The organism is Pseudoxanthomonas sp. (genome assembly GCF_035999195.1).
In the GTDB taxonomy this organism is placed as follows: domain Bacteria; phylum Pseudomonadota; class Gammaproteobacteria; order Xanthomonadales; family Xanthomonadaceae; genus Pseudoxanthomonas_A.
The window spans coordinates 57,672-114,598 of record NZ_DASYGY010000001.1 but is presented as its reverse complement, the minus strand read 5'-3'; the positions used below and the strand labels follow the sequence as shown (position 1 = coordinate 114,598).

The window sequence follows — 56,927 nt, the reverse complement described above, 5'->3', positions numbered from 1 at the left end:
CCGCGCCCTGCACAACCAGGTCGGCCAGGCCCTGTCGGCGATCCGCATGGGCGCCCACCTGGTGCAGTCGGAAGACGATCCCGACCTGCGCGCCGAAGACCTGCAGGAGATCATCCGCGCCAGCGACGAGGCCGTCGCCATCGTGCGCGACCTGCATGCCACGCTGCACCCGCCGCAGCTGGACTCGATCGGCCTGGACGCCGCGCTGCGCGCCGAGCACGAACGCCTGTTCGCCGGCGCCGCGCTGACGCTCGCACCGCTGCCGCACGCACCTGCATCCGACGCCGCACTGGTCGCGTTCCGCATCGCGCAGGTCATCCTGCGTGCCGCCGCCGGGACGGGGCGCGTGCCGAGCGCAGCGCTCGCGGGGAGTGACGACGGGTCGGGCGGCTTCGCGCTCGACCTGCGCATGGACGGCGAGCCCGACCTGCCCGAACTGCCGCTGCTGCAGGCGCTGGCCAGGGCGGTAGGCGGACATCTGGACGTGCTGCCGGGCACGCACTGGCGACTTCGCCTACCCTATGGCCCCACGTCCGTGACACCCGCCGATCCCGCGTGAATTCCGAACACGCCCACCTGCCCCGCCTGCCGCGCCTCGGCGCCGGCGAAGCCGACCTGCAGCGCATGGTCGAGGCCGCCACGAACGACGGCACGCCGATGATGCTGCTGTACCTGGACATCGACCACTTCCGGTCGATCAACGAGAACATGGGCGTGGAGGTCGGCGACGAAGCGCTGGCGATCCTCAGCGACCGCCTGCAGCGGGCGCTCGGCCCCGAAGCGCGGGCGTGGCGCCACGGCAGCGACGAGTTCATCGTGGCGGTGCCGCGCGTGCCGGGCACGCTGCCGCCGGAGCGCTTCGGCGACCTGCTGCGCGAGCAGATCGAACTGCCGATGACGGTGCTGCCGTACACGCTGTTCCTCACCGGCACCCTGGGCGTGGCGCTGTGCCCCGAGCATGCCGACACCGCCTCGGGCCTGCTGCAGTGCGCGGAAAGCGCGATGGAACAGGCCAAGCACGAGGGCATGAACCTGGTGCGCCTGTACCGGCGCGGCGCGGCCATCACCGCGCGCAGCGACAGCATCATCGCCCGGCAGATCGTCAACGCCATCCACCACAACGAACTTCGCCTGTTCTACCAGCCGCAGATCAATGCGCACGACGGCCGCGTGGTGGGCATGGAAACCCTGCTGCGCTGGTATTCCCCCGCACTGGGCCTGCTGGTGCCGGAGCGCTTCATGCACGTGGCCGAGAAGCTGGGCGTGATCGTGCAGATCGGCGACTGGGTGCTGCGCAACGCCTTCAAGCAGGCGCGCGTGTGGCGCGACTGGGGCTTCGACGACTTCGAGATCGCGGTCAACGTGTCGACGCTGCAGCTGCTGCGTCCCAGCTTCGTATCCGAGGTGCTGGAGGCGATGCAGGAGGCCGGCATTCCGCCGCAGATGGTGGTGCTGGAAGTGCGCCAGAACGCGCTGGCCAAGGACATGAACCTGGTCCACCGCACGCTGGCGCAGCTGCACCGCGAAGGCGTGCGGCTGACGCTGGACGATTTCGGCATGGGCGATTCCAACCTGGATTCGCTGGTGCGGTTCTCGGTGGACAAGATCAAGATCGACCGCAACTTCGTCAAGGGCGTGCCCTCCAGCCCCCGCGAGGTCGCCATCACCTGCGCCATCATCGCGATGGGCCATCAGCTGGGCATGAAGGTCATCGCGCACGGCGTGGAGACCGACACCCAGCTCGGCTTCCTGCGCCGCAACCAGTGCGACATGTTCCAGGGCCACCTGTTCGGCGAACCGATGTCGGCCGAGGATGCCGGTGCCGTGCTGCGCCGCCGCTACCTGCGCGCGGATGCGTTCGCCGCCACCAAGCCCGACCGTACGCTGCTGCTGCTGGACGACGAAGAGAACATCCTGCGCTCGCTGGTGCGCCTGTTCCGCCGCGACGGTTATCGCATCCTCGCCGCCAGCAACGTCACCGACGCCTTCGAGCTGCTGGCGACCAACGACGTGCAGGTCATCCTGTCCGACCAGCGCATGTCCGACATGAGCGGCACCGAGTTCCTCGGCCGCGTGCGCCTGCTGTACCCGGACACCATCCGGCTGGTGCTGTCGGGCTACACCGACCTGGCCACCGTCACCGAGGCGATCAACCGCGGCGAGATCTACCGTTTCCTGACCAAACCCTGGAACGACGACGACCTGCGCGAGCACATCCGCCAGGCCTTCACCACCTACGAGAACCAGCCGCACCACCGCGCACATGCCTGACGCCGCCGCGCCGCCGTCCGGAGGCTGGTGCCTGTACCTGCTGGAATGCCGCAACGGCACGTACTACGCCGGCATCACCAATCGCCTGGAGGCGCGCTATGCCGCGCACGTCGCCGGCACCGGCGCCAAATACACACGCGCGAATCCGCCGGTGCGCGTGCTGGCGAGTCGTGGCTATCCGGACCGCAGCGCGGCCTCGCGGGCGGAAGCGCAACTGAAGCGCTTGCCTCGGGCGAAGAAGCTGGGGTTCTTCGAGTCCTGCTGATGCCGATTGGGGTGTCGATGTGGGAGCGACGTGAGTCGCGAACGCGGAAACCAAGTCATCGGGCAGCCTCCGGATGCGACCACCGTCAGTCGCACGGATCCAGCTTCAGAACAACCGAACTCCCTGATCGCGACTTACGTCGCTCCCACGAGGATCAGACCACTTACGCCGCGTCGAGACCCGGCTGCCGGATCGGCAGGGTGATCCGGAAACAGGCACCGGCATCGGGCACGTTGCGCACTTCGATGCGGCCGTTGTGCTTCTTGACGATGCCGTAGGAGATCGACAGGCCCAGGCCGGTGCCGCTGCCGACCGGCTTGGTGGTGAAGAACGGATCGAAGATGCGCTGCAGGATCTCCTCCGGGATGCCGTGGCCACTGTCCTGGATCTCCACCCAGACCTCGTCGCCGTCCACGCCGGTGGTGACGTGGATCGTGCCGCGCTCGTCGATGGCGTGGCTGGCGTTGAGCAGGATGTTCATGAACACCTGGTTCAATTCCGACGGCCGGCACTGCACCAGCGGCAGCTTGCCGTAGTGCTTTTCCAGCGTGACCTTGTACTTCAGCTCGTTCCAGATAATGTTGATGGTGGAATCCAGACCGGCGTGCAGGTCGGCGGATTTCCAGCTGTCGTCGCGACCGGAGTACGAGAAGTCCTTGAGGTTGCGCACGATGGCGGTGACGCGCTCGATGCCCTCGCGCGATTCGGACATCAGCTGCGGCAGGTCGCCGGTGATGAAGTCGATGTCGGCGCGCGCCCGCAGGTCTTCGATCTCGGGCAGCATCGCCTTCGGGTCGGGCAGGCGCAATGCGCGCTCGTAGACCTCGATCAGCGAGAACAGGCTGTGAAGGTATTCCTGCAGCGAGCCGAGGTTGGAATGCACGTAGCCGATCGGGTTGTTGATCTCGTGCGCCACGCCGGCGGCCAGCTGGCCGATCGACGCCATCTTCTCCGACTGCACCAGTTGTTCCTGGGCGCCGGCCAGCCGTACCAGCGTCTGCCGGAGCTGGGCGTGGCGGCGCTGCAGTTCCTGCTGGCGCGCATGCGCCTCGCTGACATCGTGGAAGACCACCATGCAGTAACCGCCGCCTGGACTGTCGTGGAAATACGCGCGCACCTGCAGCACCAGGCCGTCGTCGAGCGTCAGGTCGGTGTTCCAGCGCCCGGTTTCGTGCGCGGTGCGGATCGCATCCGCCGGCAACAGCCGCGACAGGGCGGCCAGCGGATCGGCTTCGTCGTTGACCAGGGCGCGTGCCGCCGCGTTGGCGTGCAGCGGACGCGCATCGCCCCGGCAGAGCAGGTAACCGTCGTCCATCAGCTCGGCCAGCGCCTTGAGGTCGGCGAAGGTCGGAATATCGTCCGCGGCGCAGGCGGCGGAGGACGGGCTCAGGGGCGGGACTGTGGCCACGGATGCATCGGGTGGCGGCGACGGGGCGCCAGTATCCGGCGCGGCCGCAGGGGCGGCAAGGTGCGGTGTCGCAGTTTGCGGATCGGGCACCGGGCTCAGGCGACCGCGAGCGGACGCGGTGCGGCCGTCGAGGAGGTCTGCCCCTGCGCATCGTAGGCGCCGTGGCTCTCGGTGCGGCCCAGGTGGCGGAGCGCCCAGTTCACTTCGCGACGGCGCCGCGCCAGCAGGATGCCGTTGGCATGGTTCTTTTCGGCCAGCCCGGCCAGCTGTTCGCGCAGCTCTTCGGGAAACCCGAAGCCGGCCGCGGCGGTTTCCAGCGCGCGCAGGGCATCCAGCTTGTCCTGCGTGCAGCGCACCAGCGCCTCCACGTCGTGCTCGACGATGGCGCACCGCTCCCCTTCCAGGGCCGCGGACAGTCGCTGGAGGGACGCGTGGGTCATGGCGCTCAACCGCCCAACTGGTCTTCCAGGCCCAGCATGCCGTCGGCGATCGCCTCGGCATTGACCTTGTACGTGCCGGCCTGCAGGGCTTCACGCACCGCCTGCACGCGGGCTTCGTTGATCGCCGGCGCGTTGGACAGCTCGCGCTGCATCGCCTGCAGGCTGGCGGCCTCACCGGTCAGGCGCAGGCTGTCGCCGCCGGCGCTGGCTTCCACCGGCCGCGAACGTTCGGCACCCGCCGGTGCAACACGGCCGCCAACGGGGCCGGTGGTGCGTACGGCGGCAGGGGGAGTGCCTTCGATTTTCTGGCTCATGTCATTCACCTGTCACAGGGTTCATAGGAGTTATCGGCCGCGGCCTGTCCGACTTTAGTGACGGAGGCCACACTCCGAAGAAGGCCCGGATTGTGCCCGGTCCGCTTCCACTCGTGTTCGGTATCGGCCACCCCCGGTGCAACTTGAGGGCCGTTCGCATTTTTTTTCATCGGCTGACCCAGACGTCGCCGCCCGGCCCCACCACGCCCTGCACCACGCGGCGCGAGGACAGGTTTTCCACGGTGACCCGCTCGTTCTCGCCGCCGTCGGCGAGCGCCTTGCCGGCCACCCTCACCTCCACCCCGCCGCGGCGGGACACCAGCGCCACGTTGTCGCCGCGCCGGATCAGCCGCTGGGCGACCAGGTCGGTCGACGCCAGCACGGCGCCGGCCGACAGCATGCGCCGCGCGACCCGGCCGACGGCCTGGGCCGGATCGGCCACGGCGGCACCGACGATACGCGAGGCGTCGCGACGCTCGGCGACGAAGGCGTCGGCGGTGATGGTTTCGCCCGGCGCGATCCCCCGCGCCAGCACCAGCACGGTCTGGCTGCGGCGCACGCGCACCGGCACGAACAGGCGCCAGCCATCCGGACAGCCGACTTCCACGCTGTTGCTGCCCTGCACGCGTGCGACCAGGGCGGCACTGCATCGGGGCAGACGAAGGGCGGGGTCGAGCGTGGCCTCGGCTTCGCTGCCGTCCGGCAGCGCACCGATCGCCGCGGCCTTGATGCTGTCCACCGGCTGGAAGTCGGCGGCCAGCACGCTGCATGCGGTCAGGGCGCCGATCAGGGCGAAGGTGAGGCGCAGCAGCATGGGGGGGCTCCGTCGGTTCATCGGCGGGGAGGTTGCAAGGGATGTGCCAGCGATAAAGCCCCTCTCCCTGGGGGAGAGGGGTTGGGGTGAGGGGCAACGGAAACCGTATCCTCAGGCCGCCCCTGGCAGCACCACATCCGCGACGAGCCTTTGGTTCGCTGGCCTTGCGGGATGGATCTTCTTTTACTCAGGCATGGTGCCGCTCGCCGCGGAGGCCCTACTTTTCTTTGCTTGTGCAAAGAAAAGTAGGCAAAAGAAAACACACCCCGGCGGTCCGCCCGCCGCTGCGCGGCGGGTGCGCAGTCCCGACGGGAATTTTCGTGCGGGGCATCCTGCCCCGTACGAAAACGGCGCACGTCCTGTGCGCCGCCCCTTCGGGGTTTTACCCGCCGGGACTGCCGGACCTCAGGGGGCCCGAGAGCCAAAGCCGACGCGCCGCGGCTGCTCCTGTGTTTCGGGTCCCCATGAGGCACGGCGAGTGGGCCGGGTAAAACCCGAAGGGCGCCGTCATGGATGACGGCGTTTTCGTATGGCACAGGGATGTGCCATACGAAAATTCCCGGCCCGCTCGCGAACCCTGCGCGCAGCGCAGGGCGTGCCGCCTGGGGCGTGTTTCTTTGGTTCCTTTCTTTGCACGACGCAAAGAAAGGGACGCCTCCGCGGCGAGCGGCGCCATGTTCGAGACATGGAAGGCGCCTCCCGCCAAGCCATGGAGCCCAAAGCCACGGCGGACGTTGTGGCACCCCATGGATAACGAAGAGACGGACTTCGTTGGCCCTCACCCCAACCCCTCTCCCGGTGGGAGAGGGGTTCAATCGCGGGGGAGTGGCGTTTAGCTGGTCTCTCCCGCTCAAGACCCCTGCCCGATGGCCGATATGCTGAACATGACCCAGGACCTGCTCAACCGCATCGACCAGCGCACCCGCCTGGCCGGCCACAACCGCCTCGCCCTGCTCCTGTTCCGCCTGGGCGGGCGTCAGCTTTTTGGCGTCAACGTCTTCAAGGTGCAGGAAGTCCTGCGCCGGCCGTCCCTGTTCCAGCTGCCCGGCCTGCCCACCGAATTCGTCGGCGTGGCCGACGTGCGCGGACGGTCGGTGCCGGTGCTGGACCTGGGCCTGAGCATCCGCCACCCCGAGCGCGACCCGAATCCCGAGAACGCCCCCAACTACCTGGTCGTCACCGAGTTCAACCGCTCCGTGCAGGGCTTCCTGGTCAGCGGCGTGGAGCGCATCGTCAACATCGCGGTCGAGGACATCCACCCGCCGCCGGAGCTGGGCGCGGAAAACAGCTTCCTCACCGCCGTGACGCGGTTCCAGGGCGAGCTGATCCAGGTGATCGACGTGGAAAGCGTGCTGGCCGACATCTGCCAGTCGCGCATGGATGCCACCCTCGCGCCCGAGATGGCGCTGCCCGCCGATGCCCCGCCGATGCAGGTGCTGGTGGTCGACGACTCCCGCGTCGCCCGCTCGCAGATCCGCAGCGTGCTGGAGCAGCTCGGCGTCACCGCCACCCTGCTCTCGGACGGCCGCCAGGCACTGGACCATCTCTTGCAGGTGCACGCGGCCGGCGAGAATCCGGCCGAGCGCTACGCCATGGTCATCTCCGACATCGAGATGCCCGCCATGGACGGCTACACCCTGACGACGGAAATCCGGCGCCACCCGGGCCTGGCCGGCCTGTACGTGCTGCTGCACACGTCGCTGTCGGGCGTGTTCAACAACGCCATGGTCGAGCGCGTGGGCGCCAACGCCTTCGTGGCCAAGTACAGCCCGCACGAACTGGCCGAACACGTGCTGTTCCGGCTGAACCAGGTGGTTTCCGCGCGAATGGCGGCGTAAAGCGCCCCTCATCCGCCCTTCGGGCACCTTCTCCCTGCATCGCAGGGAGAAGGAAAAGCGCGTTCTGGCACACGCCTTGCAGCTGCCCCGGCAACGGTCTGCCGGAGCGGTGCCATGTCCAATCCCATCTCCAATTACCTGGGCGTCCATGCCGCGGCACTGCCGCTGCGTGAGCAGCGCATGCAGCTGATCGCCAGCAACCTGTCCAACGCCGACACGCCCAACTTCAAGGCCAAGGACCTGGACTTCCAGGCCGCGCTTGAACAGGCCGCCGCCAAGGCCGCACCGCTGCGGGGCACGAACGAGCAGCACATGACGCTGTTGAACGCCTCGCCGCGCCTCTTCGAGCGCGAGGGCGTGCAGCCCAGTCTGGACGGCAACACCGTGGATGCCGACACCGAGCGCGCCGCCTACGGCCGCGCGGCGCTGGAATACCGCGCCTCGCTCAGCTTCATCGAATCCAAGGTGCGCACCATGCTCACCGCGATCACCGGCCAGTAAGAGGGACTGCCATGAGCAACCTGCCGATCTTCGACGTCGCCGGCTCCGCGCTGCAGGCGCAGTCGGTGCGCCTGAACACCATCGCCAGCAACCTGTCCAACGCCGATTCCATCGCCTCCTCGCCCGAAGCGGTGTACAAGCCGATCGAACCGATCTTCCAGGCACGCCCGCTGCGCAGCGACGGGTCGCTGACCTCGGTGCAGGTGAAGGAGATCACCCAGAGTGAGGCACCGCCGATCAAGCGCTACGAGCCCGGCCATCCGATGGCCGACGGCGATGGCTACGTCTATGCGCCGGATGTCGATCCGGTCGCGCAGATGGTCAACCTGATCTCCGCCTCGCGCGGCTACCAGGCCGGTGTGGAAGTGCTGAACACGGCCAAGGAACTCGCCCTGGCCACCCTGACGATGGGCCGCTGACGCGCCCCCTGACCGAGCCCGCATATGACCACTGTCAACGGCGATCCGTTCGCCGCCCTCAACACCAGCACCACCGGCGCCGCGACCACGGCGAAGAAGGCCGATACGCTGGGCCAAGCCGATTTCATGCGGCTGATGACCGAGCAGCTCAGCAATCAGGACCCGCTGAAACCGCTGTCCAACAGCGAGTTCGTCGCCCAGCTGGCGCAGTTCTCCACCGTGCAGGGCATCAGCGACCTCAACGGCACTGTCAACGGTTTCACTGCCGCACTGACCGGCGACCAGGTGCTGAAAGGCGCCGCGCTGGTCGGCCACTCGGTGGTGGTGCCATCCGAATCGATCGCCCTGCCCGATACCGGCAACGCCAGCGGCCTGGTGATGTCGCCGGGCGCCGGCAAGGTGACTTTCGAGATCAAGGACGCCAGCGGGATCGTCGTCGACACCGTCGACGTGGACGCGACCGGCAAGGGCGAGACCGCATTCGCCTGGGACGGCCTGAAGGCCAACGGTGAACGCGCCGACGCCGGGACGTACACGATCAAGGCCACGCATATCGGCAGCGACGGCACGGCCACCGCGCTCAACACCTACGTCGACGCCACCGTGGACAGCGTGACCATCGGGTCCGACGGCCTCTATCTGAACCTGCCCGGCCTGGGCACCGCCCCGCTCGACTACGTGCTGCGCATCGGCAAGTCGGCATCCTGACCACCACGCTCCCACCGCATCCCGCAAGGAGTCTTCCATGGCTTTCAACAGCTCGCTATCCGGCATGAGGGCGGCCAACGCCGACCTCAACGTCACCTCGCACAACATCGCCAACGTCAATACCACCGGCTTCAAGGAGTCGCGCGCGGAGTTCGCCGAGGTGTTCTCGTCCACCGGCTACGGCCTGCTGCGCAACGGCATCGGCGCCGGCGTCCGGCTGACCAACGTGGCCCAGCAGTTCTCCCAGGGCGACATCAACCAGACCGGCCGCTACCTGGACATGGCGGTGGACAAGGAAGGCTTCTTCACCGTCAGCAACAACGGCACCAACGTCTACACACGCGCCGGCAATTTCCAGCGCGACCCGAACGGCTATGTCACCACGCCGGAAGGCTACCGCCTGCAGGTGTTTCCGCCGCGCGCCGACGGCATCGGTTTCGACACCGGCAACCTGACCGACCTGCGCCTGCTGACCACCGACAGCCCGCCGTCGCCGACCACGCGCGTGGAACTGGGCGTCACCCTGCCCGGCAACGCCGCGCAGCCGACCATCACCCCGTTCGCACCGACCGACAGCGCCAGCTACAACGAAACCACCTCGGTCACCGTGTACGACTCGCTGGGCGTGGCCCACCAGCAGACCGTGTACTACGTGAAGACGCCCAACCCGAACGAGTGGCAGATGCACACCTACGTGGACGGCACCTCGATGGGCGCGCCGACCACCGTGCAGTTCGACAACAACGGTACGCTGACGGCACCGGCCAATGGGCTGGTGGCGCTGGCGCCGTTCACACCCAGCACCGGCGCGGGCGTGCTGAACATGACCATGGACATCAGCGGCACCACGCAGTACGGCGAGCAGTTCGCCAAGCGCATCCAGAACCAGGACGGCTACGCCACGGGCAAGCTCAACGAGTTCAGCGTGTCCGAAACCGGCGTGGTCTACGCGCGCTACTCCAACGGCGAAGACCAGGCGCTCGGCCAGGTGGCGCTGGCGAACTTCAGCAATCCGCAGGGCCTGGTCTCGCAGGGCAACAACACCTGGACGCACAGCTACGCCTCGGGCGAGCCGCGCATCGGCGCACCGGGCACGTCGGACTTCGGCCAGGTGGCCTCCGGCGCGCTGGAAGCCTCGACCGTCGACCTGACCGAACAACTGGTCAACATGATCGTGGCGCAGCGCAACTTCCAGGCCAACTCGCAGGCCCTGTCCACGCAGGACCAGATCACCCAGGCGGTGATCAACATCCGCTGACGCGGCGTGATTCAGGAATAGGGATTCGGGATTCGCAACGGCGAATCCCTGCCCGCTTCCGCTTCGCTCCTCGTAAACGAGTCTCCAATCCCCTATCCCGAATCCCTGCCTCCCATGGACAAAGCCCTCTACGTCGCCATGACCGGCGCCCGCGCTTCGCTGCAGGCGCAGGGCACCGTGTCGCACAACCTGGCCAACGTGGACACCAAGGGGTTCAAGGCCGCGCTGGCCGGCACCGAGGCGTTCAAGATTCCAGGAAAAGGCTTTCCCTCGCGCGTGGACGCGGTGCTGATCGATCCCGGCTTCGACGGGCGCACCGGTTCGCAGATGGTCACCGGCCGTTCGCTCGACATTTCGCTGCAGCCGAACCGCTGGATGGCCGTGCAGGCCGCCGACGGCGGCACGGCCTACACGCGCAACGGCGAGCTCAGCGTCACGCCGAACGGACAGCTGGTCACTGCCGGTGGCCGTGCGGTGCTGGACGACAACGGCAACCCGATCGCGGTGCCGCCGGCGCAATCGATCGACATCGGCGCCGACGGCACGGTCTCGATCATTCCGCAGGGCGAAGGCCCGCAGACGATGGCGGTGGTCGGCCGCATGCGCATCGTGGAAGCGGCCCAGTCGCAGCTCGCACGCGGTGGCGATGGGCTGATGCGTCCGTCGGATCCGCAGGCGCCCGCCCTGCCCGTCGCCAATGGCAACAGTCTGACGATGGGCGTGCTGGAAGGCAGCAACGTGGATGCGGCCGGTGCGCTGGTGCAGATGATCCAGTTGCAGCGCCAGTTCGAGATGCAGGTGAAGGTGATCCGCAGCGGCGACGAGATGGCGCAGTCGTCGAACCAGTTGCTGCGTCTGGGCGGTTGACGCCTGGAGCCCCTGCTTCGAGAGCCCCTCTCCCTGCGGAGCTCTGAGCCCCTCTCCCTGCGAGAGAGGGGTTGGGGTGAGGGGCAACGAAGTCCGCGTCTTCGCTCTCCCTTGCTGCCACAACAGCCGCGATGGCTTTCGGCTCCTTGGCCTTGCGGAATGGGTTTCCTTCGTGGAGGCATGGTGCCGCTCGCCGCGGGGGCATTCCTTTCTTTGCTCGTGCAAAGAAAGGAACCAAAGAAACACGCCCCAGGCGGCACGCCCTCCGCGCTGCGCGCTCCGGGTCCGCGAATGGTCCGGGAATTTTCGTAAGGCACATCCGTGTGCCATACGAAAACGCCGTCATCCATGACGGCGCCCTTCGGGTTTTACCCGGCCCACTCGCCGTGCCTCATGGGGACCCGGAAGCAAACAAAAGCAAAGCGGCTGCCCGAGATGTCTCAGACATCGCTCTTGGGCCCCCTGAGGTCCGGCAGTCCCGGCGGGTACAACCCCGCAGGGGCGGCGCACAGGACGTGCGCCGTTTTCGTACGGGGCAGGATGCCCCGCACGAAAATTCCCGTCGGGACTGCGCACCCGCCGCGCAGCGGCGGGCGGACCGCCGGGGTGTGCTTTCTTTGCCTACTTTCTTTGCACAAGTAAAGAGGCGCTTTTAAACAGCCGAATGGCTGGTCTAGTAGGGCCCCTGCGGCGAGCAGCACCATGCCTCCGAGGCTAAGACCCATCCCGCAAGGCCATCAAAAGCAAGAGCCATCGCGGATGCGGTGGCAGCTATGGAAAACGAAAACATGGACTCCGTTGCCCCTCACCCCAACCCCTCTCCCGCTGGGAGAGGGGCTTGAGCAGGCCCCAGCGCCAGAAAAATGTCGGCACCTGGTCCAACGTCATGACCCCGGTCCCGGTTCGGCCCGAATCCACGCGCCAGAACCACGACACCCGTTCCGGCACAGGACTTGCCTGAGAGGAGGCGAGGAACCGCAGTACGCGCTTCCGCCCTTCCATCCGCGAGGAACCCCGCCATGAACCAGGCCCTCTGGGTCGCCAAGACCGGACTCGACGCGCAACAGACGCGCATGTCCGTGGTCTCCAACAACCTGGCGAACACCAACACCACCGGCTTCAAGCGCGACCGCGCCAGCTTTGAGGATCTGCTGTACCAGCAGGTGCGCCAGCCCGGCGGTTCCACCTCCTCGCAGACGCAACTGCCGTCCGGCCTGCAGCTCGGCACCGGTGTGCGCGTGGTGTCGACCTCCAAGGACTTCCAGCAGGGCAACCCGCAGCAGACCGGCCGCTCGCTCGACGTCATGGTCAACGGCCGCGGCTTCTTCGAGGTGCTGCTGCCCGACGGTTCGCCCGCGTACACGCGCGACGGCTCGTTCCAGATCAACGCGCAGGGCGAACTGGTCACCAACAGCGGCTATCCCGTGCAGCCCGGCATCCAGGTGCCGGAAGGCGCGCAGTCGCTGACCATCGGCAACGACGGCACCGTCAGCGTAACGATGGCCGGCCAGGCGCAGGCGCTGGAGATCGGCTCGCTGACGCTGACCGACTTCGTCAATCCCTCGGGCCTGCAGGCCAGGGGCGAGAACCTCTACGTGGAGACCACCGCGTCCGGTCCCGCGCAGAACGGCACGCCCGGCCTCAACGGCCTGGGCAGCGTGGTGCAGGGCTCGCTGGAAGGCTCCAATGTCAACGTGGTGGAAGAGCTGGTCAGCATGATCGAAACCCAGCGCGCCTACGAAATGAACGCCAAGGCCATCTCCACCACCGACTCAATGCTCGGTTACCTCAACAACAACGTCTGACGCCGCACCCCACCGTCACGCCACGGGACACGCCATGAAGCGCTCCACGTCCGCCACCACCCTCGCCTGCGCGCTGATGCTGCTGCCGGGCTGCGCGCGCTACGCCGGCGACGTGCGCCCGTACGCGCCGATGCAGCCGATCCAGCCCGTCGTCGCCGTCTCGGCGCCGGCCACCGCCGGTTCCATCTACCGCGCCGGCCCGGGCCTGAACCTGTACGCCGACCGCCGCGCGCGCGACGTGGGCGACCTGCTGACGATCAACCTGGTGGAGAACACCACCGCGCAGACCTCCGCCACCACTTCGGTGGACAAGCAGAGCGAAGTCAGCCTGGCCGCGCCGAACATCGCCGGCGCTCCGGTCACCTTCAATGGCCGCGACATCCTCAGCGCGTCGGTCAACGGCGACCGTGGCTTCAGCGGCGCCGGCAACAGCGCGCAGAGCAATCGCCTGCAGGGCAGCGTGACCGTGACCGTGATCCAGCGCCTGCCGAACGGCAACCTGGTGGTGCAGGGCCAGAAGAACATGCGCCTGAACCAGGGCGACGAGCTGGTGCAGATCCAGGGCATCGTGCGCCCGGCCGACATCAACCCGGACAACACCATCTCCTCCGGCAAGGTCGCCGATGCGCGCATCGCCTACGGCGGCCGCGGCGCCATCGCCCAGTCCAATTCGATGGGCTGGCTGGGCCGCTTCTTCAATTCCCCGATCTTCCCGAACTGAGCGCCGTGATGGACACCAACGACTCCAACCACGCTGCGCCGACGCCGACGAAGAAGCCGCGCCGCATCGACACCTACACCCTGCTCGGTTTGCTGGCGTGGATCGGCCTGGTACTGATCTGCCTGGCGCCGGCCGCGCGCGCCGAGCGCATCAAGGACCTGGCCCAGGTCGGCGGCGTGCGCAGCAATCCGCTGGTCGGCTACGGCCTGGTCGTGGGCCTGGACGGCAGCGGCGACCGCACCAGCCAGGCGCCCTTCACCGTGCAGAGCCTGAAGAACATGCTGGGCGAGCTGGGCGTCAACGTCCCGGCCAACGTCAATCCGCAGCTGAAGAACGTGGCTGCCGTGGCGATCCACGCCGACCTGCCCGCCTTCGCCAAACCCGGCCAGCCGATCGACATCACCGTGTCGTCGATCGGCAACGCCACCTCACTGCGCGGCGGCAGCCTGCTGATGGCGCCGCTGCGCGGTGCCGACGGCGAGGTCTACGCCATCGCGCAGGGCAACCTGGTGGTCGGTGGCTTCGGTGCGCAGGGCCGCGACGGCTCGCGCGTGTCGGTCAACGTGCCCAGCGTGGGCCGCATTCCCAACGGCGCCATCGTCGAACGCGCGATCCCCAACGCGCTGGACAACGGCGAAGGCACCATCACCCTCAACCTGCACCGCGCAGACTTCACCACCGTCTCGCGCATGGTCGCGGCGCTGGAGCAGAACTTCGGCGTCGGCAACGCCTACGCCCTGGATGCGGTGACCGTGGCCGTGCGTGCGCCGGCCGACGTGTCCCGCCGCATCAACTTCCTCGCCCAGGTCGAGAATCTGGAACTGACGCCCGGCAGCGCCCCGGCCAAGGTCATCGTCAACGCGCGCACCGGTACCGTCGTCATCGGTGCGCAGGTGCAGGTGATGCCGGCCGCGGTGACGCACGGTTCGCTGACGGTGACCATCACCGAGTCGGCCAACGTCAGCCAGCCGAACGAGTTCTCGCGCGGCGGCCAGACCGTGGTGACGCCGCAGTCCAGCGTCTCGGTCAGCCAGGAAGGCAACCGCATGTTCAAGTTCGAGGGCGGTACCTCGCTGGACGAGATCGTCCGCGCGGTCAACGAAGTCGGCGCCGCCCCGGGCGACCTGATCGCGATCCTGGAAGCGCTGAAGCAGGCCGGCGCCCTGCGTGCGGAGCTCGAGGTGATCTGATGGAGGCCGGGATTCGCGAGTCGGGATTCGGGATGGCGTTTGTGGACTTCGTGCACGCCGCCGCTTCCTGCCCCATCTCCCACGTCCCTTCGGCACAGGACTTGCCTGACCCCCTGCGCAACCCCGCTTTTCCGAATCCCGAATCCCGAATCCCCAATCCCGGCCCCTGACTGCCATGGCCAGCCTGCCCATCGGACTCCTGAATCCGTCGATGCCCCTGGCCGAAGCCAGCGGCACGCCGGACAACGCCCGCATCCACGATGTCGCGAAGAAGCTGGAAGGCCAGTTCGCGCAGATGATGATCAAGTGCATGCGCGAAGCCGGCTTCGGCGACTCGCTGTTCCCCGGCGAGAACCAGGTGTTCCGCGACATGTACGACCAGCAGCTGGCCACCGCCATGTCGCAGGGCCGCGGCCTGGGGCTGGCGCCGATGATCGCGCGGCAGTTGGGCGCCACCGACACCAACACGCCGGCCGTGCCGGCGACTACCGCACTGTCGGCCTACAAGCGCCTGCTGCCCGGTCGCGAGGCCGATTCCATGCTCGACGCCATCGCCGGCCGCGGCATCGGCAGCAGTGCGCACCAGGATGCCGGCATGCCGGCGACGATCACACTGGACACCATCACCGTGCGGCCCGACGTGGCGTGCGATGACGTCGAACAGGTCGCCTCGGCCGATCCGTCCAGGTACGCGCGCAATACGCCCGAGCGCTTCGTCGCCGAGATCTGGGACCATGCCAAGCAGGCGGCGAAGGAACTCGGCGTCGACCCGCGTGCGCTGGTCGCGCAGGCCGCGCTGGAAACCGGCTGGGGCAAGCGCCAGATCCGGACCGGCGATGGCGGCAGTGCGCACAACCTGTTCGGCATCAAGGCCACCGGCTGGAAGGGCGAGCGCGCGCGCACCGCCACGCACGAATACACCAACGGCGTGAAGCACACCGAGACTGCGGACTTCCGTGCGTACGCGTCGCCCGCCGAAAGCTTCGCCGACTACGTGCGCCTGTTGAAGAACAATCCGCGCTATCAGCAGGCGCTCGCCGCCGGCAAGGACATCGCCGGCTTCGCCCGTGGCCTGCAGCGCGCCGGCTACGCCACCGACCCGACCTACGCCAACAAGATCGCGTCCATCGCCAACGGACCCACCCTTGGCAAGGTGCTGTCGGCGATCGGTACGACCGTAGCCGGACCGGTCGGCAACGCCGTAGGCAATGCCATCGGCAACGCGCTGCGGCGCTGACCTGGGAATCACGCATGTCCAACCTTCTCGCCACCGGCAGCAGCGCCCTGATCGCCTTCCAGCGCGCCCTGTCCACGGTCGGCCACAACGTCGCCAACATCAACACGCCGGGTTATTCGCGCCAACGCGTGGAATTTGAATCGCGCGACGGCACGTACTTCGGCTACGGCTACCAGGGCAACGGCGTGCAGATCGTCGACGTGCGCCGGATGGCCGACTCGCTGGCGACCTCGCGCCTGCTCGACAGCGGCGGCGAGCTCGCGCGCCTGCAACAGCTGTCCACGCTGTCCACGCGGCTGGACCAGCTGTTCTCCGAGAAGGCCACCGGCATCAGCGCGCCGTGGTCCAGCTTCTTCGACTCGGTCAATGCGCTGTCGTCCAACGCGGCCGGCTCGGCTGACCGTGAAAGCGTACTGGCGCAGGCGAATGCGCTGGTCACCCGCTTCCACCAGATCGACCAGCATCTGGACGGCCTGGATACCGAAGTCAATGCGGGCCTGACCGCCGCCACCGGCGAGGTGAACCGGCTGGCCAAGGAAATCGCCCAGCTCAACGGCCGCATCGGTGGCAACACCAGCCCGTCCGGCGACCTGCTGGACCGGCGCGACCAGCTGATCAGCGAACTGGTGGGCTACACCGGCGGCAACGCGGTGGTGCAGGACGGCGGCCTGGTCAACGTGTTCAGCGCCGGCGGCCAGCCGCTGGTGGTGGGCGCCACCGCCAGCACGCTGGTGACCGTGCCCGACCCGTACCGTCCCGAGCGCCTGCAGGTGGCGCTGGAAACCAACGGCCAGCGCACCACGCTGGACAAGCGCGCGCTCGGCGGCCAGATCGGCGGCCTGATCGAATTCCGCACCACCGTGCTGGACCCGGCGACGGCCGAGCTCGGCCGCGTCGCCACCTCGCTGGCGCAGACCTTCAATGCCGGCCATCGCGCCGGCATGGACCAGTACGGCCAGATGGGCGCGGATTTCTTCCGCCTGCCCGCCCCGCGCATTTCCTCGAACGCCGGCAACACCGGCAATGCCGTGCTGCAGACATCGGTGGGCAACACCGGCGCGCTGAACGCGCAGAACGTGCTGCTGCGCTTCGATGGCGCCGCCTGGGTGGCGACGCATCCGGAGACCGGCGCGAGCATCCCGATGACCGGCACCGGCACCGCAACCGATCCGCTGATCGTCAACGGCATCGAACTGCGGCTTGCAGCGGGTACGACGCCGGGCATCAACGACCGCTTCCTGCTGCAGCCCACCGCCGGTGCGGCCGGCAACCTCGGCGTGGCGATCAGCGACCCTGGCCGCATCGCGGCGGCGACGCCGGTCAAGGCGACCACCGACCTGGCCAATACCGGCAGCGGCAAGGCCAGCGGCCTGCAGGTGACCGACGCCGCCAACGCCAACCTGCTGGCGCCGGTGGACATCGAGTTCATCGATGCCACCCAGTACACGATCAACGGCACCGGACCGTTCGCCTACACGCCCGGGCAGACCGTGGCGTACAACGGCTGGAGCGTGGTGCTGGATGGCGCACCGGCGGCCGGCGACAGCTTCCGCATCGGGCCGACCGGTGCGAACTCCAGCGACAACGGCAACGCCAAGCTGCTGTCGAACCTGGACGACGCGCGCGTGCTCAACGGCGGCACGCTGACCCTCAACGGCGCCATCGGCGGCCTGACCACGCAGGTGGGTTCGGCGGCGCGCCAGGCCGATTACTCCGCGCAGGCGCAGCAGGTCATCCACGACCAGGCGCAGGCCTCGCGCGACGCGATCTCCGGCGTCAACCTGGACGAAGAAGCCGCCGACCTGATGCGCCTGCAGCAGGCCTACCAGGCCGCATCGCAGATCATCGCCACCGCCGACACCCTCTTCCAATCGCTGCTGGCTGCGACGCGCCGATGAACTACCGCATCTCCACCAACATGATGTACCAGCAGTCGATCAACACGATGCTGGCCAAGCAGGCGAAACTGGCGCACACGCAGCAGCAACTCGCCAGCGGGCAGCGGCTGGTGACGGCCAAGGACGATCCCGTGGCTGCCGGCACCGCCGTGGGCCTGGACCGCGCGGTCGCCGAACTGGAACGCTTCGGCCAGAACGCCAACGCGGTGCAGAACCGCCTGGGCCTGCAGGAGAACGCACTCACGCGCGTGGGCGATGCGATGGCGCGCATCAACGAACTGGTCATCCAGGCCAACAACGCGGCGATGGGCGACGACAGCCGGCAGGCGATCAGCACCGAGCTGAAAGCGATCCATGCCGGCCTGCTGGACCTGGCCAACAGCACCGATGGTGCGGGCCGCTATCTGTTCGGCGGCACCAGCGACGGCAGCGCACCGTTCGCCCTGGCCGGCGGCAACGTGATCTACAGCGGCGACCAGACCCAGCGGCAGGTGGAAGTGGCGCCGGACATGTTCGTGTCCGACACCCTGCCCGGCAGCGAGGTCTTCCTGCGGCTGCGCACCGGCGACGGCCGCGTCGACGGCCAGCCCGCCAGCGGCAATACCGGCACCGGCCTGCTGATGGCGTTCAGCGTCACCGATTCCGCGGTGTGGGATGGCGGCAGCTACACCCTGTCGTTCGGCGCCAACGACAGCTACCAGGTGCTCGATGCGGGTGGCAATCCGGTCGCCTCGGGCACCTACGCGAAGGGCGAGAGCATCGCCTTCGCCGGGGCGCAGATGCGGATCGACGGCCAGCCCGCCAACGGCGACAGCTTCACGCTGGGGCCCGCGGGCAGCCGCGACATCTTCGCCACCGTGCAGGGCCTGATCGACACGCTGGACACCAACCCGACCACCGACGCGCAGCGCGCCGCCATGCAGAACCGCCTGCAGGGCGCCATGCGCGACATCGGCACCGCGCAGGGCAGGATGATCGACGCCCGCGCCAGTGGTGGCGCGCAGCTGTCCGCCATCGAAACCGCCGCCTCGCTGCGCGAAGCCAACAACATCACCCTCAAGGACACCCTGTCCGGCCTGCGCGACCTGGACTGGGCCGAGGCCATCGGCCGCTACCAGATGGAAAACTCCGCCCTGCAGGCCGCACAGACGGTCTTCATGCAGATGCAGCAGCTGTCGCTGTTCAAGCTGATGGGCTGACGACGTCCTTTCCTTTCAGCAGTCCTTGCCCTCACGCCGCGATCTCGCGGCGTTTTTTTGTGCTTACTGTAGGAGCGACGTCAGTCGCGACCGGAAATTTTGTCGGTCCGCCACTCATCCTGAAAACGCATGGATGACGCGCCATGACTCGGCGATCGTGCGGTCGCGACTGACGTCGCTCCTACAAGGGTTTCCGTCATGCCGGCCTTACCCGGAACACCACGCTGATCCGCGGACCCTGCGCCCGCCGGGTCTTCGGGATGCCGTGCTCGTGCGTGACCTGCGAGGCGTGGCTCATCGACAACACGCTGCCGGGCGCCAGGCGTACCGCACCTGTCTCGCTTTCCAGGGAAACCTGTCGTGGGAGCGACGTAAGTCGCGATGTACTGTCCGTAACGCTTCATCGCGACTCACGTCGCTCCCACACCTGCCTTTGCAACGACTGGCGGTAACGGCCTCACCCGGAACACCACGCTGATCCGCGGCCCCTGCGCCCGCCGCGTCTTCCGAATTCCATGCTCGTGCGTGCGCTGCGAGGCACGGCTCATCGACAGCAGACTGCCAGGCGCCAGGCGTACCGCACCTGCTTCACTTTCCAAGAAAACCTGTCGTGGGAGCGACGCAAGTCGCGATGGACTGTCTGTAACGCTTCATCGCGACTCACGTCGCTCCCACACCTGCCTTTCCAACGACTGGCGGTAACGGCCTTACCCGGAACACCACGCTGATCCGCGGCCCCTGCGCGCGGCGGGTCTTGGGTATGCCATGCTCGTGCGTGACCTGCGAGGCGTGGCTCATCGACAGCACGCTGCCGGGTGCGAGGTCCACCGCGATCGTCTCGCGCGCGCCCTCTCGCGCACGGATCAGCATGCGCCGCGGCGCACCCAGCGACACCAGGGTGATCGGATGGCGGGCCGCCACGGTATGCAGCTTGTCGCCATGCATGGCGACGCTGTCGTGGCCGTCGCGGTAGAGATTCATGCCGATGTGCGAATACGGCGCGGGCACCTTCGCCTGCACGCAGGCCAGCAGCGCCGCGAGCGGCAGGTCGTCCGGCAGGGCGTCCACGGCGTAGTTCGCCAGCAGCCGCGGCACGTCGACGATGCGGTCGTACATCGGCCGCTGCAGGTGCGTCCACGCCGCGCGCGCCTGCAGCGCGTCGAACCAGGTGCGCGCAATAGTCGGATCGACGGCGTCCGGCCAATAGCGGATGCCGCCTTCGGCATCGTCGACCAGCCGCACCATGGCGGGCGCGAACAGGTCGTCGGTAAGGGTGGACAGCGCGTGCATCGTGGCCTCAGTGGAAATCGCGGGAGTCGGGCTGGATCTCGCCGAGCAGCGCGGTGAAATCCTCCAGCCGGCGCGCGATCAGGTGCTCCACGCCGTCCACCTGTTCCCAGCGTCCCCGCACCGCCATCAGCCGGGAGCCGAGCAAGGCCTTGCGGTCGCGCAACGCCACGTGCGACCACACCACCACGTTGACCATGCCGTGTTCGTCCTCGAGCGTGACGAAGATCGTGCCCTTCGCCGTGGCCGGCCGCTGCCGCTGCGTGACGATGCCCGCCACGAAGGCCCCGCGCCCATGCGGCAGTCCGCGCAGCTGGCGGGAATCCACCACGCGCTGCCGCCGCAGGCGCTCGCGCAGCAGCGACAGCGGATGTGCGCCCAGCGTCAATCCGGTGGTGCGGTAATCCGAGGTCACGTCCTCGCCCGCCGTCGGCGCGGGCAAGACGATCGCGTCCTCGTCGGGGCTGCCCGGCAGCAGCGGACGCTGCCGTTCGATGCCGGCGATTTCCCAGCGGGCGGCATGGCGATGGCCGGCGAGCGACTGCAGCGCGCCGGCTTCCGCCAGCGCGGTACGCGCTTTCTCGTCGAGACGGGCGCGCAGGCACAGGTCGCGTACATCGGTGAAGGCGCGTTGCGCACGCGCGGCCATGATCGCCCTCCCCGCCGCTTCCGACAGCCCGCCGACCTGGCGGAATCCGAGCCGCAACGCCGGCTGCCCGCCGTCGTCGACGCCGCGTCGTGCGTATCCGCCTTCCAGCGTGTTGTCCCAGTCGCTGTGCAGCACGTCGACCGGCCGCACCTCGATCGCCACGCGCCCGCCCTTCTCCCGCCGCGCGTCCTGCACAATCTGGCTGGCCGAATAGAAGCCCATCGGCTGCGCATTGAGCAGCGCGCAGGCGAACGCCGCCGGCTCATGGCGCTTGAGCCAGCAGCTGATGTAGACCAGCTTGGCGAACGAGGCGGCATGGCTCTGCGGAAAGCCGTAGGAGCCGAAGCCCTTGATCTGCTCGAAGATCTGGTCGATGAACTCCGGCGAATAGTGTTTCTCCAGCATCAGCTGACGGATGCGCAGGCGGTGCGGTTCCATGTCGCCGCCACGCCGCCAGGCCGCCATGGAGCGTCGCAGGCCGTCGGCCTGCGACGGCGTGTAGCCGGCATGGATCACCAGCTCCATCACCTGCTCCTGGAACAGCGGGATGCCCAGCGTCTTGCCGAGGATCTCCTTGACGCCTTCCGACGGATACGTCACCGGGTCCTTGCCCTGACGGCGGCGCAGGTAGGGATGCACCATGCCACCCTGGATGGGCCCGGGCCGCACGATCGCCACTTCCACCACCAGATCGTAGAAGGTCGTCGGCTTCAGTCGCGGCAGCATGCTCATCTGTGCACGCGATTCGATCTGGAAGACGCCGACGGTATCCGCCGCCTGGATCATCGCGAACGTGGAGGCTTCGTCCTCCTTCGGCAGCCTGGCGATGTCGGGCCGGTAGCCGCGATGCGTCTCCACCAGGTCCAGCGCCTTCCTGATGCAGGTCAGCATGCCCAGCGCCAGGCAATCGACCTTGAGCAGGCCCATCGTCTCCAGGTCGTCCTTGTCCCACTGGATGATGGTGCGCTCGTCCATCGAGGCGTTTTCCACCGGCACCACCGTCGACAGTGGTGCATCGCCGATCACGAAGCCGCCCACGTGCTGCGACAGGTGGCGCGGGTGGTCGCGCAGCTGGTCGGTCACCGCCAGCACGCGCCGGATCAACGGGTTGTCCGGATCGAAGCCGGCCTCGCGCAGGCGCTGTTCCATCGGCGCCTCGCCGTTGCCCCAGCCGTAGCAGTCGGCCAGCAGCGCGATCTGGTCCGGCGGCAGGCCGAACGCCTTGGCCACGTCGCGCACGGCGCTCTTGCCGCGGTAGCGGATCACCGTGGCGGCGAGCGCGGCGCGGTGGCGGCCGTACTTGCCATAGACGTACTGCAGCACTTCCTCGCGGCGTTCGTGCTCGAAGTCCACGTCGATGTCGGGCGGCTCGTTGCGCTCCTCGGACAGGAAGCGCGCCATCAGCAGGCGACTCTCCGCAGGGTTGACCACGGTGATGCCCAGCGCGAAACAGACGGCGGAATTCGCCGACGAGCCGCGCCCCTGGCACAGGATGTTCCGCTCCTTGGCGAAGCGGACGATGTCCTCCACGGTCAGGAAGAACGCTTCGTACTTCAGCTTTTCGATCAGCGCCAGCTCACCGTCGATCTGCACGACGACGGATGGCGGCGTCCCTTCCGGCCAGCGCTCGCACATGCCGCGCTCCGTCAGTGCGCGCAGCCAGGTGGTCGGCGTGTGCCCCTGCGGCACCAGTTCGACCGGGTACCGATAGTGGAGGTCGCGCTTGAGATCGAAGGTGCAGCGGCGCGACAACTGCACCGCCGCATCGAGCAGATCGTGCGGATAGATGTTGCCCAGTGCCCGCCGCGTGCGCAGGTGGCGCTCGCCGTTGCGGAACAGGTGCGCTCCGCAGTCGGCCAGCGGGGTGACGTGGCGGATCGCGGTCATCGTGTCCTGCAGCGCGCGGCGACGGCGGACGTCCATGTGCACGTCGCCGGTGGCCACCGGCGTCATGCCAAGGCGTGCGGCGGTGTCCAGCAGGCCCGCAAGCCGTGCCGCATCGTCCTGTTCGCGGTGCAGTTCCACCGCCAGATGGGCGCGTTCGCCGAAGACCGACTGCAACCAGCGTCCTTCCCCATCGTCGATGTGCTGCGACGGCAGCCATAGCGCGAACAGGCCGCAGACCAGTGGATCGACATCGGACACGATGCGCGCCACGTCCTGCCGCGTCAGCCGGTAGCCCTTCTTGTCGACCGCACGCCGCGCCGTGGTGATCAGTTCGCACAGCCGCGTGTAGCCGGCGGCGGTTTCCACCAGCAGCACGCATTTCAGTCCGCAGGTCAGCAGGAACTCGCTGCCGACGATGAGATCCACGCCGGTCACGCGCGACGCTTCCCAGCCGCGCACGATGCCGGCCAGCGAGCACTCGTCGGTGATCGCCAGCGCCGCGTAACCAAGATCGCGCGCGCGCTCGAACAGCTCCTCCGCGCTGGCCGCCCCGCGCAGGAACGAAAAGTCCGACAGGCAATGCAGTTCCGCGTACGCCGGCCATGCATCCTCGCGCGGCGTGTCGTCGTTGGCCGCCACCGACAGGCGCAGGCGCTGTGCGACCTCCCACGCGCGCGGCGGACGCCCGCCCGGCGTGTCGCGGTCGACGCCGTCCACCGCGTCATCCCAACTCATGCGAACCACCCGTGCAGCATCCAGCCGCCCTGTTCGCCCGGCGGCGCGAACGCCCAGGCGCGCTGGCCCTGCGAGGTTTCCAGCACGTAGTAATCGCGGCGCGCGTCCTCGCCGTCCCACCAGCCGCTTTCCAGCCGCTCCGGCCCGGAGACGATGCGCGGATGCGGATCGCGCAGCGGCACCGGCTGTGGCAGCAGCCAGGCCGGTCGCGGCGGACGCACCGGCGCGGCGGGAATGCGCTCGCCATCGCCCTGCACGCGTCGCCAGGCGCGTTCGGGGCGCGGATCGCCGGCAGGCGCCACGCGGTGCACGGCCTCGTCGCGCAGGCGCGCGCGCAGGCGTTCGCGCAGCTGCGGCCAGGGCAGCTGCTGCTGCGGGCGCGTATCGAACAGGTCGCGTGCAGCCGGCACGAACGGCGGCAGCTCGCGCGCCAGCAGCCGCACGCCGACCACCGGCCGGTCGATCTGCACGCGTTCCAGCCGGTTGCGGGTCAGCTCGAACAGCATCGCCGGTTCGCGCTCGGCGGCGAGCAGGCCGACGTCGACATCGGTGTGCCCGGCCTCGTGTTCCAGCCGCAGCACGAAGCGCTGCACGCCACCGTCGCGGATGGACAGATACGTACACAGGTCGCCGATCAGCCGACGCAGCAGGAACAGCAGCGCCATGTGGCTTTCGACTTCGTAGCCCAGTTCGATGCGGGCGTCGAAGTGGTCCGGCGGCGCGTAGTACGCCAGCGGGTCGTCGGCCTGCCCGTACAGCCGGTCCAGGTGCTCCAGCACCGGCAGGCCGAAGCGGCGGCGCAGACTGTCGCGCGGCAGTCCGCGCAGCGTGCGCAGGTCGCGGATGCCCATGCGGTGCAGGCGCTCGCCATTGTCCTCCGGCAGGCGCGCACGCCGCACCGGCACGCGATCCAGCAGATCGGCCATCGCCTCGGCCTGCATCACCGCCAGGCCATCGCGCAGGCCGGCGAACACATGCGCCGCGCGCGGCGTTGGCGCCAGCGCGATGCGGTGCTGGAAACCGAGCTGGCCCAGCTCTTCGCGCAGCCGCGCCTCGATGCGCGGCCAGGGTCCGAGCAGTTGGAAACTCGCCCGCACCTCCAGCACGATGCAGCCCGGCCACTGTGCGCTGACCAGCGAGCTGTGCCGGTACGCCCACGCGGCGAGGAAGCGCTGCCAGCGGACTTCGGCCTGCGGGTCGTGTTCGACCATCGCGAACTCCGGCAGCAGCGCATGCGCGGCGGTCAGGCGCATGCCCGCCCGCAGGCCAGCCTGTGCGGCCGATGCATTCACCGCCTGCAGGGTGCGCAGCTGCGCGGATCCGCCGACCAGCGCCAGCGGCGCATCGGGATCAGGCAGGCGCCGGAGGACGGCGTCCAGCGCCAGCTGCGGCAGCAGTACACAGGCCCAGAGCATCGGTGGGCCTCAATGCGCGACCAGCGCGAACGATTGCGCGGGCGCCGGCCCGCCGCGGCATTTGCGCACCTGCCAATGCGTGCGCCCCTGGGCATCGTGCACCGCTTCCAACCGCAACGCCGCAGCCGATGGATTGGCGGCGTGGCGACGGTCGCGCAGCGCGAAGCCCAGGCACTCGCCGCTGTCGGCCGCCACCTGCAGACGCCGCAGTGCAGGCCCGTCGGCGTGCACCGGCCACCCAAGCACGGCCGCGCAGGCACCACTGCGCAGACATTGCTCGAAGGCCCACAGCGCATCGCGCGGCGCGGCCTCGACGATCTCGAGATGGGACAGCTCCACGCCCGCGGCCTGCCATGCCGGCGCATACGGGATGTACGGCGGCGCGACCACCGCCACCGGACTGCCGGCCTGCGTGAGTCTTGCCAGCGTGGGCAGCAGCAGCGCCAGTTCGCCCACGCCATCGGCCGGCAGCAGGAGTTCGGTCAGCGCGCGTCGCGGCCAACCGCCCTGCGGCAGCAGCGCGTCGAGCGCGTCGTGGCCGGTGGGTTCGCCGTCGGCGGCGATGGTCGCGCTGCGCCCGGCATGCCACAGCGTGCGCGCGGCCAGCAGCGTATCGAGGGCGACGACGGCACCCATGTCAGCCGCGCCGCACCAGGCCGCAGTAGACGCCTTCGATGGCGAAGTCCTGTCCAGGCTGCACGTCGATGGGTGCATGCGCGGGATTGCGCGGCAGGAGGCGGATGCGGCGGCTGCCGCGCTGCAGGCGCTTGATGGTCAACTCGCCGTCGATGCGCGCGACGACAGTCTGTCCGTCGCGCGCCTCCGGCGTGCGGTGCACACCGACCAGGTCGCCGTCGACGATGCCGTCGTCGATCATCGAATCGCCCTGCACCTTCAGCAGGTAATCCGGCTGCGGCGAGAACAGCCGGCGGTCCAGCCACAGCTGTTCGTCCAGGCCGATGTCGGCGCCGATCGGCTGGCCGGCGGCCACCCGGCCCAGTACCGGCAGCGGCAACAGGTCGGCCATGCCCCCGGGCAGGCGCAGGCCGCGCTTCTGGCCCGGGGCCTGTTCCAGCAGGCCGTCGGCGACCAGCGCCTGCACGTGCTTCTGAGCGGCGTTGCGCGATGCGAAGCCGAACGCCGTGGCGATGTCCGCCAGACTGGGCGCGCGCCCGGCCGCCAGCTCCCGGCGCAGGAAGGTCAGGACGGCGGCACGTTGGGGGGGCAGGTCGACAGGGTTCATGGGTGTACATTTGTACACCTCAAGGTCTCACATGGCGAGAACGATCTGCGGCTTGCTTCCACGCTTCCTGCACTTCAATATAACCATGGTTATAACAACAGGAGGGCAGCCATGAAGCTCAAGATCACCACGGTCGGCAACTCCGCCGGCGTCATCCTGCCCAAGGAACTCCTGTCTCGCCTCCGTCTGGACAAGGGCGATGAGCTGCACGCGCTCGAAACGCCCGACGGCATCCGCCTGACGGTGTACGACCCCACCCTCGCCGAGCAGATGGAGGTGGCGGAACAGGTGATGCGCAGCCGCCGCACCCTGCTCCACAAGCTGTCCCAATGAAGCAGCCCGGATGATCGTGTGGATCAGCCGGGCCTTGGCCTTGGCCATCCATGACCGGCAATTGGCCGAGCATGGCGGCGCGACCGGCATCCGCGACGAGGGCTTGCTGGAATCGGCGCTGGCGCGCCCCCGGCAGCTGCACGCCTATGGGCAACCCGCGCCGGACCTGGCAGATCTGGCAGCCGCCACGGCTTTCGGCTTGGCACGCAACCCTCCCTTCCTGGACGGCAACAAGCGCGTGGCGGCCGTGGCCTGCGAAGTCTTCATCGTGCTCAATGGCGCCACGTTGTCGGCCGGAGACCATGAGCTCTACCCGCAGTATCTGGGGCTGTCCGAAGGCAGTCTCGGCGAAACCGACTTCGCCGCGTGGCTACGCCCGCGGATCATCGCCAAGCCACCAGGCAAGGTGCAGGAGCCCTCTCCCCCCTACCGTCCCTGACAACGTCACACCTGTCTTTCCCGGGAAAGCCGAGACCCATCCCGCCTTTGTCTTCCCCGCCGCACGAAGGATGCGGATCACTGACAGGCAACGGATTCCAGCGTGCGCTGGAATGACGGCAAGTCGGTAACGGTAAGGATTCGAAGGTTGTCAGCCACATCGTCCCAGCGAAAGCTGGGACCCACGTTGTCGTTGCCTTCCCCGACGTTCGCAAGGAAGGACATCGCCGAGAGGCAATGGATTCCGGCTTGCGCCGGAACGACGGCCACCACTCCCCTCGCGGACCGCTCCCTGCAGACGGGCATGAAGCATCGCAGACGCCGCGTCGCGCGGCGCGCACCTGGAATCGGAGACGCGTCAGGCGGCTTCTTCGGCCCGCTCGACCATGGTCTCGGCCATCTGCCGCCAGTTGGGCAACTGGTCCAGCACGCCCAGCGACTTCAGATACCCCTCGTCCACCGGCTCGTTGCTGGCCAGCGCGCCGGCCACGTGCACCGCACCGGGCACCCAGAAGCTGCGCAGGCTGGAACGCTGCGGCTGGCGGTGGAACGCCACCGCTTCGACGATCGGCATGGGAAGACCCCACAGGCCCAGCAGGTAGGCCCCGGCCTCGGTATGGCCGGGGCGGTCGTCACCGTCGGCCACCGGGGTGTCGCGCTCGTCGCGCACGCCCGGCAGCAGCAGGCCGATATCGGCCAGCAGTGCCGCCGTGGCGCCGAGTTCGGAACTGGTGCGCGGCAGGATCTTCGCCGCCAGCCGCGAGGCCAGCAGCGCACGCTGCTGCAGCGCGCCGCGGTCGACGTTGGAGGCGGTCTTCATCGAGAACACCTCGCTGGCCAGCACGAGGTCGCGCAGCGTGCCCAGGCCCAGGCGCGTGACTGCGGCGCGCAGGTCGGTGATCGAGCGGCCGCTGGAGAAGTACGCCGAATTGCACAACTGCAGCACCTTGGCGGCGATGGCGGGATCGCCGGCCACCAGCCTGGCGATGTCGTTGGCCGTGCCCTCGTCTTCTTCCAGCGCGCGGGTCAGCGCAAAGTACAGGTGCGGCGGCGACGGCAGGTGTTCCACCCGACCGATCGCGCGGCGCAGGCGCGGGCTGTCCAGCAGGTCGCGCAGTTCTTCCAGGCTGTGGATGGCTTCCAGCACCGTCTCCGACGACAGCGGCAGCGGCAGGAAGCGGTGCGCCACGCCGATCAGCTTGATCGGCGCCGACAGGCTGTCGGCACTGCCTTCCAGCAAGGCGATGCGGATGGTCTCGGCGCGCAGGGTGCGGATCTGCCCCAGCAGCGTGGCCGGCGGCAGGTCGGGCAAGGCCGGCCCCACCATCACCACGTCGACCGGACCGTTGGCCACCGCGAACATCGCCGACTTCCCGTCGGCCACCGCTTCGACGGTCCACTCGTCCCCCATGTCGCCGATGTAATCGGCCAGGTCCTCAGGCAGGCAAGCGGTATCGCCAACGTACAGAATGCGCAAGGCACGTCCCCTTCAAATGGTGCAAGTTCGATGCATGCCTCCCGCAGGCGGAGGCACGGCTCATGTGGAATCTAGCAAGGGTGTCGGCCGCCGCCGCGCATTCTTGAATCGCGATGCGGGGAATGCGCAACGCTTCACACTCCGCTGTCGGTGGATTACCGACAGCATCCGTTCCTCACTCCGCGGGCGGTGCCGACAGGTGCAGCAGCAGGTGCGCCAGCGTCACCACGTCCTGGAAGTTGTGCTGCAGCACGCGCCGCAGCAGGCCTGCATCGCCACCGCGAAGGTACTGCAGCCATGCACCGGGCGCTTCCGACCCAGGCAGATCGTCCTCACGCACGATGCCCAGCGCGTTGCGCTCGATCGTGCCCAGCCGGCAGTTCTCCCACACGCCGCGATAGCGCCGCCGCGTGGGGAACAGCAGGTCCAGGTGTTCGATGCCGGCCAGCGGCGTGCCCTGCCGCGCCAGCCGGTAGCGCGTGGCCAGCAGCGGGGCGTCGTAGCAACGTCCGTTGTAGCTGACCAGCCGCGTGTCTTCCGCCAGCCAGCCGGCGAACGCACGCAGCATCGCGGGCTCGGCCGACAGGTGGGTGATCAGCAGCTGGCGCACGCGCAGTCCTCCCGGCACGAAGTCCGACGCGCCGACCATGAAGGCACGTGTGCCGGTGCCGCCGGACAGGCCGGTGGTCTCGGTGTCGAAGAACAGCATGCCCTGCGTCGGCAATGCACCGGTCCGCGCGAAGGCACCGTCGATGTGCGGTGCGACGTCGTCGAAGGGCAACACCTGTTCGAGGCGCAGCAGACCCGGTGCGATCTCCTCGCCCGGCAGCGCACGGTCGCAGGCGCGTGCGACCGCCGCAGGCCGTGCACGCTCACGGATACCGAGCATGCGCCGCAGTGCAGGCAGGGGATCGTGCGCCGGCGGCGAAGCGGCGGACGGCGACGGAGCGCTGTCGTGCCCCGCCTGCCTGCGCAGCCGCTGCAGCTTCTCCAGGCTGACGCTCATGCGGCATCCAGCAGGTGCAGCACGCGCGCCGCCAGCGCACGCGGCGTGGTGTCGGCGTCCTCGTCGTTCGCCAGTACGGGACCGACGCAGGCGGGACAGCCTGCCTTGCAGTCGCATGCGGACACCAGCTGCACCGCCCGCTGCACCAGTTCGCGCTGGCGCCGCCACAGCGGTTCGCTCAGGCCGATGCCGCCGGGATAGTTGTCGTAGAGATAGGCGGTGGGAATGAAGCGCTCGCCCGACACCGGCGACAGCACCTGGCTCTCGGTGCCGCGCAGTTGCCCACGCCCCTGCGTGTCGGGCAATGCGAACCAGGCGCCGTCGCCATCGCCGACGGCCTTCTGCAGGTCGCGGCCTTCGGCCATCACCGCGACGGTGGCGGCGATGTGCAACGCGTATGCCGCGCCGAGAAAGCCATCCAGCGCCTCCTGCCGCGACTCGAACGCCGATTCCAGCAGCGCCGGCGGCAGCTGCCACCACAGGCTGGTCGTGTGCATCTCCTGGTCGGGCAGGTTCACAGGGCCATAGCCGATGTTCTCGTGCGTGTAGTAACGGATCTTCTTGTAGCCGGCCACGCGCCGCACCACGTGCACTTCGCCGTGGTGGCAGGTGCCCCGCCCCGCGATGCAGCCGTCGAAACGCTCCAGCACCTTCAGCTTGGTGTAGTCGATCGCATCGGTGTAGTAGTCCACGTGCGTGCGGGTGACGTAGGCCTTGCGGCCTTCCCAGTCCAGTCGTTCCACCTGGTACGGGGTGGACTGGATCATGTGGATGGCGCCTTCGTACAGCGTCAGCGGCGCGGCGCTGAAATCGACTTCGGCGATGATCACCTGGCGTCCGTCGGTGCGGTCGACCACGACGAAGTTGCCGTCCGCCACCGAGCGCAGGCTCACCGCATTGGCCGGATAGCTGTCGGCGATCCACTCGTAGCGGTCGCCTTCGCGGTGGACCACGCTGTCCTCGTCCAGCAGTTGCAGGAACGGCGACGGATCGACCGGGCCGAACGGCTCGCCGGCCAGGAACGGCAGCTCGAACGCGGCGCAGCGCACGTGGTCGAGCAGGATCATCGGCTGGTCGGGTGCGATGCGCGCGTGTTCCGGCGGACTGTCGGCGAAGAACTCCGGATGCCGCACCACGTACTGGTCCAGCGGCTGCGAACTGGCCACCAGGATGCCCAGCGACGCCTGCTGCCGTCGCCCCGCGCGTCCGAAGCGCTGCCACGTCGCCGCGATGGAGCCCGGATAGCCGTTCAGCACCACCGCATCCAGGCTGCCGATGTCCACGCCCAGCTCCAGCGCCGAGGTGGACACGATGCCGTCCACGCGCCCGTCGCGCATCGCACGCTCGGCCTCGCGCCGCTCGGTGGGCAGGTAGCCGCCGCGGTAGGCGCGGATGCGTGCCGGCAGTCGCGGATCACTGTCGAACACGTCCTTCAGGTACTTGGTCAGCACCTCGACCATGGTGCGCGACTGGGCGAACACCAGGGTCTTCAAGCCCGCCTTGATCGCCAGCCGCGCGATGCGGTTGCTCTGCGAGCGGGCCGACGCCCGCAGGCCCAGGTCGGGATTGACCACCGGCGGATTCCACAGCAGCACGTGCTTCTCGCCGCTCGGCGCGCCTGATTCGGTGATCGCGTGCACCGGCAGCTCCAGCAGCGCTTCGGCATGCGCCTGCGGATTGCCGATGGTGGCCGAGCAGACGATGAACTGCGGGGTGGCGCCGTAGAACGCGCAGACGCGCCTGAGCCGGCGCAGCACGTTGGCCACATGGCTGCCGAACACGCCGCGATACGTATGCACTTCGTCGATCACCACGTAGCGCAGGTTCTCGAAGAACTGCGCCCACTTGGTGTGGTGCGGCAGGATGGCCTGGTGCAGCATGTCCGGGTTGCTGACCACGATGTCGCCATGCAGGCGGATCGCCTGCCGCGCATCGCCGGGCGTGTCGCCGTCGAAGGTGAAGGCCTTCAGGCCCAGGTCGCCGGCCTTGCTCAGGTCCAGCAGTTCCGCCACCTGGTCCTGCGCCAGCGCCTTGGTCGGGAACAGGTACAGCGCCTTGCCCCGCTTGGACAGCGCCGAGGCCACCACCGGCAGCGTGTAGCACAGCGATTTGCCGGAGGCGGTGGGCGTGACGATGGCCAGATGATCGCCCGCCTGCGCCTGCCGCCAGGCTTCGGCCTGGTGCGAATACAGCCGCTCGATGCCGCGCGTGCGCAACGCATCGGCCAGCGCTGCCGGCAGGTCGTCGGGCAATGCCTCGTAGCGGCCCTCGCGCGCGGGGATGACGAACTGGCCGGTGACCCGGTCGCGGTACTTGCCCGCCAAGCGTTCGGCCAGCGCACTGCCATCGGCGGTGGTCGCGGACAGCAGGGAGGCCTCGTCGGCATGGCGACGGATCAGGGCGGTCTGGGCAGGCATGGCGGTCTCGGATCGGCAGCGGCCGCCATCTCACGCCGCCGGCGTCTCACCCGTTGAGACTGACCGCCGGCTGATCGTCGCCTGGCGCCTCAGCTTCGTGATCGCGCAACGAAGGGATTTCTCACCCCTGGCTAACGCGCAGCGCGATACCTAGGCAACGATCGTCAGGAGATGCCCGATGGACCGACAACGCTACCGCGACCAGTTCGACACACTCCGGCAGGCGCCCCCCAGCCGCGCCGCCATGGCCGACGATGCCTTCGTCGCCTTCACCGCCCACGACTACGGCCGCCGCCGGCGACTGCACCCCGACGTGGCCTGGGAAGAAGCATGCCGCGCCTACGCGTTCGCGGCCGCGTCGCATGCCCGGCACGAGGGACATCTCGATCTGGACACCGAGCTGGTACTGGAAGACGACTGGGATCGCGTGCGCGGCGATGCCGGGCCGGCATGGCCTGTCGCCCGTACGCTGCTGCGTGAAGCCTGGCGCTGGCTCGACGAGCACGGGGACTCGGTCACACGCAGGCATTGACGCCGCCGCGTCGGCGCCACGTCACGACGAACGGCTGTCCGCCCGGCGGACGGGCCACCGTGTCCTTGGTGGCAGGGGCGATACAACAACAAGCGCCGGCAAGGTCGGGGACCGCGTAACCGCAGCAGCGATGGACGCTTCGCTGCGTGGGCCGTCATCAGGTTGGCGGATCGCATGTCGTTCCGCGGCTCCACCCCCAGCAGGCCTTGTGCCATGGAGGCATCCCATGCCGTGCTCGCCCGACCCGTTCGCCCCTGCCTGGAAGGACGACGCCATGCCGTGCGCTGTCGTCGACATCCAGTCGGAACTCCGTTTCTGGGCGGAGACCTATGCCCGCCAGCCCTTCCATCGCCCCGGCACGCCGTTCCGCCACTTCGTCCCTACGTTGAAGTTCGCCTACGACGCCTATCTGCTGTCCCGTCGGCGCTCGCTGCAGGAACTGCGGCCCGCGCTGCCGTCACGCTACGACGCGGCGCTGCCGCACGGCGTGCGTCTGGAGTGGTCCCTCGCGTCGAACGTCATCGCCTGCGTCTGGGAGCGGCTGAACGCACCGCTGGAAGACGATCCCCCGCTGTTTGCGGCACCCGCCGTAATGGACGAGCGCAGGTTGCTGGAGCAGGCGATGCAGCACCGCTGACCGGCCGCTTTCACGCTCCGCCTGCAAAGGTGAACCGAATGACGCCGATACGGTTAAACGCCGGTTAAAACCGCTTTTATTTCACTTAAGCATCACTGCAGCGACCAAAAAATCATCCCCGTCACCACCACATCGACACAGGGGATTCACCATGGCCAGCCTGCACACCACCACCGCGCAGATCGTCGACATCGACGCCGAACTCGCCTACTGGAAGACGCGCCTGAACGAAGACACGTTCCAGGTCGTCGGTGCCACCGTGGGCGACCTGGAGCAGTGCCTGAAGATCGGCTACGACGCCTACCTGCTGCACCACCGCAAGGAGTTCGACGAGATCGCGCCGTCGCTGCGCGACCGGCTGCAGCGGCACTGCCCGGACACGCCGATCGGCTGGTACCGCGCGCAGCCCATCATGCGCGCAGTGTGGCAGCGGCTGAAGCCGACCTCCACCGTCGGCCACGCCTGATCGGCGATCGGCCGGCGCGCGCCGGCGCCCGGACGAGCGTCAGGCGCGCAAGCCCAGGGCGTGTTCGATCGCCGCGAACAGCGACTGCACCTGCACCGGCTTCACCAGCGTCGCCGCGCAATCGCGATCATCGGCCTGCACGCCCGGTTCCTTGAGCCGGATCACCGGCCCATCGAAGCCCTCTTCGTTCAGCACCGCCAGCACGTCCGCCGCGGACAGCAGCAGGATGTCGTCGTCGATGATCGCCACCGCCGGCAATCCGTCGCGGGCGATCTGCTGCAGGGCGTTGGCACCGTCCGGCGCCATCATCGGATCGTAGCCCTGCGCCGCCAGGGCATTGCCCAGCAGCGACAGGCGGGTGGCGTCGCCATCCACCACCAGGATCCGGCGTCCGCCACCGTCGAGGAACGCCGCGTCCTCCGCGCCTGTCCACTCTTCCGCGGGCGCCGGCAGATGCAGCTCGAAGGACGTGCCCTCGCCCAGCACGCTGCTCACCTCGATGCGTCCGCGCGCCGCTTCGACGATGCGCTTGCAGGACATCAGGCCCAAGCCGGTTCCGCTGGCCTTGGTGGTGAAGAACGGGGTGAACAGCTGCTGCCGGGTGGCATCGTCCATGCCGGTGCCTTCGTCGGCCACGCGCAGCACCACGTAATGCTGCCCGTCCGGCGCAACCGTGGGCCTGGCCGACAGGGTCAGCCGCCCGCCGCGCTCGGCCATCGCCTGGATGCCGTTGAGGCACAGATTGATCAGGCACTGCTGGAATTCGGTGTAGTTGCCTTCGATCAGCAGGTCCTCCGCCGGCGGCTCCACCGTTAGCTGGATCTGCCGCGACAGGCTGCCCTGCAGCAGCAGCTGCACCGCGCTGAACAACGCGGCGACGCTGATCGTCTCGCTGGCCTTGCGCGAGCCGCGCACGAACGACAGCATGGAATCGGCCATCTCGTGGCCGCGCTTGCCGCTCTCGGAGATCACCGCGCCCAGGCGCAGGATCTTGGGATCGTCGCTGTAGGTCGACAGCAGGTCGGGCACGATCAGCAACGGCTGCAGGATGTTGCGCAGGTCGTGGCTCAGGCCTGCCGCCAGCATGGCCAGGCAGTCCAGGCGCTGGGACCGCATCAGTTCGCGCTCGGCCTGCTCGCGCTCGCGCTCGGTACGGGCCTCGCGGATCGCGCGCGCCACCGCCGCCGGCAGGCGCGCAGGCGAGTGCTTCAGCACGTAGTCGCTGGCGCCGTGCTGCAGCGCCTTGACCGCCGCGTCCTCGCCGATCGTGCCGGAGAAGAACACGAACGGCAGCCGTGGATCGTGCGAGCGCAGGATCTCCAGCGCCTGGTAGCCGGAGAAGCCCGGCAGTTCCATGTCCGACAGCACCAGGTCGAACGGATCACCGGCCAGGGCGGCGCGCATGTCGTCCGCGCTGTCCACGCGCAGGAATTCGGCGTCCAGGCCCGCCTCCAGCAACTGTTCGACCAGCAGCTCGGCGTCGAGCTCGGAATCCTCGACAAGCAGGAGGCGGACGCGCCCCAACGGTGATCCGGAATGCGGCACGACTCAGTCCAGGGTTGGCGTTTCGTTGATGACGGCCCAGAAGGTGCCGAGCGTCTTGACCGCCTGGAAGAACTGGTCGATGTCCACCGGCTTGACCACGTAGGCGTTCACGCCCAGGTCCCAGCTGCGCGCCAGGTCGCTCTCCTCGCGCGAGGACGACAGGATGACCACCGGCAGTGCCTTCAGCTTCTCGTCGCTGCGGATCTGCTTGAGCACTTCCAGCCCGTCCATGCGCGGCATCTTGATGTCGAGCAGCAGCACCGACGGCATGCCTTCCTCGCGGCCGGCATGGGCGCCGCGGCGCAGCAGGTAATCCATCGCTTCCACGCCGTCCTCGACATGCACGATGGGATTGGCGAGGTTCGCTTCGCGCAGCGCGTCGATCGCCATTTCGGCGTCGGCCAGGCTGTCTTCTGCCAGCAGGATGGTGCGGATGTCGCTCATGCGTCTTTCTCTCGGGAAGGCGGAGCGTCGAGCGCTGCCGGAAGGGTGAAGAAGAAGGTGGCGCCCTGGTCGGGGGCGGCCTCGGCCCAGATGCGGCCGCCGTGCCGGCCCAGCACGCGGCGCACGCTGGCCAGGCCGATGCCGGTGCCGGCGAACTCGCTGGCCTTGTGCAGGCGCTGGAACACGCCGAACAGCTTGTCCGCGTACGCCATGTCGAAGCCGGCGCCGTTGTCGCGCACGGTGAAAAGATGGGTGCCATCGTCCTGCGTGCGGTGTTCGACTTCGATGACCGCGCGCTCGCGCTGGCTGCTGTACTTCAGCGCGTTGCCCAGCAGGTTGCCCCACACCTGGCGCATCATGTTCTCGTCGGCCAGCACGATGGGCATGGGCGCGATGCGCCACTCGACGCGGCCGGAGCGGCCCTCGTTGGCCTCGTTCGCATCCAGCATGGCGCGCGCCTCGGCGACCATCGACTGCATGTCCACCGCCTGCAGCCGCAATGCGCTGCGGCCCAGGCGCGAGTAGACCAGCAGGTCGTCGATCAGCTGGGACATGCGGCGGGCCGAATTGCCGATCACCTCCAGGTAATGGCGGCTCTTGTCGTCGATGCCCTCGCCCAGGTGCCGGCCCAGCTTGTCGGAGAAGCCCGCCACGTGGCGCAGCGGCGCCCGCAGGTCGTGCGAGACCGAATAGCTGAAGGCCTCCAGCTCGCGATTCACTTCCGACACCTGTTCCACCTTGCCTTCCAGCTGGCGGTTCAGCGCGGCGATCTCCAGCTGGGCCGTCTTCTGCAGCGAGATGTCGCTGACCGTCATCAGGACCGCATGGTCGTCGGTGTCCGGCAGCGGCATGCGGCGTGCGTTGATCAGTACGGTGCGCTGCAGGCCGTCGGCGGTTTCCTGCTGCAACTCGTAATCCCACAACTCACGGCCGCGCGCCAGCACGTCGGTCAGGCGCTGGCGCATCACCTTGTCCTTCCAGGCGTCGCCCAGCTCGTCCAGGCTGCTGGGCTTGCCGCCGCGGGGAATACCGTACAACTCGCCGAAGGCGGAATTGTGCATCTGGATATGCTGTTCGCCATCGAGCAGCACGATCGGTTCGCGCACCGTATCCAGCACCACCAGCGCGCGCTGGCTGGCCTGTGCGGTCTGCTTCTCGGCGGCCAGCCGGCGTCCCACCTGCCGACCGAGCGCCATCAACACCAGCGAGAGCAGCAGCAGCTGCGCCCCCAGGGCGATCATCCGGATCCATTCCATGCGACGGCGCTGCTCGCTCGCATCCTGGCTGCGCTCCTTCAGCAGGGCGCGTTCGTCGGCCAGGATCTCGTTCAGCAATGCGCGGATCGGGAATCGTGTGGCCAGCGGGGCCACCACCGTGCCCTTGTAGGCTTCCGGCGCGGCCAGCAGCTGGTCCACCACCTCGATCCTGGCTTCGATCAGTTCGCGCAGGCGACCCAGGCGGATCAGCTGCACGGGATTATCGGAGGTCAGACGCGCCAGTTCGTCGAAGCGGGCCGGCAGCGACAGCCGGCCGTCGGCCAGGCGCTCGCGTGCCAGTGGATGGTCGGCACCGAGCGCGATCAGCATGGCCGCGCTTTCCATCTCGCGGACATCCAGCGCCAGGCCGAGCACCGCCGTTTCCACCTCATGGGTGTGGATGACCACATCGGCGGCTTCCTGGCCGGCGCGCGAGAGGCGCTGCAGCAGCAGCACCGGCACCACCACGATCAACACGATCACCAGGCCCAGCAGGGGCAGGCGCGATTTTTCCCACAGCGTGCGGGTGCGTTCTTCGTTCATGTTCCCCTGGCGTCGGCTGGACGCGACAGGGACCGACCAGCCTGCGCGAACGTTCCAAAGATGCTAGCGCAGGGTGGTCACATTTGGAATCACAATTGCTGTCGGAAAATGCCCGCTTCATGAACGCGATCGCGGCCTTCGCGCTTGGCCTCGTACAGCGCTTGGTCCGCCCGCCGCATCTGGTCGCCAAGAGACTCCCCCGGCAAGTGCCCGGCGATGCCGGCCGACAGGGTGGCCACCACCCCGTCCTGCGCTTGGCCGAACTCCCGTCGCAGGCGTTCGGCGAAAGCCTGCGCCGCCAGCGCGTCGTCGCCGTCAAGCAGCACCGCGAACTCCTCGCCGCCGATCCGCGCCGCGCAGCCGTCGGCACCGACGCGCGCACGCATGAGGTCCCCCAGCCGCTGCAGCACCGCATCGCCGCCGTCGTGGCCGTGGTAGTCGTTGATGCGCTTGAAGTAGTCGATGTCCAGCACCACCACCGCCACGGCGCGGCCGGCCGCCGTGGCCTGCGCATGCGCGGCGGTCGCACGTTCGCTCCAGCCACTGCGGTTGAGCAGGCCCGTCAACGCATCGGTATGCGCCTGCTGCACCAGCCGGCGCCGCATGCGCCATGCCGACACCGCGAAATCGGTGCGGTACCCCGCCAGCACCAGGCCGAACCCGATGGTGGTGAGCGTGTACAGCCAGTACAACGCGCTGCCGGTGCCCGGCGCGCCGTACAGCACGATGCGCAACTGGGCCATCACCACGATCAGCAACGCCAGCGCCAGCAGCGACATCGGGCGCACCGTGAGCGCCATCAGCGCCAACGGCAGCAACTGGAACAACCCCGTCCGCAGCGCCAGCTGGCCGGTGATGCCCGGCAGCGGCATGCTCATGAAGACGCCGGTCAACAGGGTGCCGGCCAACACCAGCACCAGCCGGTGCTGCCAGTGCGCCGAGCGCGCGACACCGACGGCGCAGGCGGCCACGACCACGGCGGCCAGCAGTTGCAGCCAGACCGGATACCCGATCGTCGGCGTCACTCCGGCCAGATCGAACACCGCGATGACCGCCAGCAGCACCGCCCCGCACAACAGCACGCCGCTGACGATGGGACGGGTGGCGCGCAGCTGGGCCTGGGCCAGATCCTCGCGTTCGGCGGCGTCCAGCATCCGCGTTGAATCCCGCGACAGCAGTGCACGCACGCTCCGGAGCGCGCCCGACAGGACCAGGGATGCGCGGCTGCGATCGACTTGTGGACTCGAGGCCGCATTACTACCGTGCGGGCGACGGCGACGCGTCACGCGGCCCCCGCCATCGCGTTCCGGACGCGCACGCACGGGCGACACGCCATGCCGGCCGAGACCACCGCTGGCCTGCCGGCGGCGGCGCTCATCCGCCGAACGCGGCCCGCATGCGTCCTCCATCCGGCTGTTCGATAACGCCCGTCTCGGTGACGATGGCGTCGATCAGTGCGGCCGGAGTGACATCGAACACCGGGTTCCACGCCGCCACGCCCTCGGCGACGATGCGGGTGCCGCCGATGCCGAGCAGTTCGGCGGGGTCGCGCTCTTCGATATGGATCGCATCGCCGTTCGGCGTGGCCATGTCCACCGTGGACGACGGTGCCACCACCATGAACTTCGCGCCGTGATGGCGCGCCGCGATCGCCAGCTGGTACGTGCCGATCTTGTTGGCGGTATCGCCGTTGGCGCAGATGCGGTCCGCCCCCACCACCACCCACTGCACCGCGCCGGTCTTCATCAGGTGCGAGGCGGCCGAGTCGGCGATCAGGGTAGCGGGAATGCCGTCCTGCTGCAGTTCCCACGCGGTCAGGCGCGCGCCCTGTTGCCAGGGCCGCGTCTCGCCGGCATACACCTTGCCGATGCGGCCCTGCGCCACCCCGGCACGGATCACGCCCAGGGCCGTACCGAAGCCGGCGGTGGCCAGCGAGCCGGTGTTGCAGTGGGTCAGCACGCCGCTGCCCTGCCCGATCAACGCCGCGCCCAGCTCACCCATGTGGCGGTTGGCGGCCAGATCCTCTTCGGCGATCGCCAGCGCTTCCAGTTCAAGCACGCCGCGCCAGTCGCTGCCGGCGGTGCGCAGTGCGGCGCGCATCCGCGCCAGCGCCCAGGCCAGGTTCACCGCCGTCGGCCGCGCGTCGTTGAGACGCTGCAGGGCGGGTTCGAGCTTCTCCAGCGCCTCCGCCGGCGTGGCCGCCATCACCTCGCGCGAGCCCAGCACCACGCCCCAGGCGGCGGCGATGCCGATGGCCGGGGCGCCGCGCACGGCCAGGTCATGGATGGCGGCGGCCACCTCGTCGCTGGTGGTGCAGGCCAGGTACTCCACCACGAACGGCAGCTTGCGCTGGTCCAGCAGTTCCAGCGCGGCTCCGGTCCAGCGGATGGGACGGATGCGGTCGTAGCGGGCGTAGTCGATGGCGTCGTTCATGCCACCATTGTAACGGCCCGCCGTGAGCGGGCCGTTCCCCCAAAGGCACTACCAGTTGCGGAACTCGGCCCGGCAGCCGTCGGTCACCCACACCCCGCGGTTGTCGCGGCCCCACGTGCGGCCCTCGATGCAGGCGCTGCTGGAGAGCTGGCGTACCAGCTCCACCCGGCGGCCGTCGATGCCGCAGGTCCGCGTGCGCCCGTTGTCCGACTCGCAGCGGAACGTGCGGCCATAGATGCCGCCGTTGTTGCCCCACTGGCCGCCGTTACCCCAACCGCCGCCATGGCCACGGCCATAGACCTCGAACTCGGCCCGGCAGCCCTGGGTCACCCACAGGCCGCGACGGTCCTGCCCCCACGTCTGCCCCTCGACGCAACGCGAACTCGACAGCTGGCGCACCAGGCGGACGTCGGCGCGCGCAGGGATCGGACAGGTGCGCGTACGACCGTTCTCCGATTCGCAGCGGATGCGCTGGCCGTTGCCCGACCAACCGCCATTGCCCCAACCGCCGCGGGCGCTGGTGAACTCGGCACGGCAGCCACGATCCACCCACACGCCATTGCGACCCTGGCCCCAGTTGCGGCCCTCCTCGCAGCGCGTGCTCGACAGCTGGCGCGTCAGCTGTACCCCGCCACGCGTATCCATCGCGCATTCGCGGTAGCGGTTGCTGGGCGATTCGCAGCGGATCGTCTGGCCACCGCCGTAATGGCGGTCACCGTACTGCGGCGCCGCCTTCGCCGCCGCCGCGCCGAGCAGCGCGGCAGTTCCCACCATCAGTGAAGCGATCAGTCGGCGTTCCATGGCAGTGTCCTCATGAGTGTTGGATCGCAATCTACGCAGCGAAAATGAACACGGCCTCACGTAACCGTTTGCAGTCCATCGCGTCTCTTCCCGTGTTTGGCTGGCTTTCAGCCGCGCGCGAAGTCGAAGGCCACTACGTCGGCGATGCGCGGGGTATCCCGCATGGCCATCAGCAGACGATCGACCCCCAGCGCCACGCCCGCGCATGACGGCATGCCGTGCTCCAGCGCGGCCAACAGCGCCTCGTCCATCGGAGGCGCGATGTCGCCACGCGCCTGCCGCACCGCCATGTCGCGCTCGAATCGCCGGCGTTGCTCCACCGCATCCGTCAGCTCGTGATAGCCGTTGGCCAGTTCCAGCGCACCCAGATACAACTCGAAACGCTCCGCCACCGGCACGCCATCGCGCTCCACCACACGGGCCAGCGCGGACTGCGTGGCCGGGTAGTCCTGCACGACGAGGATCCCGTCGCGACCGAAGGCAGGCTGCAGCCGGTGCGTCATCAACAGGTCCAGCCAGTCGTCGCGGGTCAGGCCCTCGCCATCGATGGCGATGCCGGCCGCCGCGTTGCGCAGGGCGTCCAGGTCGGCCGTCATCGGATCGAACCCCAGGCGCTGCAGGTACAGGTCGCGGAAGCGGATGCGCGCCACCGTCGCCTCCCGGCCGATCATCGACAGCGCCGCCTGCACCAGCGCCACGGTCTCGTCGATCAGCGGCTCCAGTGTCCAGCCCACGCGGTACCACTCCAGCATGGTGAACTCCGGGTTGTGGCGCCCACCGGCCTCGCCATCGCGGAACACGCGGCCCAGTTCGTAGCAATCGCCCACGCCCGCCGCGAGCAGGCGCTTCAGCGGGAACTCCGGCGACGTCCGCAACCAGCGCGTACGCGGCGCGCCGTCGGTACGGCCGGAAAAGTCCAGCGAGAACGAGGCGATGTTCGCGTCGGTGTTGCCGGCGCGGGACATCATCGGCGTCTCGACCTCCAGCACGTCGCGGGCGTGGAAGAACTCTCGCATGAGGCGGTTGAGGGAGGCACGCAGGCGCAGCGCGTCCATCGTCGCAGAGGGTTGCCAGGTCATCGGCCCTGCTCCTCTGTAGGAGCGACGTCAGTCGCGACCGCACCCCAAAGGCAACCCGCGTTCTGCCGTCGCGCGCGATAGCCAGCCTGCCCGGGAAAGGAATGCTTCCGGTCGCGACTGACGTCGCTCCTACAGAGGTACCGCCGCGATCTCACGCATGCTGCTCCAGGAACGCCAGCAGCTGCGCTTCGTCCCAGATCTCGATGCCGAGTTCCTGCGCCTTGGCGAGCTTGGAGCCAGCGGCTTCGCCGGCGACCACCAGGTGCGTCTTCTTCGACACGCTGCCGGCGACCTTCGCACCGAGGGCTTCGAGTTTCTCGCCGGCCTCGTCGCGGCTCATCGCGGCCAGGCCGCCGGTGAGCACCACGGTCTTGCCGTCGAGCGGGCCTGAAGACACCTCGGCCTCCTCCGGCGTATTCGCCAGCAACTCCTCGAGTGCGGCACCGCTGCGCGTCAGCAGGTGCACATTGGCTTCGTCCTCCAGCCACGCGGCGAAAGCATGGGCCGAGTCGCTGGGCAGGCCGGCGGTGACGAAGTTGTGCGCAGGCGCATCCAACAACGCGTCGACCGACGGGAACGCGGAAGCCAGCTGTTCGGCACGTACACGGGTGACTTTCGGAATCTCCAGGTCGACCAGCAGCGTCGCCAGGTCCAATCCGGCGCGCAGCTTGCCGGACGGTGCGTGCGTGTCGCCGATGACGACACCGCGCGCCAGCAGGTCGTCGATGGCCTGCTGGTTGCCGGGCTGGTCGAAGAAGTGGCCGAGCGAGCGCGCCACTTCGCCGCCGATGTCCGGCACGCGCTTGAACAGCGGCCACGGCAGGTGGCGGATGCGCTGCAGGTCGCCGAACCACTGCGCCAGCGCCTTCGCCGTGCTTTCGCCCACATGCTGGATGCCGAGTGCGAACAGGAAGCGCTCCAGCGTGGTGGTCCGGCTGCGGTCGATGGCCTCGATCAGGTTCTCGGCCCATTTGGTCGCCACTTTGCCGGCCTTGACGGTGTCGGGCGTAGTCCCGTCCCTCTCGTCCACCTGCCGCTTCATCGCCAGCAGATCCTCCAGCGTCAGCTTGTAGAGGTCGGCGATGGAGGCGAGATACCCGAGGTCGGAGAGGTCCTCGATATAGCGGTCGCCCAGGCCTTCGATGTCCATGGCACGACGCGAGGCGAAGTGGCGCAGCGACTCCTTGCGCTGCGCCGGGCAGCTCAGTTCGCCCGAGCAGCGCCAGACCGCCTGGCCTTCCTCGCGCACGATCTCGGCGCCGCACACCGGGCAGTGCGGCGGCATCTGCCACGGCTGCGTGCCGTCGGGGCGGCGGTCGAGGATCACGCCGGCCACTTCCGGGATGACGTCGCCGGCGCGGCGCACGATCACGTGGTCGCCCACGCGCACGTCGAGCCGCGCGATCTGGTCGGCGTTGTGCAGCGTGGCATTGGTGACGATCACGCCGGCCACGTGCACCGGCGTCAGTCGCGCGACCGGGGTGGCGGCGCCGGTGCGGCCGATCTGGATCTCGATGGCCTCGACGGTGGTCGCCTGTTCCTGCGCCGGGAACTTGTGCGCGATCGCCCAGCGCGGCGCGCGCGAGACGAAACCCATCTCGCGCTGCCCTTCGCCGTCGTCCAGCTTGTAGACCACGCCGTCGATGTCGAACGGCAACCCGTCGCGTGCCTCGCCGATGCGGCGGTAGTAGTCGAGCAGGCCCTCGGCGCCTTCCACCACGTCGCTGAGGCTGCTGACCGGGAAGCCCCACGCGCGCAACTGCTTCAACGTGGCCGAATGCGTGTCGGGCAGTTCGCCGCCTTCGACCAGGCCGGTGCCGTAGGCGAAGAACGCCAGCGGCCGCTGCGCGGTGATGCGTGGGTCCAACTGCCGCAGCGAGCCGGCGGCGCCGTTGCGCGGATTGGCCAGCACCTTGCCGCCATGCAGGCGGGCGTGTTCGTTGTATTTCTCGAAATCGGCGCGCGGCATGTAGACCTCGCCGCGCACTTCCAGCACGGCCGGCCAGTCCTTGCCGCGCAGCTTCAGCGGAATCGCCTTGACCGTGCGCAGGTTGAGGGTGACGTCCTCCCCGGTGGTGCCATCCCCGCGGGTGGCGCCCTGCACGAAGACGCCGTCCTCGTAGCGCAGGCTGATCGCCAGGCCGTCGAGTTTGGGCTCGGCGGAGAACGTCAGCGTGGGACGCTTCAGTTTCTCGGCGATGCGGCGGACGAAGTCGTGCACTTCCTCCTCGCTGAAGGCGTTGCCCAGCGACAGCATGGGAATCGCATGGCGGACCTCGGCGAACTTGCCCGCCGGCGCATTGCCCACCCGCTGGGTGGGCGAGTCCGCCGTGATCAGATCCGGATGCGCAGCCTCCAGTTCGTCCAGCTCGCGCAGCAGGCGGTCGTACTCGGCGTCCGGGATGCTGGGCTCGTCGAGCACGTGGTAGCGGTAGTTGGCGTCCTCCAGCTGGCGGCGGAGGTCGGCGATGCGGGCGGCGGGTTCCATGGCGCGATTCTACCGGCCGCAGCGCGATGCGAGCGTCACTCCAGGATGGCGTGCACCGCGTCCAGTGCCTCCTGCACCAGCCCATCCGGCGCCTTCTCGATCCTCTTGAACGTGCGCGCACGCGCGTCCACGGTTCGCGTCTGGTCGCACAGGACGATCCCCTGCGTACGCAGCCCCGTGCCCATCAGCGTCACGCTGAATCCGTTCGCACGGGCCGCGTGACCGCCTTGCGTAATGGGAGCCACCAGAAGCAGGCCTGAGGCCTGATTGAAGGCGCTGGCAGACAGCACCAGCACGGGACGGGCGCAGCGGATCTCGCGCCCCTGTGTCGGGTCCAGGCTCAGTTCCAGGATGTCGCCGCGCTGTGGGATTCCCTTGCCCATAGTGTCCGCTCCTCCTAGAGCAGTTCGCGCCCGACCGGCTCATCCTCGAGCCACGCGTCGTCCCTGGTCCACGCGGCGGGGGTGGCGGGACTGGCAGCCAGGCGATCCGCCAGCGACCTGCGTGCCGGCGAAACCGTCAGCGTACGGCCCTCCACCATCAACTCCACGACCGAACCTGCCTCGACAGCCAAGGTGCTGGCGATGGCCTTCGGAATGGAGAGGATGATGGAACCGCCGGACTGGCGAAGGATCGCGGTACAGGACATGGAAGCGCGCTGAAGTTTTACCCACGTAAAACCTACGTCACCCGCCCAGTGATTGCAAGCAAGCGTCAGAACGGCGCCGGTGATGTCGGCTGCGGACATTGCCGTGCCGATGACACGCGCTCGCATGCCGGTAGATGGCCAGTCCCGGCCGTTCCCTCCCGCCTACGGCATCCCCGCCCCGACCGTCATCCGCACCAGAATGCCGGCCGGGTCGAAGCCATCCAGGCAGTACACATTGACGCCGTAGTAGTCCGGGGTGACGCGCTTACGGTGGAACGGATAGATGCCGCAGATCATGCAGAAATGGTGGTGCGCGGTGTGCGTGTGGAACCGGTAGTCCGCCAGCGCGTCGGCCCCCGACAGCAGGCGAAAGGCACTTTCGTGCACCTTCACCATCAGTGCGTTCTTCTTGCGGCAGATCGAGCAGTCGCACTGGGTCAGCTCGGGGAAGTCGGTGTCGATCTCGAAGCGGATGGCGCCGCAGTGGCAGCTGCCGGTGTAGGTCTGCGAGGGGCGGCTCATGCGTCTTCCATCAGGAGGAGTCGAACGGAACGTCGACATGCTATCGCGTGACGACATCGCGCCAGACCAGCAGGATGTCGGCCGCGCGGGCGGCCCGCTCCTGCGTACCCGGCAGCCCCATCGAGACGTCGGCGATGCCGACAAGATGGGCGACCAGCGTCTCCGCATCCGCGCCTCGCCACAGCAGCGTGCAGACGCCATCCACGTAGCCGTCGTACTCGTCGCGCGCTTCGGGTTTCCCGGCGACGCCGATGGGATCCCATACGTAGTGCAACACTTCGCTGACGGCGCGATGGAGCACGGCGGCTTCCGTTTCCATGGTCGAGGTCATGGCGGGCTCTGGTGCAAGGGTGCGCCAGCGTAACCGCAGATCAGGCAGCGGGAAGGAAGCGCGTCACCTTCTGTTCGAGCAGACGCACCAGCGCGGGGGCCATGTAGTCGTAGTCGTCGGGAATATCAAGGCAGATCACGCGTTTGCCATTGAGATGGCGCTTGAACTTCGCGGAGAGTCGGTTGCGGTGCACCTTCTCCATCACGAACACCACGTCGGCCCACGCAAGCAGTTCGGGCGAGACCGGTACCTCCGCATCGTTGCCCAGCCCGGCAGATGCCGTCTCCACGCCGGGCCAGCCGGCGAATACGTGCTCCGCCGTCGGGCTGCGCAGGCGGTTCTGGGTGCAGACGAAGAGGACGTTGCGGGGCATGGCGGGAGTGTGCGGGATCGCGAGGCGGTGGGCCAAGGCCCACCCTACGTACATCGCGACCTGCGTAGGGCGGGCCTAGGCCCGCCGCCCGGCTCACCGCAGGATCTTCTCCATCGCTTTCCCCTTCGCCAGTTCGTCCACCAGCTTGTCGAGGTAGCGGATCTTCTGCATCAGCGGGTCTTCAACATCCTCCACGCGCACGCCGCAGACCACACCCTTGATGAGCGACGCGCGCGGATGGAGCTGCGGGGCTTCGGCGAAGAAGGTCTCGAAATCCTTCTTCGCCCCGATCTGCCGCTCGAGTCCCGCTTGGTCATACCCGGTCAGCCAGCGGATGACCTCATCGACCTCGGCCTTCGTCCGGCCCTTGCGCTCGGCCTTCTGCACGTACAGCGGATACACGCTGGCGAAGGAGGTGGTGAAGATGCGGTGGCTGGACATCGTCATGCCTCCAGAGACACGCAATAAAACGGTGAACAGCAATCGTAGAATAGGTAGAGCCGAAGGCGGCTTTCAATGGCGCAGCCGGTCTACCCATCAAGATCTATCGACGCACATGACGATGGGTACCGCTTCGCTCAACAAATCCTACACGCCCCAGTCAAAGTTGATCACACCATCCCGCCCGTCCCGCATCCGAACTCGTAGATTCTCAGGTCGGTAAACAAGCTCCGCAGTTGCGAGATGCTCCGGCCAAGAACCGCGGGCCATTTCACCAATCCTGCTGGGAGCGTGCCCGGGATTCAAAGACAGGAAGAAGTACATCCTTGCAATCAAAAATAGTGCACCGCCTATTTCCGCATCCCGCACAAACGGGCTGCACATAATCTCCCCAGGATTCGCCTCATAGGGTTCAATGCATCGAAGAAAATACAGACCCATACGATGGGTCAAATTTAAGCTCCCGAACGCAACATCAACCAAGTAAGGAGGCGCAGCCCCACACGCACCGCCTGTCATGCCCACCCCAATTTTTGCGTCGCCCCCCCAACTGAAATATTTATGAGGGTTTTTAGAAGCCAACGCTCAAAGTCGAATCCGAGAACATATCTAGAATCGACCGGATCTCGGAGCGAACGACTTACCAACAGACCGACTTCATCTACGCCAGAAAGGAGACTGTTGTGACGCCGGCACAGAATCTTGCTCGTAAGCGAATTGACCCCCACCTTCCTCCAGGTCGGACACCAATCAAAACCCATCACCGTGACAGTGGTTTCAGGCAACAGCGCCTTGGATACCAAATGCTCCCTGGATGCTCCTCCTTCACATGCGTCAAAACCCGCCGCCCAACATTTTCCGCTTTTGACGCTGGGCGTTATGGTTGTCATGGGCCAACGAAGAGTTGAGCTAGTCCAACCGCAACTTCACCACCGCGGCGCCTTCGTCAACGGCGGCGCCTCATGCTGCCGGTCGTACGCGCGCAGTTCCTCGCGGATGTGCTGGATGCGCTGGCGGCCGAGGGTGTTGCGGCTGTCGTCGAGGACCACGCCGCCCAGCAGTTCGGCCATGCGCTCGACGTTGGGCAGCAGCTTCTCCCAGGCTTCCAGTGCGGTCATCGGCGCGGGCAGCGTGAGGAAGAAGGCGATGGCCGGGGTTTCCAGCGTGCGGATGGTGGCCATGTCGAAACTGCCCGGCTGCATGATGTTGGCCATGCTGAAGACCGGGCCGCGTTCCGGGTGCCCTTCCACCAGTCTGTGGAAGACATTCATGTGACCGAAGGTCAGGCCGGTCTTTTCGGCGGCCACCACGATGTCCTCGCCGCGCAGCACCTGGCCGGCCTTGGCCGCCACGTAGAGCGAGACGATCTTGTCGAAATCCTGGCTGGGACGCTTGCCCAGGTCGCTCTCCACGCCGGCGACCGGCGTGCCGCCCGCCAGGCCCAGTTCGGGCTGGCTGATGCGCTCTTCGCTGTAGTCCTGCACCTGCTCGCTGGTGTCGTCGCCGGACAGGCTGGGCTCGACGCGCGCGGTGTCGCGTTCGGTGGTTTCGATGCGGCGGCCCTGGCTGGGCTTCTTGGGACGTCCGAACAGGAAGATCGCCACCAGCAACAGGACGCCGGCGACGAGGATTCCGATACGAAGCATGGCCATGTCGGACACAGGGATTTCTCCGGCAGGTTGGGATCGATCAGGGTCAGGCGGCGCCGGCCAGGCGGGCGGCTTCTTCCAGGTCCACCGACACCAGCCGGCTGACACCGGGCTCGCGCATGGTAACGCCACTGAGCTGGTGTGCGGCTTCCATCGTGGCCTTGTTGTGCGACACGAACAGGAACTGCACCTTCTCGCTCATCTCCTTCACCATGGCGGTGAAGCGGCCGACGTTGGCCTCGTCGAGCGGCGCATCGACTTCGTCCAGCAGGCAGAACGGCGCGGGATTGAGCTGGAAGATGGCGAACACCAGCGCCACCGCGGTCATCGCCTTCTCGCCGCCGGACAGCAGCGAGATGTTGGACACGCGCTTGCCCGGGGGGCGCGCCATGATGGCCACGCCGGTGTCGAGCAGGTCCTCGCCGGTCAGTTCCAGGTAGGCGTGGCCGCCGCCGAACAGGCGTGGATACAGCTGCTGCACGCCGGCGTTGACGCGGTCGAAGGTGTCCTTGAAGCGGCCTCGGGTCTCGCGGTCGATCTTGCGGATGGCCTCTTCCAGGGTTTCGAGCGCGGTGGTGAGGTCGACGTGCTGCGCGTCCAGGTATTCCGAGCGCTGGCTGGCCTCGCCGTATTCGTGGATCGCGGCCAGGTTGACCGGCTCCAGCCGGCGCATGCGGCCGTCGATCTGGGTGACGCTCTGCTCCCACTCGCGGATGTCGGCGACCTCGGGCAGCGTGTTGATCACGTCCTCCAGCACGAAACCGCCGGCGACGACGGCCTCGGACAGCTGCTCGGCCTTCAGCGCGAGCGCCTGCTGGTCGAGCTTGCGCTGCGAGATGCGCTCGCGCTGGGCCACGGCCTGCTCGTCGCGCTGCTGGCGGGTCTGTTCGTACTGGCGCAGTTCGTTGTCGATGCCTTCCAGCAGCGAACGCGCCTCGGCCAGCTGGCGGTCAGCGGTGACGCGGTGCTCCAGCGCGGCCTGGCGCTGGGCTTCCAGTTCCTGCACCGGCGAATCGCCTTCGCTCAGCTGCAGGGTGAGTTCCTCCAGGCGCGAATCGAGCTGGCCGCGCTGGCCGCCCATGCGTTCGAGCGCCTGGCTCAGCGAGGCGATCTGGGTGCGCTGCGATTCCAGCGTCAGCGCCAGTGCGTGGGCGCTGTCGCGCGAGGCACGGGCGGCCTCGCGGGCCTGGTCGCGGGCGTCGACGAGCTGGCGGCGCTCGCTTTCCAGCGCCTGCCGGGCGGACTCCAGGTCGCCCATGCGGGCGATCGCGTCTTCCAGCTTCGCGCGGGCTTCGCGGGCCTGCTCGCGGCTGGCGTCGAGCGTTTCGACCAGTTGCGCGATCTCGCCGTCGATGCGTTCCAGGCGGGTGCGCGTGGCCTCCACCTTGCCCTGCTGGCTCTGCAGCTGGCCGGCCAGTTCGGACACGCCGCGGTGTGCCATGTACAGCGTGCGCTGGGCGTCCTCGCGCTGCTGCTCGGCGGCGAGCAGCTGGTCGCGCAGGCTGGCCAGGCGTTCTTCCAGTTCGGCTTCGCGCGCCTGCAGGGTTTCGATCTCGCCGCGCAGCGCCTGGATCTCTCGCTCGCGCAGCAGCGCGCCCTGCTTGGCCGCGCCGGAGCGCAGCACGCGCACCCAGCCGGCGCCGAGGCGCTCGCCGTTGCGGGTGATGACGGAGTCGCCCTCGCCCAGCTGCGACTGCAGGCAGCGGGCTTCGTTGAGGTCTTCCGCGGTGTGCAGGCGGGCCAGCAGGCGGCGGATCGCCGCCGGACCCTGCACCTTCGCCGCCAGCGAGGTCGGCGCGAACGCGACGTCGCCCCGGTCATCCGACACCAGCGCGATGCGGCCCTCGCCGAGTTCGCCGAGGGCATCGACGAGCGCTTCGGGGGCATCGACCAGCACGCCTTCGATCAGCTGGCCGAGCGCGCCTTCGACGGCATTCTCCCAGCCCGGCTCGACGGTCAGCTTCTCGCCGACGCGCGAGGCATTGTCCAGGCCGCGCGCCTTCAGCCAGCTCATCGCGGCGCCCTGCTCCTGGCCCAGCGCGGCGTGCTGCAGGGTTTCCAGCGAGGACAGGCGGCCGCGGGCTTCCTGCGCGCGCTTGCGCACGTCGGACAGTTCGGTCTGGGTGGCGCGCTGCTGTTCCTGCACGTCGGCGGCGGCCTGCTTGCGCGCCTCGACCTGCTCGGTCAGCGTCTCCAGCGATTCCTTCTGGGTATCGTGCTGCAGCTGCAGCTGCTCGAACGCGGACGCCAGCGCGTCCAGGTCCAGTCCGGTGCGTTCATTGGCCAGCGCTTCACGGCGGCGCTCGGCTTCCAGCGACTGCCGGTCGAGGTAGTCCACGCGGGTGCGCTCGACGTCGCCGGCGCGCGAGGCTTCCGCCGATTCGCGGCTGTGGGTTTCCCAGCGCTGCTGCCAGTCGGCCAGCGCGGCCTCGGCCTCGCGCAGCGCGTCCTGGCGGAACACGTCGTCCTCGCGAAGCTGTTCGAGCTGCGGTTCGGCATCGGCGACGGATTCGCGCAGCACGTTCAGGCGGGTCTGGTCCCCGCTGATGTGCTGGCCGAGTTCCTGCAGGGCGTTGTGGGCTTCGTCGCGCGCGCGCTTCAGGCGGTCGGCCAGCTCGCGCTGGTGCTGGATCTGCTGTTCGATGCGGGCCAGCGTGCTGCCGACCTGGTAGACCTCGCCCTGCGCCTTGTTGAGCGCGTCGGCGGCTTCCTCGCGGCGCACGCGGTCGGTTTCCAGCAGGCGTTCGGCTTCGCGCTGTTCGGCGATCAGCTGCTGCAGCCTGGTCTCTTCCTCCGCCAGTTTCTCGCGCAGGCCCTGCAGCCTGCCATCCAGGCCGCGGTACTCCAGCGCCTTCCACTCGGCATCCTTGACCCGGCGCTCTTCCTGCAGGGCCTTGTACTGCTCCGCCTGCTTGGCCTGGCGCTTGAGGTGCTCGAGCTGCTTGCCGATCTCCTCGCGCAGGTCGTTCAGGCGATCCAGGTTCTCGCGGGTGTGGCGGATGCGGGTTTCGGTTTCCTTGCGGCGCTCCTTGTACTTGGAGATGCCGGCGGCCTCCTCCAGGTACACGCGCAGGTCTTCCGGCCGCGCCTCGATGATCTGGCTGATCATGCCCTGCTCGATGATCGAGTAGCTGCGCGGCCCCAGCCCGGTACCGAGGAACAGGTCGGTGATGTCGCGGCGGCGGCACTTGGTGCCGTTGAGGTAGTAGTTGCTCTGCCCGTCGCGGCTGACCAGGCGGCGGACCGAGATCTCGTTGAACGCGGCGAATTCGCCGCTGATGGTGTGGTCGCTGTTGTCGAAGATCAGCTCGACCGAGGCCTGCGACACCGGCTTGCGCGCGGCCGAGCCCGAAAAGATCACGTCGGTCAGCGAGTCGCCGCGCAGGCGGCTGGCCGAGCTCTCGCCCATCACCCAGCGCACGGCGTCGATGATGTTCGACTTGCCGCAGCCGTTCGGGCCGACCACGCCGGTCATGTTGGTCGGCAGGTGCAGCACGGTGGGATCGACGAACGACTTGAAGCCGGACAGCTTGATGGTGGAAAGGCGCATGCGACGGTGTCTTCCGGGCACCGCGACCGGACCGGTCCGACGCAATGCCCCTAGTGTGAAATGGGATCAGCTTCGACTGCCAAGTGGTTGATTATCGGGCAATCCGGCCTGCCATCCGGCACGCCAACGGATGAGTATAGCCGCCCCTGTCACGCGATGCCCGGGCCTGCGGGCGCAGTACGCCGATGCGGTACGGGCGTACGGACCCGCCGCGCGCCTGTTAGCATCGCGGCGGCTTCACCCCCCTCCCTCACCCATCAACGGTCCCCACTCCGTGTCTCTTTTTGCATCCGTCGAACTGGTGCCCGGCGACCCCATCCTGGGGCTGACCGAGGCGTACAACGCCGATCCCCGCACCCAGAAGGTCAACCTGGGCGTCGGCATTTATTACGACGAACAGGGGCGCATTCCCCTGCTCGACTGCGTCCGCCAGGTGGAACAGGCGCTGGCCGCCGAAGGCAAACCGCGCGGCTACCTGCCGATCGACGGCCTGGCCGCCTACGACGCCGCCACCCGCGAGCTGGTGTTCGGCAAGGATTCGGAGCTGGTCGCCGCCGGCCGCGTGGCCACCACCCAGACCGTCGGCGGCAGCGGCGCGCTGCGCGTGGGCGCGGACCTGCTGAAGAAGCTGCTGCCGCACGCCACCATCGCGATCAGCAACCCGAGCTGGGAGAACCATCGCGCGGTGTTCGGCGCGGCCGGCTTCGACATCGTCGACTACACCTACTTCGACGCCGCCACGCATGGCCTGGACTTCACCGGCATGCTGGCCGACCTGGGCCAGCTGCAGCCGGGTACCGTCGTCCTGCTGCACGCCTGCTGCCACAACCCCACCGGCGCCGACCTGACCGTCGAGCAATGGACGCAGGTGGCCGCGCTGATGAAGGACCGCGGCCTGTTCCCCTTCATCGACATGGCCTACCAGGGCTTCGACCAGGGCATCGCCGAGGACGGCGCGGCCGTGCGCATCGTCGCCGGGGCCGGCATCGACAGCTTCATCGTCGCCAACTCGTATTCCAAGTCGTTCTCGCTGTACGGCGAACGCGTCGGCGCACTGTCGGTGGTCGGCCCGGATGCGAGCGCGACCAAGGCCGTGCAGTCGCAGGTCAAGCGCATCATCCGCACCATCTATTCCAGTCCGTCGACGCACGGCGCCGCCCTCGTCGCCGGCGTGCTGGCCAGCCGCGAGCTGCGCGCACTGTGGGAAAGCGAGCTGGGAGGCATGCGCGAACGCATCCACGCGCTGCGTGCCGGCCTGGTGGACAAGCTGGCTGCGCTCGGTGCGCCGGAGTTCGCCTTCATCCAGCAGCAGGCGGGCATGTTCTCGTACTCCGGCCTGAGCAAGGCGCAGGTGGACCGTTTGCGCGACGAGTTCGGCATCTACGCCGTCGGCACGGGCCGCATCTGCGTGGCCGCGCTGAACCAGCAGAACCTGGCCTATGTGGCGGAGGCGGTGCGCACGGTCAGTCGCGGCTGACCTGCGTCGCCAGGAGAAACGAAAAAGGGAGGCCACGGCCTCCCTTTTTCGTTGCGGCGGCGTGCGCCTCAGCCCAGCCGCAGGCCGCTGTCCGGGTCGAAGCAGTGCAGCACCGCATTCTCGACCGTGATCCGCAGCCCCTGCCCCGGTTCCGGCAGCGCCTGCGGGGGCATGCGCGCCACCAGCGACTGGCCGACGAAGCGCAGGTTGACGAAGACCTCGTTGCCGACGGGCTCGATGAGGTCGACATGCGCCTCGAACGCGGGTTTGCCGATACCGGCAGGCTGCAGGTGTTCCGGACGGATGCCCAGGGCGATGCGCCGTCCGCGCCAGGCATCGGCGACCGCGGCGTGACCCAGTGGGATCTGGCCACCACCGTCCAGGACCAGCTGCAGGCCTTCCTCCTGCCGAAGCGTGCCATGCAACACGTTCATGGCCGGACTGCCGAGGAATCCGGCCACGAACAGGTTGGCCGGCCGTTCGTACAGCGCCATCGGCGTGTCGATCTGCTGGATCTCGCCGTCCTTCAGCACCACGATGCGCTGGCCCAGCGTCATCGCTTCGACCTGGTCGTGGGTCACGTAGATCATCGTCGCGCCGAGCTTGCGATGCAGGCGGCCGATCTCGGTGCGCACGGAGTGGCGCAGCTTGGCGTCCAGGTTCGACAGCGGCTCGTCGAGCAGGAACACCGACGGCTCGCGCACCAGCGCCCGGCCCAGCGCCACGCGCTGGCGTTGTCCGCCGGACATCTCGCGCGGCAGCTTGCCCAGCATGTCGGTCATGCCCAGCGTCTCCGCCGCATCGCGGACGCGCCGGTCGATCTCCGCGCGCGGCACGCCGCGGAGCTTCAACCCGAAGGCGAGGTTCTCCGCCACCGTCATGTGCGGGTACAGCGCGTAACTCTGGAACACCATCGCGATGTCGCGGTCCTTCGGCGCCACGTCGTTGACGCGCCGCTCGCCGATCAGCAGATTGCCTTCGGAGATTTCCTCCAAGCCGGCGATCATCCGCAGCAGCGTGGACTTGCCGCAGCCGGACGGACCGACCAGCACCATGAGCTCGCCGTCGGCGATTTCGAAACTGGCCCCGTGCACGGCCACCTGGCCGTTGTCGTACACCTTGCGCACGCGGTCGAGTTGGACGCTGGCCATCATTGCTCCGGTCGGGCGACGCCCGTGACTGTTCGCTGCATCCGGCCCTCCCGGGTGCAGGCACGCCCTGTCGGGCGATGCGCTCGGCTTCCCGTTCCTTGGTCGGGGAAGTTGGGCTATTCTGCCATGTAACCGTTTTCATGGCGCAAGCGCATCGCGCGCCTGCCTTGCCCGTCGCCCTTCGCTCTGCCCACCGTCCATGTCCTATCCGCCACGCCGCGCGCGCGATCGCGCACCGACCGACTCCGGCACGACGCATACGTATACGGATGGCGCGTTCGCCAATGGGCGCGCGCACCGTCGGCGCAGGTGCGCGCTATCATGCGCCGCCCACGCGATGTGGCCCCTTCCCGGCAGCACAGGATCGATCAGGCGAATGCAGCGGACCCGTTTTGGAAGCCACCCCGCAGGGAACAGGATGTTGGCCGCATGAGCAGCACCGATCGCGTCCTCCTCGCCGACATCGGCGGCACCAATGCACGCTTCGCGCTGGCCGATACGTCCGCGTCCGTGCCACTGCTGGACGACAGCGTGCGCGAGTTCGTCGTCGCCGACTTCCCCTCGCTCGCCGATGCCGCTCAGCACTACCTGGACGAGACCGGCGCGACTGCGCAGAACGGGGTGTTCGCCGTCGCCGGCCGCGTCGATGGCGATGAGGCCCGCATCACCAACCACCCGTGGGTCATCTCGGTGAACCGGACGCGGCAGGCGCTCGGTTTCCAGGGCCTGAAGCTGGTCAACGACTTCGCCGCGCAGGCGATGGCGGTGTCGCTGCTGACGCCGAAGGACGTGGTGGCGATCGGCGGCGCGCAGTGGCGCCCCGCTCCGTTAAGCGAGGCGCGCACCTACGCCGTCATCGGCCCCGGCACCGGCCTGGGCGTGGCCGCGCTGGTGATCCGCGACGGCCGCGCGTATGCGCTGGAAACCGAGGGCGGCCACGTTAGCTTCCCGCCCGGCACGCCGGAAGAGATCCGCATCCTCGACATCCTGTCGGCGCAGTTCGGCCGCGTGTCGAACGAACGCCTGATCTGCGGCCCGGGTCTGGTCAATCTGTATCGCGCGCTGAGCGAAATCGCCGGCGAAGATCCCGGCGGTCCGATCGAGCCGAAGGACGTCACCGCGCGCGCCGCCGCCGGCGATCCGCGTTGCGTGCGCACGCTGGATGTCTTCTGTGCGGTCTTCGGCGCCATCGCCGGCGACCTGGTGCTGACCACCGGCGCATGGGACGGCGTGTTCCTGACCGGCGGCCTGGTGCCGAAACTGCTGACGTCGCTGCAGCATTCCGGCTTCCGCCAGCGCTTCGAACACAAGGGCCGCTTCTCGCCGGCGATGGGTCGCGTGCCCACGCTCGCGAACATGCATCCGCGCCCCGGCCTGCTCGGCGCGGCGGCGTATGCGGTCGAGTTGTTCGCACCGGCATCCCCCGCGCACGCCTGAGGTTTTGCGCAGATGCGCGCTGCAATGCAACACCGGCAGCGCGACGATGCGCGGACTGGTCTGCCTTTGGTCGCTTTCGCGGCTGCGGCAAAGGCGGTAGAAAGCATCATGCTGTCGCTGTCGTCCACCGCCCTTCCCCTCCATGCACGGGAGCTGCAGGAAGGCGGTGCTCCACGACCCTTCCTCGCCACGCCATGCAGAATGCACTTCTCTGCAGCCTAGCCCTACGCCCATGAGCCTGCACCCCCGCATCCAGGAAGTCACCGAACGCATCCGCCAGCGCAGCGCGCCGTTGCGCCGCGCCTATCTCGACGGCATCGACGCCGCCCACCGCGATGGGCCGCAACGCGCGCGCCTGAGCTGCGGCAACCTGGCGCACGCGTTCGCCGCCTGCGGGCCGACCGACAAGGGCCGGCTGCGTGCCGACGTCACGCCGAACCTCGGCATCGTCAACGCCTACAACGACATGCTGTCGGCGCACCAGCCGTTCGAGCACTACCCCGAGATCATCCGCCAGGTCGCGCGCGACCTCGGCGCCACGGCGCAGGTCGCCGGTGGCGTACCGGCGATGTGCGACGGTGTGACCCAGGGCCGTCCCGGCATGGAACTGTCGCTGTTCTCGCGCGACGTCATCGCGCAGGCCACGGCGATCTCGCTGAGCCACGACATGTTCGACGCCGCGCTCTACCTGGGCGTCTGCGACAAGATCGTGCCCGGCCTGCTGATCGGTGCGCTCGCGTTCGGCCATCTGCCGGCGGTGTTCGTGCCGGCCGGCCCAATGTCGCCGGGCATCCCGAACAAGGAAAAGGCCGCGGTGCGCGAGCGCTACGCCGCCGGCGAGGCCACCCGCGAGGAACTGCTGGAAGCCGAAGCCGCCAGCTACCACGCCGCCGGCACCTGCACGTTCTACGGCACCGCCAATTCCAACCAGGTGTTGCTGGAGGCGATGGGCCTGCAGCTGCCGGGCACCTCGTTCGTCAATCCCGACCAGCCGCTGCGCGACGTGCTGACCCGCGCCGCGGCCGAACGCGCCCTCGCCATCACCGCGCTGGGCGACGACTACCGTCCGATCGGCCGCCTGAT

52 protein-coding genes and 1 pseudogene (2 of these 53 cut by a window edge) are annotated in these 56,927 nt (G+C 68.4%); 23 read left to right on the top strand and 30 right to left on the bottom strand.

Annotated features, from left to right (window positions below; translation table 11 throughout):
- The 3 genes in view from VGN58_RS00510 to VGN58_RS00500 are tightly spaced (each overlapping or abutting the next) and all read left to right on the top strand, a layout consistent with a single transcriptional unit that may run on beyond the window.
- Window positions 1-559 carry the 3' portion of a sensor histidine kinase gene (locus tag VGN58_RS00510; protein WP_327480571.1) on the top strand. 71 nt of this gene lie to the left of the window's left edge, so the window shows 559 of its 630 coding nt (coding positions 72-630); the start codon falls outside the window, past its left edge; it ends in the stop codon at window positions 557-559.
- Window positions 556-2,271 (top strand): EAL domain-containing protein, encoded by a 1,716-nt coding sequence (locus VGN58_RS00505; protein WP_327480568.1) that lies wholly within the window; start codon window positions 556-558, stop codon window positions 2,269-2,271. The genes VGN58_RS00510 and VGN58_RS00505 overlap by 4 nt, the downstream gene beginning before the upstream one ends.
- Window positions 2,264-2,536, top strand: coding sequence for a GIY-YIG nuclease family protein (locus tag VGN58_RS00500; RefSeq protein WP_327480567.1), 273 nt, complete (start codon window positions 2,264-2,266; stop codon window positions 2,534-2,536). Before VGN58_RS00505 ends, VGN58_RS00500 begins: the two co-directional genes overlap by 8 nt.
- A gap of 163 nt (window positions 2,537-2,699) precedes the next feature.
- Here VGN58_RS00500 and VGN58_RS00495 read toward each other — a convergent pair whose 3' ends face one another.
- The 4 genes from VGN58_RS00495 to flgA form a co-directional block, all read right to left on the bottom strand.
- Window positions 2,700-3,926 (bottom strand): ATP-binding protein, encoded by a 1,227-nt coding sequence (locus VGN58_RS00495; RefSeq protein ID WP_414710719.1) that lies wholly within the window; start codon window positions 3,924-3,926, stop codon window positions 2,700-2,702.
- A gap of 113 nt (window positions 3,927-4,039) precedes the next feature.
- Window positions 4,040-4,384, bottom strand: coding sequence for a flagellar protein FlgN (locus VGN58_RS00490; RefSeq protein WP_327480564.1), 345 nt, complete (start codon window positions 4,382-4,384; stop codon window positions 4,040-4,042).
- Window positions 4,385-4,389: 5 nt separating this feature from the next.
- Window positions 4,390-4,698, bottom strand: coding sequence for a flagellar biosynthesis anti-sigma factor FlgM (gene flgM / locus VGN58_RS00485; RefSeq protein WP_327480562.1), 309 nt, complete (start codon window positions 4,696-4,698; stop codon window positions 4,390-4,392).
- A gap of 166 nt (window positions 4,699-4,864) precedes the next feature.
- Window positions 4,865-5,509, bottom strand: coding sequence for a flagellar basal body P-ring formation chaperone FlgA (flgA, locus tag VGN58_RS00480; RefSeq protein ID WP_414710718.1), 645 nt, complete (start codon window positions 5,507-5,509; stop codon window positions 4,865-4,867).
- 887 nt (window positions 5,510-6,396) lie between these two features.
- Between flgA and VGN58_RS00475 the strand changes: the two genes are divergently transcribed.
- From VGN58_RS00475 to flgL, 12 genes are all read left to right on the top strand, one after another.
- On the top strand, window positions 6,397-7,350 hold the full coding sequence (locus VGN58_RS00475; protein ID WP_162337309.1) for a chemotaxis protein: 954 nt from the start codon (window positions 6,397-6,399) through the stop codon (window positions 7,348-7,350).
- Between the two features lie 114 nt (window positions 7,351-7,464).
- Window positions 7,465-7,851 carry a flagellar basal body rod protein FlgB gene (flgB, locus tag VGN58_RS00470; protein WP_327480558.1) on the top strand — a complete coding sequence of 129 codons (387 nt, stop codon included), beginning with the start codon at window positions 7,465-7,467 and terminating at the stop codon, window positions 7,849-7,851.
- Window positions 7,852-7,862: 11 nt separating this feature from the next.
- Window positions 7,863-8,270, top strand: a complete 408-nt coding sequence (flgC, locus tag VGN58_RS00465) for a flagellar basal body rod protein FlgC (protein ID WP_327480556.1) — start codon at window positions 7,863-7,865, stop codon at window positions 8,268-8,270.
- 24 nt (window positions 8,271-8,294) lie between these two features.
- Window positions 8,295-8,978: a flagellar hook capping FlgD N-terminal domain-containing protein gene (locus tag VGN58_RS00460; protein WP_327480554.1), complete on the top strand. Its 684-nt coding sequence runs from the start codon at window positions 8,295-8,297 to the stop codon at window positions 8,976-8,978.
- A 37-nt stretch (window positions 8,979-9,015) separates the two neighbouring features.
- Window positions 9,016-10,236, top strand: coding sequence for a flagellar hook protein FlgE (flgE, locus tag VGN58_RS00455; RefSeq protein ID WP_327480552.1), 1,221 nt, complete (start codon window positions 9,016-9,018; stop codon window positions 10,234-10,236).
- 114 nt (window positions 10,237-10,350) lie between these two features.
- Complete coding sequence (locus VGN58_RS00450; protein ID WP_327480550.1) at window positions 10,351-11,103, top strand: flagellar basal body rod protein FlgF; 753 nt, start codon at window positions 10,351-10,353, stop codon at window positions 11,101-11,103.
- 1,019 nt (window positions 11,104-12,122) lie between these two features.
- Window positions 12,123-12,908, top strand: a complete 786-nt coding sequence (gene flgG, locus VGN58_RS00445; RefSeq protein ID WP_327480548.1) for a flagellar basal-body rod protein FlgG — start codon at window positions 12,123-12,125, stop codon at window positions 12,906-12,908.
- Window positions 12,909-12,942: 34 nt separating this feature from the next.
- Window positions 12,943-13,629 carry a flagellar basal body L-ring protein FlgH gene (gene flgH / locus VGN58_RS00440; RefSeq protein ID WP_327480546.1) on the top strand — a complete coding sequence of 229 codons (687 nt, stop codon included), beginning with the start codon at window positions 12,943-12,945 and terminating at the stop codon, window positions 13,627-13,629.
- An 8-nt stretch (window positions 13,630-13,637) separates the two neighbouring features.
- Complete coding sequence (locus VGN58_RS00435; RefSeq protein WP_327480544.1) at window positions 13,638-14,819, top strand: flagellar basal body P-ring protein FlgI; 1,182 nt, start codon at window positions 13,638-13,640, stop codon at window positions 14,817-14,819.
- A 211-nt stretch (window positions 14,820-15,030) separates the two neighbouring features.
- Window positions 15,031-16,056: a flagellar assembly peptidoglycan hydrolase FlgJ gene (gene flgJ / locus VGN58_RS00430; RefSeq protein ID WP_327480542.1), complete on the top strand. Its 1,026-nt coding sequence runs from the start codon at window positions 15,031-15,033 to the stop codon at window positions 16,054-16,056.
- Between the two features lie 14 nt (window positions 16,057-16,070).
- Window positions 16,071-17,954: a flagellar hook-associated protein FlgK gene (gene flgK / locus VGN58_RS00425; protein ID WP_327480540.1), complete on the top strand. Its 1,884-nt coding sequence runs from the start codon at window positions 16,071-16,073 to the stop codon at window positions 17,952-17,954.
- A complete protein-coding gene (flgL, locus tag VGN58_RS00420; RefSeq protein WP_327480538.1) occupies window positions 17,951-19,153 on the top strand; it encodes a flagellar hook-associated protein FlgL in 1,203 nt (400 codons plus the stop codon). Before flgK ends, flgL begins: the two co-directional genes overlap by 4 nt.
- Window positions 19,154-19,349: 196 nt before the next feature.
- On the opposite strand, the pseudogene VGN58_RS00415 reads toward flgL, so the two are convergent.
- The 6 genes and pseudogenes from VGN58_RS00415 to lexA all read right to left on the bottom strand — a co-directional run.
- Window positions 19,350-19,484, bottom strand: a pseudogene (locus tag VGN58_RS00415) (alpha-ketoglutarate-dependent dioxygenase AlkB); the annotation flags it as partial.
- Between the two features lie 329 nt (window positions 19,485-19,813).
- Entirely contained in the window at window positions 19,814-20,443 is a 630-nt protein-coding gene (locus VGN58_RS00405) for an alpha-ketoglutarate-dependent dioxygenase AlkB (protein WP_327480536.1), read from the bottom strand.
- A 7-nt stretch (window positions 20,444-20,450) separates the two neighbouring features.
- Window positions 20,451-23,711 carry an error-prone DNA polymerase gene (locus tag VGN58_RS00400; RefSeq protein ID WP_327480534.1) on the bottom strand — a complete coding sequence of 1,087 codons (3,261 nt, stop codon included), beginning with the start codon at window positions 23,709-23,711 and terminating at the stop codon, window positions 20,451-20,453.
- Window positions 23,708-25,126, bottom strand: coding sequence for a DNA polymerase Y family protein (locus tag VGN58_RS00395; protein WP_327480531.1), 1,419 nt, complete (start codon window positions 25,124-25,126; stop codon window positions 23,708-23,710). Before VGN58_RS00395 ends, VGN58_RS00400 begins: the two co-directional genes overlap by 4 nt.
- Before the next feature lie 9 nt (window positions 25,127-25,135).
- Complete coding sequence (gene imuA, locus VGN58_RS00390) at window positions 25,136-25,762, bottom strand: translesion DNA synthesis-associated protein ImuA (protein WP_327480529.1); 627 nt, start codon at window positions 25,760-25,762, stop codon at window positions 25,136-25,138.
- Window position 25,763: 1 nt separating this feature from the next.
- Complete coding sequence (lexA, locus tag VGN58_RS00385) at window positions 25,764-26,369, bottom strand: transcriptional repressor LexA (protein WP_327480527.1); 606 nt, start codon at window positions 26,367-26,369, stop codon at window positions 25,764-25,766.
- A 111-nt stretch (window positions 26,370-26,480) separates the two neighbouring features.
- Between lexA and VGN58_RS00380 the strand changes: the two genes are divergently transcribed.
- Window positions 26,481-26,702, top strand: a complete 222-nt coding sequence (locus tag VGN58_RS00380; protein ID WP_327480524.1) for an AbrB/MazE/SpoVT family DNA-binding domain-containing protein — start codon at window positions 26,481-26,483, stop codon at window positions 26,700-26,702.
- A 10-nt stretch (window positions 26,703-26,712) separates the two neighbouring features.
- Window positions 26,713-27,141 carry a type II toxin-antitoxin system death-on-curing family toxin gene (locus VGN58_RS00375; RefSeq protein ID WP_327480522.1) on the top strand — a complete coding sequence of 143 codons (429 nt, stop codon included), beginning with the start codon at window positions 26,713-26,715 and terminating at the stop codon, window positions 27,139-27,141.
- A gap of 357 nt (window positions 27,142-27,498) precedes the next feature.
- Here the strand turns inward: VGN58_RS00375 and VGN58_RS00370 are convergent, their stop codons facing one another.
- The 3 genes from VGN58_RS00370 to VGN58_RS00360 all read right to left on the bottom strand — a co-directional run bounded on the left by VGN58_RS00370 (window position 27,499) and on the right by VGN58_RS00360 (window position 32,040).
- Window positions 27,499-28,617, bottom strand: coding sequence for an HDOD domain-containing protein (locus tag VGN58_RS00370; RefSeq protein ID WP_327480520.1), 1,119 nt, complete (start codon window positions 28,615-28,617; stop codon window positions 27,499-27,501).
- A gap of 175 nt (window positions 28,618-28,792) precedes the next feature.
- Window positions 28,793-29,623 carry a ribonuclease H-like domain-containing protein gene (locus tag VGN58_RS00365; protein WP_414710715.1) on the bottom strand — a complete coding sequence of 277 codons (831 nt, stop codon included), beginning with the start codon at window positions 29,621-29,623 and terminating at the stop codon, window positions 28,793-28,795.
- Complete coding sequence (locus VGN58_RS00360) at window positions 29,620-32,040, bottom strand: DEAD/DEAH box helicase (RefSeq protein ID WP_327480518.1); 2,421 nt, start codon at window positions 32,038-32,040, stop codon at window positions 29,620-29,622. Before VGN58_RS00360 ends, VGN58_RS00365 begins: the two co-directional genes overlap by 4 nt.
- Window positions 32,041-32,218: 178 nt before the next feature.
- Between VGN58_RS00360 and VGN58_RS00355 the strand changes: the two genes are divergently transcribed.
- From VGN58_RS00355 to VGN58_RS00345, 3 genes are all read left to right on the top strand, one after another.
- Window positions 32,219-32,572: a hypothetical protein gene (locus VGN58_RS00355; protein ID WP_327480516.1), complete on the top strand. Its 354-nt coding sequence runs from the start codon at window positions 32,219-32,221 to the stop codon at window positions 32,570-32,572.
- Window positions 32,573-32,798: 226 nt separating this feature from the next.
- Window positions 32,799-33,209 carry a hypothetical protein gene (locus VGN58_RS00350; RefSeq protein ID WP_327480513.1) on the top strand — a complete coding sequence of 137 codons (411 nt, stop codon included), beginning with the start codon at window positions 32,799-32,801 and terminating at the stop codon, window positions 33,207-33,209.
- Window positions 33,210-33,360: 151 nt separating this feature from the next.
- Window positions 33,361-33,675: a hypothetical protein gene (locus VGN58_RS00345; protein ID WP_327480511.1), complete on the top strand. Its 315-nt coding sequence runs from the start codon at window positions 33,361-33,363 to the stop codon at window positions 33,673-33,675.
- Window positions 33,676-33,714: 39 nt separating this feature from the next.
- Here VGN58_RS00345 and VGN58_RS00340 read toward each other — a convergent pair whose 3' ends face one another.
- The 16 genes from VGN58_RS00340 to smc all read right to left on the bottom strand — a co-directional run bounded on the left by VGN58_RS00340 (window position 33,715) and on the right by smc (window position 51,779).
- Window positions 33,715-35,220: a hybrid sensor histidine kinase/response regulator gene (locus VGN58_RS00340; protein ID WP_327480509.1), complete on the bottom strand. Its 1,506-nt coding sequence runs from the start codon at window positions 35,218-35,220 to the stop codon at window positions 33,715-33,717.
- Window positions 35,221-35,223: 3 nt separating this feature from the next.
- Entirely contained in the window at window positions 35,224-35,664 is a 441-nt protein-coding gene (locus tag VGN58_RS00335) for a response regulator (RefSeq protein WP_327480507.1), read from the bottom strand.
- Window positions 35,661-37,463 (bottom strand): sensor histidine kinase, encoded by a 1,803-nt coding sequence (locus VGN58_RS00330; protein WP_327480505.1) that lies wholly within the window; start codon window positions 37,461-37,463, stop codon window positions 35,661-35,663. The genes VGN58_RS00335 and VGN58_RS00330 overlap by 4 nt, the downstream gene beginning before the upstream one ends.
- An 89-nt stretch (window positions 37,464-37,552) precedes the next feature.
- Window positions 37,553-38,617 carry a GGDEF domain-containing protein gene (locus VGN58_RS00325; protein ID WP_327480503.1) on the bottom strand — a complete coding sequence of 355 codons (1,065 nt, stop codon included), beginning with the start codon at window positions 38,615-38,617 and terminating at the stop codon, window positions 37,553-37,555.
- Window positions 38,618-38,837: 220 nt separating this feature from the next.
- On the bottom strand, window positions 38,838-39,896 hold the full coding sequence (gene mtnA, locus VGN58_RS00320; protein WP_327480501.1) for an S-methyl-5-thioribose-1-phosphate isomerase: 1,059 nt from the start codon (window positions 39,894-39,896) through the stop codon (window positions 38,838-38,840).
- A 48-nt stretch (window positions 39,897-39,944) separates the two neighbouring features.
- A complete protein-coding gene (locus VGN58_RS00315; RefSeq protein ID WP_327480499.1) occupies window positions 39,945-40,697 on the bottom strand; it encodes a DUF3011 domain-containing protein in 753 nt (250 codons plus the stop codon).
- A 107-nt stretch (window positions 40,698-40,804) separates the two neighbouring features.
- Complete coding sequence (epmA, locus tag VGN58_RS00310; protein WP_327480497.1) at window positions 40,805-41,776, bottom strand: EF-P lysine aminoacylase EpmA; 972 nt, start codon at window positions 41,774-41,776, stop codon at window positions 40,805-40,807.
- A 151-nt stretch (window positions 41,777-41,927) separates the two neighbouring features.
- Window positions 41,928-44,264, bottom strand: a complete 2,337-nt coding sequence (ligA, locus tag VGN58_RS00305) for an NAD-dependent DNA ligase LigA (RefSeq protein WP_327480495.1) — start codon at window positions 44,262-44,264, stop codon at window positions 41,928-41,930.
- A gap of 35 nt (window positions 44,265-44,299) precedes the next feature.
- Window positions 44,300-44,647, bottom strand: coding sequence for a type II toxin-antitoxin system PemK/MazF family toxin (locus tag VGN58_RS00300; protein ID WP_327480493.1), 348 nt, complete (start codon window positions 44,645-44,647; stop codon window positions 44,300-44,302).
- A gap of 14 nt (window positions 44,648-44,661) precedes the next feature.
- Entirely contained in the window at window positions 44,662-45,012 is a 351-nt protein-coding gene (locus tag VGN58_RS00295) for an AbrB/MazE/SpoVT family DNA-binding domain-containing protein (RefSeq protein WP_327480490.1), read from the bottom strand.
- Between the two features lie 63 nt (window positions 45,013-45,075).
- The gene (locus VGN58_RS00290; protein ID WP_327480488.1) at window positions 45,076-45,435 is read right to left on the bottom strand and encodes a GFA family protein; all 360 of its coding nucleotides are present in this window, start codon (window positions 45,433-45,435) and stop codon (window positions 45,076-45,078) included.
- Window positions 45,436-45,475: 40 nt separating this feature from the next.
- Window positions 45,476-45,766, bottom strand: coding sequence for a hypothetical protein (locus VGN58_RS00285; RefSeq protein ID WP_327480486.1), 291 nt, complete (start codon window positions 45,764-45,766; stop codon window positions 45,476-45,478).
- A gap of 40 nt (window positions 45,767-45,806) precedes the next feature.
- Window positions 45,807-46,139: a low molecular weight protein tyrosine phosphatase family protein gene (locus VGN58_RS00280; protein ID WP_327480484.1), complete on the bottom strand. Its 333-nt coding sequence runs from the start codon at window positions 46,137-46,139 to the stop codon at window positions 45,807-45,809.
- A gap of 93 nt (window positions 46,140-46,232) precedes the next feature.
- Window positions 46,233-46,580 (bottom strand): DUF2200 domain-containing protein, encoded by a 348-nt coding sequence (locus VGN58_RS00275; protein ID WP_327480482.1) that lies wholly within the window; start codon window positions 46,578-46,580, stop codon window positions 46,233-46,235.
- Window positions 46,581-47,506: 926 nt separating this feature from the next.
- Window positions 47,507-48,241 carry a cell division protein ZipA gene (gene zipA, locus VGN58_RS00270; RefSeq protein ID WP_327480480.1) on the bottom strand — a complete coding sequence of 245 codons (735 nt, stop codon included), beginning with the start codon at window positions 48,239-48,241 and terminating at the stop codon, window positions 47,507-47,509.
- Window positions 48,242-48,275: 34 nt separating this feature from the next.
- On the bottom strand, window positions 48,276-51,779 hold the full coding sequence (smc, locus tag VGN58_RS00265) for a chromosome segregation protein SMC (RefSeq protein ID WP_327480478.1): 3,504 nt from the start codon (window positions 51,777-51,779) through the stop codon (window positions 48,276-48,278).
- A gap of 274 nt (window positions 51,780-52,053) precedes the next feature.
- Here smc and VGN58_RS00260 point away from each other — a divergent pair, with 274 nt between their 5' ends.
- Window positions 52,054-53,256: an amino acid aminotransferase gene (locus tag VGN58_RS00260; protein WP_327480475.1), complete on the top strand. Its 1,203-nt coding sequence runs from the start codon at window positions 52,054-52,056 to the stop codon at window positions 53,254-53,256.
- A gap of 68 nt (window positions 53,257-53,324) precedes the next feature.
- Here the strand turns inward: VGN58_RS00260 and VGN58_RS00255 are convergent, their stop codons facing one another.
- Entirely contained in the window at window positions 53,325-54,407 is a 1,083-nt protein-coding gene (locus VGN58_RS00255; protein WP_327480472.1) for a sn-glycerol-3-phosphate ABC transporter ATP-binding protein UgpC, read from the bottom strand.
- A gap of 429 nt (window positions 54,408-54,836) precedes the next feature.
- Between VGN58_RS00255 and glk the strand changes: the two genes are divergently transcribed.
- A complete protein-coding gene (gene glk / locus VGN58_RS00250; RefSeq protein ID WP_327480470.1) occupies window positions 54,837-55,844 on the top strand; it encodes a glucokinase in 1,008 nt (335 codons plus the stop codon).
- A 232-nt stretch (window positions 55,845-56,076) separates the two neighbouring features.
- Window positions 56,077-56,927, top strand: the 5' portion of a protein-coding gene (gene edd, locus VGN58_RS00245; protein WP_327480468.1) for a phosphogluconate dehydratase. It continues 1,060 nt past the right edge of the window; 851 of the gene's 1,911 nt are visible here — the first part of the coding sequence; its start codon is at window positions 56,077-56,079; the stop codon falls past the right edge of the window.

Bases quoted from the DNA above. Each gene is read 5' to 3' on its own strand.
- VGN58_RS00500 (WP_327480567.1), top strand. From the start codon at position 2,264: ATGCCTGACGCCGCCGCGCCGCCGTCCGGAGGCTGGTGCCTGTACCTG.
- VGN58_RS00490 (WP_327480564.1), bottom strand. From the start codon at position 4,384: ATGACCCACGCGTCCCTCCAGCGACTGTCCGCGGCCCTGGAAGGGGAG.
- flgM (WP_327480562.1), bottom strand. From the start codon at position 4,698: ATGAGCCAGAAAATCGAAGGCACTCCCCCTGCCGCCGTACGCACCACC.
- VGN58_RS00475 (WP_162337309.1), top strand. From the start codon at position 6,397: ATGACCCAGGACCTGCTCAACCGCATCGACCAGCGCACCCGCCTGGCC.
- flgB (WP_327480558.1), top strand. From the start codon at position 7,465: ATGTCCAATCCCATCTCCAATTACCTGGGCGTCCATGCCGCGGCACTG.
- flgC (WP_327480556.1), top strand. From the start codon at position 7,863: ATGAGCAACCTGCCGATCTTCGACGTCGCCGGCTCCGCGCTGCAGGCG.
- VGN58_RS00460 (WP_327480554.1), top strand. From the start codon at position 8,295: ATGACCACTGTCAACGGCGATCCGTTCGCCGCCCTCAACACCAGCACC.
- flgE (WP_327480552.1), top strand. From the start codon at position 9,016: ATGGCTTTCAACAGCTCGCTATCCGGCATGAGGGCGGCCAACGCCGAC.
- VGN58_RS00450 (WP_327480550.1), top strand. From the start codon at position 10,351: ATGGACAAAGCCCTCTACGTCGCCATGACCGGCGCCCGCGCTTCGCTG.
- flgG (WP_327480548.1), top strand. From the start codon at position 12,123: ATGAACCAGGCCCTCTGGGTCGCCAAGACCGGACTCGACGCGCAACAG.
- flgH (WP_327480546.1), top strand. From the start codon at position 12,943: ATGAAGCGCTCCACGTCCGCCACCACCCTCGCCTGCGCGCTGATGCTG.
- VGN58_RS00435 (WP_327480544.1), top strand. From the start codon at position 13,638: ATGGACACCAACGACTCCAACCACGCTGCGCCGACGCCGACGAAGAAG.
- flgJ (WP_327480542.1), top strand. From the start codon at position 15,031: ATGCCCCTGGCCGAAGCCAGCGGCACGCCGGACAACGCCCGCATCCAC.
- flgK (WP_327480540.1), top strand. From the start codon at position 16,071: ATGTCCAACCTTCTCGCCACCGGCAGCAGCGCCCTGATCGCCTTCCAG.
- flgL (WP_327480538.1), top strand. From the start codon at position 17,951: ATGAACTACCGCATCTCCACCAACATGATGTACCAGCAGTCGATCAAC.
- VGN58_RS00405 (WP_327480536.1), bottom strand. From the start codon at position 20,443: ATGCACGCGCTGTCCACCCTTACCGACGACCTGTTCGCGCCCGCCATG.
- VGN58_RS00400 (WP_327480534.1), bottom strand. From the start codon at position 23,711: ATGAGTTGGGATGACGCGGTGGACGGCGTCGACCGCGACACGCCGGGC.
- VGN58_RS00395 (WP_327480531.1), bottom strand. From the start codon at position 25,126: ATGCTCTGGGCCTGTGTACTGCTGCCGCAGCTGGCGCTGGACGCCGTC.
- imuA (WP_327480529.1), bottom strand. From the start codon at position 25,762: ATGGGTGCCGTCGTCGCCCTCGATACGCTGCTGGCCGCGCGCACGCTG.
- lexA (WP_327480527.1), bottom strand. From the start codon at position 26,369: ATGAACCCTGTCGACCTGCCCCCCCAACGTGCCGCCGTCCTGACCTTC.
- VGN58_RS00380 (WP_327480524.1), top strand. From the start codon at position 26,481: ATGAAGCTCAAGATCACCACGGTCGGCAACTCCGCCGGCGTCATCCTG.
- VGN58_RS00375 (WP_327480522.1), top strand. From the start codon at position 26,713: ATGATCGTGTGGATCAGCCGGGCCTTGGCCTTGGCCATCCATGACCGG.
- VGN58_RS00365 (WP_414710715.1), bottom strand. From the start codon at position 29,623: ATGAGCGTCAGCCTGGAGAAGCTGCAGCGGCTGCGCAGGCAGGCGGGG.
- VGN58_RS00360 (WP_327480518.1), bottom strand. From the start codon at position 32,040: ATGCCTGCCCAGACCGCCCTGATCCGTCGCCATGCCGACGAGGCCTCC.
- VGN58_RS00355 (WP_327480516.1), top strand. From the start codon at position 32,219: ATGGACCGACAACGCTACCGCGACCAGTTCGACACACTCCGGCAGGCG.
- VGN58_RS00350 (WP_327480513.1), top strand. From the start codon at position 32,799: ATGCCGTGCTCGCCCGACCCGTTCGCCCCTGCCTGGAAGGACGACGCC.
- VGN58_RS00345 (WP_327480511.1), top strand. From the start codon at position 33,361: ATGGCCAGCCTGCACACCACCACCGCGCAGATCGTCGACATCGACGCC.
- VGN58_RS00335 (WP_327480507.1), bottom strand. From the start codon at position 35,664: ATGAGCGACATCCGCACCATCCTGCTGGCAGAAGACAGCCTGGCCGAC.
- VGN58_RS00330 (WP_327480505.1), bottom strand. From the start codon at position 37,463: ATGAACGAAGAACGCACCCGCACGCTGTGGGAAAAATCGCGCCTGCCC.
- VGN58_RS00325 (WP_327480503.1), bottom strand. From the start codon at position 38,617: ATGCTGGACGCCGCCGAACGCGAGGATCTGGCCCAGGCCCAGCTGCGC.
- mtnA (WP_327480501.1), bottom strand. From the start codon at position 39,896: ATGAACGACGCCATCGACTACGCCCGCTACGACCGCATCCGTCCCATC.
- VGN58_RS00315 (WP_327480499.1), bottom strand. From the start codon at position 40,697: ATGGAACGCCGACTGATCGCTTCACTGATGGTGGGAACTGCCGCGCTG.
- epmA (WP_327480497.1), bottom strand. From the start codon at position 41,776: ATGACCTGGCAACCCTCTGCGACGATGGACGCGCTGCGCCTGCGTGCC.
- ligA (WP_327480495.1), bottom strand. From the start codon at position 44,264: ATGGAACCCGCCGCCCGCATCGCCGACCTCCGCCGCCAGCTGGAGGAC.
- VGN58_RS00300 (WP_327480493.1), bottom strand. From the start codon at position 44,647: ATGGGCAAGGGAATCCCACAGCGCGGCGACATCCTGGAACTGAGCCTG.
- VGN58_RS00295 (WP_327480490.1), bottom strand. From the start codon at position 45,012: ATGTCCGCAGCCGACATCACCGGCGCCGTTCTGACGCTTGCTTGCAAT.
- VGN58_RS00290 (WP_327480488.1), bottom strand. From the start codon at position 45,435: ATGAGCCGCCCCTCGCAGACCTACACCGGCAGCTGCCACTGCGGCGCC.
- VGN58_RS00285 (WP_327480486.1), bottom strand. From the start codon at position 45,766: ATGACCTCGACCATGGAAACGGAAGCCGCCGTGCTCCATCGCGCCGTC.
- VGN58_RS00280 (WP_327480484.1), bottom strand. From the start codon at position 46,139: ATGCCCCGCAACGTCCTCTTCGTCTGCACCCAGAACCGCCTGCGCAGC.
- VGN58_RS00275 (WP_327480482.1), bottom strand. From the start codon at position 46,580: ATGTCCAGCCACCGCATCTTCACCACCTCCTTCGCCAGCGTGTATCCG.
- smc (WP_327480478.1), bottom strand. From the start codon at position 51,779: ATGCGCCTTTCCACCATCAAGCTGTCCGGCTTCAAGTCGTTCGTCGAT.
- VGN58_RS00255 (WP_327480472.1), bottom strand. From the start codon at position 54,407: ATGGCCAGCGTCCAACTCGACCGCGTGCGCAAGGTGTACGACAACGGC.
- glk (WP_327480470.1), top strand. From the start codon at position 54,837: ATGAGCAGCACCGATCGCGTCCTCCTCGCCGACATCGGCGGCACCAAT.